The sequence below is a fragment of the Pseudomonas sp. Seg1 genome, assembly GCF_018326005.1.
GTDB lineage: Bacteria > Pseudomonadota > Gammaproteobacteria > Pseudomonadales > Pseudomonadaceae > Aquipseudomonas.
This window is the reverse complement of sequence record NZ_AP021903.1, coordinates 5,491,828-5,542,500: the sequence shown is the minus strand read 5'-3', so window position 1 is coordinate 5,542,500 and position 50,673 is coordinate 5,491,828. Positions and strand designations below refer to the sequence as shown.

Here is a 50,673-nt window from a genome sequence, read left to right as displayed (position 1 = left end):
GCTTGGGGTTATATGGTCAAGTGAAGAAGCGCATACGGTGGATGCCTTGGCAGTCAGAGGCGATGAAAGACGTGGTAGCCTGCGAAAAGCTTCGGGGAGTCGGCAAACAGACTTTGATCCGGAGATGTCTGAATGGGGGAACCCAGCCATCATAAGATGGTTATCTTGTACTGAATACATAGGTGCAAGAGGCGAACCAGGGGAACTGAAACATCTAAGTACCCTGAGGAAAAGAAATCAACCGAGATTCCCTTAGTAGTGGCGAGCGAACGGGGACTAGCCCTTAAGTGGCTTTGAGATTAGCGGAACGCTCTGGAAAGTGCGGCCATAGTGGGTGATAGCCCTGTACGCGAAAATCTCTTGGTCATGAAATCGAGTAGGACGGAGCACGAGAAACTTTGTCTGAATATGGGGGGACCATCCTCCAAGGCTAAATACTACTGACTGACCGATAGTGAACTAGTACCGTGAGGGAAAGGCGAAAAGAACCCCGGAGAGGGGAGTGAAATAGATCCTGAAACCGTATGCGTACAAGCAGTGGGAGCAGACTTTGTTCTGTGACTGCGTACCTTTTGTATAATGGGTCAGCGACTTATTTTCAGTGGCGAGCTTAACCGAATAGGGGAGGCGTAGCGAAAGCGAGTCTTAATAGGGCGTCTAGTCGCTGGGAATAGACCCGAAACCGGGCGATCTATCCATGGGCAGGTTGAAGGTTGGGTAACACTAACTGGAGGACCGAACCGACTACCGTTGAAAAGTTAGCGGATGACCTGTGGATCGGAGTGAAAGGCTAATCAAGCTCGGAGATAGCTGGTTCTCCTCGAAAGCTATTTAGGTAGCGCCTCATGTATCACTGTAGGGGGTAGAGCACTGTTTCGGCTAGGGGGTCATCCCGACTTACCAAACCGATGCAAACTCCGAATACCTACAAGTGCCGAGCATGGGAGACACACGGCGGGTGCTAACGTCCGTCGTGAAAAGGGAAACAACCCAGACCGTCAGCTAAGGTCCCAAAGTTATGGTTAAGTGGGAAACGATGTGGGAAGGCTTAGACAGCTAGGAGGTTGGCTTAGAAGCAGCCACCCTTTAAAGAAAGCGTAATAGCTCACTAGTCGAGTCGGCCTGCGCGGAAGATGTAACGGGGCTCAAACCATACACCGAAGCTACGGGTATCATCTTCGGATGATGCGGTAGAGGAGCGTTCTGTAAGCCTGTGAAGGTGAGTTGAGAAGCTTGCTGGAGGTATCAGAAGTGCGAATGCTGACATGAGTAACGACAATGGGTGTGAAAAACACCCACGCCGAAAGACCAAGGTTTCCTGCGCAACGTTAATCGACGCAGGGTTAGTCGGTCCCTAAGGCGAGGCTGAAAAGCGTAGTCGATGGAAAACAGGTTAATATTCCTGTACTTCTGGTTATTGCGATGGAGGGACGGAGAAGGCTAGGCCAGCTTGGCGTTGGTTGTCCAAGTTTAAGGTGGTAGGCTGAGATCTTAGGTAAATCCGGGATCTTAAGGCCGAGAGCTGATGACGAGTTATCTTTTAGATGACGAAGTGGTTGATGCCATGCTTCCAAGAAAAGCTTCTAAGCTTCAGGTAACCAGGAACCGTACCCCAAACCGACACAGGTGGTTGGGTAGAGAATACCAAGGCGCTTGAGAGAACTCGGGTGAAGGAACTAGGCAAAATGGCACCGTAACTTCGGGAGAAGGTGCGCCGGTGAGGGTGAAGGACTTGCTCCGTAAGCTCATGCCGGTCGAAGATACCAGGCCGCTGCGACTGTTTATTAAAAACACAGCACTCTGCAAACACGAAAGTGGACGTATAGGGTGTGACGCCTGCCCGGTGCCGGAAGGTTAATTGATGGGGTTAGCTAACGCGAAGCTCTTGATCGAAGCCCCGGTAAACGGCGGCCGTAACTATAACGGTCCTAAGGTAGCGAAATTCCTTGTCGGGTAAGTTCCGACCTGCACGAATGGCGTAACGATGGCGGCGCTGTCTCCACCCGAGACTCAGTGAAATTGAAATCGCTGTGAAGATGCAGTGTATCCGCGGCTAGACGGAAAGACCCCGTGAACCTTTACTATAGCTTTGCACTGGACTTTGAATTTGCTTGTGTAGGATAGGTGGGAGGCTTTGAAGCGTGGACGCCAGTTCGCGTGGAGCCATCCTTGAAATACCACCCTGGCAACTTTGAGGTTCTAACTCAGGTCCGTTATCCGGATCGAGGACAGTGTATGGTGGGTAGTTTGACTGGGGCGGTCTCCTCCTAAAGAGTAACGGAGGAGTACGAAGGTGCGCTCAGACCGGTCGGAAATCGGTCGTAGAGTATAAAGGCAAAAGCGCGCTTGACTGCGAGACAGACACGTCGAGCAGGTACGAAAGTAGGTCTTAGTGATCCGGTGGTTCTGTATGGAAGGGCCATCGCTCAACGGATAAAAGGTACTCCGGGGATAACAGGCTGATACCGCCCAAGAGTTCATATCGACGGCGGTGTTTGGCACCTCGATGTCGGCTCATCACATCCTGGGGCTGAAGCCGGTCCCAAGGGTATGGCTGTTCGCCATTTAAAGTGGTACGCGAGCTGGGTTTAGAACGTCGTGAGACAGTTCGGTCCCTATCTGCCGTGGACGTTTGAGATTTGAGAGGGGCTGCTCCTAGTACGAGAGGACCGGAGTGGACGAACCTCTGGTGTTCCGGTTGTCACGCCAGTGGCATTGCCGGGTAGCTATGTTCGGGAAAGATAACCGCTGAAAGCATCTAAGCGGGAAACTTGCCTCAAGATGAGATCTCACTGGAACCTTGAGTTCCCTGAAGGGCCGTCGAAGACTACGACGTTGATAGGTTGGGTGTGTAAGCGCTGTGAGGCGTTGAGCTAACCAATACTAATTGCCCGTGAGGCTTGACCATATAACACCCAAGCAATTTGCTTGCTTCGAGCTGAAAGGCGAAAGAGCACCAGATTGCGGTGTGTGAAGACGAAACGAACCGAAAGTTCGATGTTCACAAACACCGACAGCTGTCACATACCCAATTTGCTGAAGCGAGGCCATCTGGCCACGACTCAGTACCCGAATTTCTTGACGACCATAGAGCGTTGGAACCACCTGATCCCATCCCGAACTCAGCAGTGAAACGATGCATCGCCGATGGTAGTGTGGGGTTTCCCCATGTGAGAGTAGGTCATCGTCAAGATTAAATTCCGAAACCCCAATTGCGAAAGCAGTTGGGGTTTTGTTTTGCCCGTAGAAAAGTTTTACTCGCGACAGCGAACAAATTTGCACAGTTATTTTCGAATCAGAACACTAGAATAGCCCCACCTTTTTCGGAGTCAGAGCCTTTATGTCAGATCCGGTTGGCGCCCAAGGGCTGTCAGATTTACCGCTGGAAGACTTGGTGGCCTGTCACGAGTGCGACCTGCTGATGCGCAAACCAACACTTGCTCATGGCGAAAAAGCCCTCTGCCCACGCTGCGGTTACGAGCTGTATGCCCATCGCCATAATGTGGTGCAGCGCAGCCTTGCCCTGGTCATCGCCGCATTGCTGTTGTACATCCCGGCAAACTTTTTACCAATCATGCAGCTCAATATTCTCGGACAATCTTCGCAGGATACGGTCTGGAGCGGCGTGCTCGGTCTGTTCAACACTGACATGCAGGGCGTTTCGATCGTCGTATTCCTGTGCAGCATGGCGATACCGCTGCTCAAGTTGCTCTGCCAGTTGTTCGTTTTACTGACAATTCGCTTCAATGTCGGCCGCAGCTATGGTCTGTTGCTCTACCGCATTTACCACCACCTCAGAGATTGGGGGATGCTCGAGGTCTACCTCATGGGCGTGCTGGTGGCGATCGTCAAACTGGCGGACATGGCGGCCATCACCGTCGGCCTCGGCCTGGTGTGTTTCATCGGTTTGTTGTTGGTCCAGGTCTGGCTGGAAGTGGTGATGTCACCGCATCAGATCTGGCAGGCATTATCGGGAGAGGATGCTCATGCGGGCGATTGATGCGGGCATTTTGATTTGTACTGAATGCCACGAATTGAACAGGCAGGAAGAGGGCAGCGACGAACAAACCTGCACCCGCTGTGGGGCTCTCGTTCACCCGCGCCGCCCAAACAGTCTGACCCGAACCTGGGCTTTGCTGATTACCGCGGCAATTATCTACATTCCGGCCAACGTCCTGCCGATCATGACTGTCAGTTCTTTGGGGCAGGGTGATCCGAGCACCATCATGTCCGGGGTGATTCAACTGGTGCAGCACGGGATGATTCCGATTGCCGCCGTGGTGTTCATCGCCAGTATTCTGGTGCCGACCTTCAAACTGGTCGGTATCGCGCTGTTGCTGTTCTCGGTGCAACGACGCCAGCCGCTGTCTGCGCGTCAACGCATCTGGATGTACCGTTTTATCGAGTTCATCGGCCGATGGTCGATGCTCGATATATTTGTGATCGCCATTCTGGTGGCGGTCGTCAACTTCGGCCGGCTTGCCAGTGTCGAAGCCAATCTTGGCGCCATCGCCTTCGCCACTGTGGTGATTCTGACGATGCTTGCCGCAGTAACTTTCGATCCCCGACTGATTTGGGATAACACGGAGTCGGACGACGACCATGACTGATTTGCCTGTAGCGAAAACCCGACCGGCCTCGAACTGGTCTGCCATTTGGGTACTGCCTTTGATCGCATTGATCATCGGTGGCTGGCTCGGCTGGCGTGCCTACTCCGAAACCGGCATCGAGATCCAGGTGCGCTTTGAAAGCGGCGAAGGCATCCAGGCCAACAAGACCGAGGTCATGTACAAAGGAATGTCGGTCGGTAAGGTCAAAGCGCTAAAACTCGACGATGAGGGCAACTCCAAAGGGGTCATCGCCACCGTCGAGATGAATAAAGATGTCGAGCAATACCTCAAGACCAGCACGCGCTTCTGGCTGGTTAAGCCGAGCGTGACCCTGGCCGGTATTACCGGGCTGGAAACTCTGGTTTCGGGCAACTACGTAGCCATCAGCCCCGGCGAAGGCGAGCCGACGCGCAAGTTCAAGGCGCTGGCCGAAGAACCGCCGCTGTCGGACTCCAAACCTGGTTTGCACTTGACGATCAAGGCTGATCGTCTCGGTTCGCTGAATCGGGGCAGTCCGGTGTTCTACAAGCAGATCAAGGTTGGCCAGATCAAAAGCTACGTGCTTTCGGAAGACCAGAGCACCGTTGAGCTCAAAGTATTCATCGAGCCGACCTACGCCAAACTGGTGCGCAAACACACGCGATTCTGGAATGCCAGCGGCATCAGCATCGATGCCAACCTGTCCGGCGTAAAAGTGCGCAGCGAGTCGCTCGCCAGTATTGTCGCCGGCGGTATCGCTTTCGCCACGCCGGAGAACCGCAAGGACAGTCCACCGACCGATCCAAGCCTGCCGTTCCGTCTCTACGAAGACTTCGACGCCGCCGCCGCCGGTATTCGCGTGAAGGTCAAACTCAGTGACTTTGAAGGGCTACAGGCCGGGCGCACCCCGGTGATGTACAAAGGCATTCAAGTCGGCAACATGAAAGCGCTGAAAGTCGATCCTGACCTGAACAGCGCCACCGCCGAGCTTACCCTTGATCCATTGGCCGAGGACTATTTGGTCGATGGCACGCAGTTCTGGGTGGTCAAGCCGTCGATTTCCCTGGCCGGTATCACTGGACTGGAAGCCTTGGTGAAGGGTAACTACATCGCTGTACGCCCGGGCGACAAAGGTGCAGCACCGAAACGCGAATTCGAGGCCCGGCCGAAAGCGCCGCCGCTGGATCTGCGCTCGCCGGGCTTGCACCTGGTGCTGTTCACCGATGTCCTTGGCTCGATCGATGTGGGCAGTCCGATTCTGTACAAACAGGTCAAGGTCGGTTCGGTGCAGAGCTACCAGTTCTCCAAGACCAAGAAGCAATTGGTCATCGGCGTGCACATCGATAAGGAATACGAAAACCTGGTCAACGCTTCGACCCGTTTCTGGAATGTCAGCGGTATCACGCTGACCGGCGGTTTGACTGGCGGCATTCAGGTGAAGAGCGAATCGCTGCAAACGCTGATGGCCGGCGGCATCGCCTTCGAAACGCCACAAGCCAAGGCGCCATTGCAGAAGCGCATCCCGCGTTTCCGCCTGTTCGCCAACCATGACGAGGCCAATCAAAAAGGCGCTTTGGTGACGATCAAAGTCGATCGTGCTGACGGCTTGCGCAGCGGTACGCCGGTGCGTTTCAAGGGGCTGGATGTCGGCAAGATCGAAAGTGTTGATCTGACTGACGATCTGCAATCGGTGATCCTCACGGCGCGCATCACCGAAGTGCCGGAGAAGATTGCCCGCGTTGGCAGCCAGTTCTGGGTGGTCAAGCCGGAGTTGGGTTTGATGAAGACGTCGAACCTGGAAACGCTGGTGACCGGGCAATACGTCGAAGTGCAACCGGCGGCGAAGAATCTTGGCCCACAGAAGAACTTCGTGGCCTTGGCCAATGCGCCGGAAGTGACCAAGCAAGAGGCGGGGTTGAGTCTGGTCTTGAGCGCTGCCCGTCGCGGCTCGCTGAAACCGGGCGTGCCGGTGACTTACCGTGAAATCACCGTGGGCAAGGTCACCGGTTATGAACTGGGCCAGACTGCCGACCGGGTACTGGTACACATTCTGATCGAGCCGAAGTACGCACCGCTGGTGCGCAGCGGCAGCCGTTTCTGGAATACCAGCGGTGTCGGTTTCGACATCGGCTTGTTCAACGGTTTGACCGTACGCACGGAGTCGCTGGAAACGGCGATTCAGGGCGGTATTGCTTTCGCTACGCCAGATGGCGAGCGCATGGGCAACCCGGCGCGGGCCGAGCAGACATTCCCGTTGTTCGACAAGTTTGAAGATGAGTGGCTGACCTGGGCGCCGAAGATTCCGCTCGGTAAGTAAATCCTGCGGTGTCCGTAAGGATGCCATCGCTGGCTTGCCAGCGATGAGGCCCGCAAAATCAGCACAAACCTCAAGCCATAAAAAAGGGCCGCGATCCCATCAGATCGCGGCCCTTTTTTGTCTTCAGCTAAAGCCGATCAAACCTCATCCAGCTCCGGCTCATCCGCTTCCACATTGACGGTCGCCTTCACCACATCATGGCGGCGGATGTATTTCCAGTCCGCCTCGTCGATGTAGATTCCCGCCGGGCCACTGCCGCCCTCCAGGTCGATGGCGACACTGGCGCAGACCTGTGGCTTCACACTTGCCAGAATCGGCACGAAGCCCAGTTGCAGGCTGGTTTCCAGCAGCGCGGCCTGGTTCTTCTCGTCGATATCCGCCGCCTCGTCGAGGTAGTACGGCAGGCGCACACGGCCGGCCAGATCGCGGTCCATCAAGTGCAGCAACAAGTACATGTTGGTCAGCGCCTTGATGGTCATCGTCGTACCGTTGGACGCCGCGCCGTCGATGTCGGTGTGGATGACCGGCTGACCGTTGACCTTGGTGATCTCAAATGCCAGTTCGAACAAGTCCTTGAGACCGAGCTGGTTGTGGTTCGCCGCCACCAGCCGTGCCAGATATTCCTTGGCCTCTTCGTTCTTGTTGTCCTGCTCGGCGCTTTGGCTGAGGTCGAACACCGACAGGGTTTCGCCTTCTTCGTACTGGCCGGCGCTGTGGATGATCTGGTCGATGTGCTTGAGCGCTTCCTTGTTCGGCGCCAGCACAATGCGGAAGCTCTGCAGGTTGGACACCTGACGCTTGTTGATCTCGCGGTTGAACAGCGCCAGTTGATGCTCGAGGCTGTCGTAGTCGCTACGGATATTGCGCAGGGTGCGGGCGATGTCGGTGACGGCCGCGCGGCGGGCTTTGCCCAGCGTCAGCGCTTCGTCGGTACGGTGAGCGTAAGCGTTGATCAGCAGTGACAGACGGCGCTCCATATCGTCTTCGCTGTCGAACTTGGCCACGCCTTTGAGGCGCACCTGCGCGTACAGCGCTTCGATCTGGCCATCGGCACGCAGCAGACCCTGCCAACTGTCCTGATAATCGTTGAGCAGCGGCAGCAGGTTGTCCATCGAATCGTCGACCGGATCCATGAACGGCGTACCGAACGGCAGGTCTGCCGGCAACAGCTGACGACGACGCAGGGCATCGTCGAGGGTGCGTTGCTTGGCTTCCATGTCGGCAATTTGCCGGCCGACCAGTTGCAGCTTCGCCGACAGTTGCTGGACGCGCTCGGTGAACGCATCGCTGGAACGCTTGAGTTCGTCCTGCGCCGCTTCCATCTGCGCCAGTTGCTCGAGCTTGTCGCCTTCTTCGGCGCTCAGAGTCTGCGTGCGGCGGAAGTCTTCCAGAGCTTTCTGCGCATCCAGCACCTGCTGGTACAGCGCTTCGGTCTGGGTCTTGCTCGCGGCACGGTCGGCAGCCACGGCTTGCTGGGTTTTCAGTTGCTTGAGTTCTTTTTCCAGACGCTCTTTCTGATCGCGCAATGCGGCGCGGTCGGCCAGCGCTTGCAGGGCCGGCGGCTCGATGTGCGAGATGTCGATCGACAGGCCCGGGACTTCGAAACGCTCGCCCTTGAAGCCATCAAGAATCAGCTCAACCGATTTCACCCACTGGCCATCCTCGTCGAGGGTGATGCCGTGTTCGCCCAGCGGCAGGCTGAACAGCGCACTGTTGAACAGGCGCATCAAACGTTCAACGTCCTGTTGCGAAAACTCTTCGCGCAGACGGGCGTAGCTGTTGTTGTCAGCGTGATCGAGTTGCTGCTTGACCGACTTCAGGCGTTTTTCCAGATCGCGCAGGCGCTCTTCCAGATCCTCCGCACTGAACTGACGCGATTGCGCCAGCGCACCGGCCAGTTCGTCGTGGGCGTCTTTGGCCGCGAGCAATTGTTGCTCCAGCACTTTGACGTCGTCGACCAGCGCGAAGCGGTTCTTCAGCACCGATAACTCGCCGAGCCAGCGCTGGATGCCGGAAATTTCCCGCTCCAGACGCATCAACTCCTGAGTGCCCCCGCGTTGATCGTTTTGCAGGCTGTCCTGCTCGCCACGGTAGTGGTCGGCTTGAATCGTCAGTTCTTCCTTGCGCGCACTGGCGTAGTCCGACCAGGTGCCGAGCAAGGAATCGAGCAGCGGCGACAGGCGATGCAGTTTGCCGCGCAGTACGTCGCGCTGTTTCACGCCGTTGGCCAAGGCTTCAACCAATGGACCGGCAGCGACCAGCGAGTTGTAGTCCTGCTCCATCCGACGTACATCGCGGAAGGCTTCTTCGCACGCGGCGATGTAATCGACGCTGCCGGAACGCAGGCTGTGTTCGAAAGCATCGAGGAACAATTGCTTGAGCTTGGCCGCAGTGATTTCGCGCATGTGCAGCAGGTTGATGAACAGCGCGCGGAAAGTCTTCAGGCTCTGCTCGCTGGTGGAGCGCAGCGGGATCAGCGTCAGGTCCAGCGGGATCGACGTGTGACCGCCAACCAGCAATCGACGCAGTTCATCAGGCTTCAGTTCGTAGGCTTTCAGGCCTTCTTTCTCAAGGTTGCTGAACAGCTCTTTCTGGCGCAGGCAGGTGTCGTTCTTCTGGTAATGGGCCAGGTCGAGCTTGCCGGCATAGGCGAAGAACTGGTGACCGAAACCACCACCCGGGCCACGACCGACCACGCCAATCACGTGTGGGCCGTGCGGCAGGTTCACTTCGACAAGGATGTAGCTGGTGTCGGAGGCGAAGTAGAAGCGCCGCGATTGTTCGAGGCTGTACTTGCCGAAACTCATGTCCGACATGCGCGCCAGAATCGGGAACTGCAAGGCGTTGATCGACGCCGATTTACCGAGGTTATTCGCGCCGTAAACCGACAACGGTTCTTCCAGCGGGAACAGACCGAGGCTGTAACCGGCAGTGTTCAAAAGGGCAAAGCGGCGGATGCCGTAGCGTTCCTGGCTCATGCGTCGGACTCCTGTTCTTCGGCAATGGCGCGGGCCAGAGCGTCTTCTTCGCTTTCTTCGTCAAATTCGCTGAGATCGAGCGGATCGTCGGTTTCGAGGAATTTCGCTTCGGCTGCTTCGTCGATCAGCACCGGCGCCGGCAGTGGCAATACGCTGTGCACGCTGGCCGCCAGATCGCGGTCTTGCTGCACCGACAGGCACACATCGAGGAAACGGTGCATCGGCGGCAGGAAACGGTAAACGCCGTTTTCTTCGCCAGCGAAACCCAGTTGAGTCATGCGGCGCATGATCTTTTCTTCGAGTTCTTCAACCGTTTGCACTTCGGCCTGAATAAACAGGTCGCGGTATTTCTCCAACAGCGATGGCAACTCTTCGCGGCCGAGGCTACCGCCATCGAGCACGGCGATCGGGTCGCGGCCCTGATCAGCCAGATGCTCGACGAGGATGAAAGTGAACAGCGCCAGACGCTGGGCAGTCTTGTTCACCGCCGCAGCGGCCATGTCCGGCACGAAGTAGTAGAAGCCACGGGTGTCGCAGACCAGTTCAAAACCCAGCGCCTTGAACAGCGTGCGGTACTGATCCTGGAAGTTCGACAGTTGCGCGTACAGCTCCGGGTCGCGGCGGCTGACGTGGTAGCCCTTGAACAACTCGCGGAAAATCGGCGCGAGTTGCGACAGTTCGGAAAGATCAAGATGCATGTGGGATGCTCGCAGAATCCTCGGCGGCGGTGTCGCTGGCCGAGAGCAGGGCGAAGGAGCGCAGGCTGACCTGGTGCTCGTGAGTGTGGTATTCGCGGCGTTCCAGACGCTCGCGCTTGAAACGTTTTTCCCGCGACAGGCGCGAGAACCAGTAAAGCAATTCGTCGGTGGCGCCGTCCGGTTCCTGTTCCAGCAGCCAGGTCATCAGGTCCGGCATCGGCAGCGATTCTTCGCAACGGTCGACCATCTCGCGCACGGTGCGTGGCGCGCGTGGGGCTTCGCCTTTCTGCGTCTTGTGCGCCTTGGGGAAACGCGCCGGTTTCGGCTCGAAACGCGCCAGGGCGTAAACGTAGGCTTCGACCTGACTGGCGCTGCCGAGGAAGGTGCTCTGCGGGCGGGTAAACAGCGGCATCGCCGCTTGCGGCACGGCATCAATGCCTTTGCGGCGAATCGCCGCCAGCGCCAGCGCGGCACCACGGGTCACGGCGTTATGCCGGCGCGCTTCTTCACGCAGTGGCAGCAGCAGTTCGCGGGCATGACGCAAAGTCAACTGGGCGCTGGTTTGCATTTCGAGGATGCGCGCGTGGGTGCGCAGCAGCATGTCGTCATCGACCAGATGGCCGAGGCGTTGCTGTTCGCTGAGCATCTTCAGCAATACCGTTTCGACCTTGCGCACGCCTTGTTCGAAAGCGCCGTCGGCATTGACCAGATCGATCATCGGCTCGACGTATTCGTCCCAGGTCGCCAACACTTCGGCGTAGCGCTGGCGCAATGGAATCTGCCGGTCGCTGGTCTTGGCGCGTTCGGCCACAGCCACCAGCGCCTGTTCGTCATTGTCGAGCTTCTTCAAAACATCGCGTACGCGCATGTCGAGCAAGCGCAACTGACGGGCCAGGTCGTGGCCGTCGCGGACGTCGAACGCGTCCTGGATATAACCCGCCAGACGCTCGAGGTGGCGCAGATAGGCTTCGATCTCCAGGCACAGGCCCAAGCGGTGCTCACGACGCAAGTAGGCGAGGAAGTCGTGAATCTGCGCGTTCAGCTCGAATCGGTTCGGGCTTTTCGCCACCGGAATCAGAATATCCAGGCGAATCCACACGTCGAGCAGGCTGGTGATGTCCTGCGGCGTGCTGTCCAGTTGTTGGGCGGCCAGTTGCGTGCGCAGTTCGTTGAGGCTCAGGGTGCCTTGGTCGAAGTGCTCGCACAGTGGCTCCAGAAGTGCCCAGTGTTCAGCGAGGGCGCGCAAGACGCGCTTGGGTTCGATCATCGGAATGGCCGGCTGGTTGGCGATTAAAAGCCGCGATTGTACTGCATCACGAAGGCTGCAATTCACTCTCGGGACGGGCTGCTGTTTTTTCCAGGGTAAAGAGCATTGGTCAAGGCTATCGATCAACAGCAAGCGATCTTGAGCGAAGGGCGGTAGAATCAGCGCTCTTTCAGTTATCCACAAGTGGCCGACCTTTGCTTATCGAGTCTCGCCGCCGCGCCTATTTGAACGCCATGCAGGTGGTCAATTGGCTGCCGCGCACCGAATTGCCCTTCGCCGCACCGTCGCGGCCCGAGCTGCTGGACATGCCCGAGCCCGAGGTAGAAGCGCCGGTTTTGCTCGCACCTCAGGCTGAAACGCCCGTGCAGCCTGCCGCGCGTCCAAATGAACGGCCAAAGATCGAAGTGCCGCGCCCTTCGCTGGCCAGTACGCGAACCAACGCCAAACCGGTGGAAGAGGCCGACGACACACCCGTTGTGGCTAAGCCTGCGCCGGTACCGCCACCGCGTTTCGCTCTGCAATTGCTGCGTGCCGGGCGTTGCCTGCTACTGGTCGAGTTACCCACAGGCGAGCCGTTCCAGAGCCGCGATCCCGCCTATCTGCTGCTTAAAGACATGCTGCGCGCCGCCGGTCTGCCGGATGCGCCACAAATCGTCGGCGAGCCGGTGCGCTGGCCGTGGCTCAATCGCGGCACCATGGACCAAGGCCCGGAGGCGGCGCGCGACTTCGTCCAGGGTTTTCTCTCGGTACAGATGGAAGCGGCGCCGTGCGCTTGCCTGTGGCTGATCGGCCTGCCGGCGGTGCGCTTTGCCGGTGAGGCGGACGCCGAAGCGTTCAATCGTGAATTGCAGATCGAAGGTCTGGGCTCGGCCTGGGCCATTCCCGGTCTGGAGTTGTTAATGGAAGAGCCACAGCGCAAGGCCGCTGTGTGGCAAGCCATGCGTCGGCTGATGGCGCGCTGGAAACAATCGAATGAGTGAAGCTGTATCGTTCCGCCCGATGACCGAGGCGGACCTGGACGCTGTATTGAAGATCGAATATGCGGCGTACAGCCATCCGTGGACCCGCGGGATTTTTCTCGACGGGCTGGGCAAATACCAGATCTGGCTGATGTTCGAAGGTCAGCAGCAGGTCGGCCACGGCGTGGTGCAGATCATTCTCGATGAGGCGCATCTGCTCAACATCACGGTCAAACCGGAGAATCAGGGGCGCGGGCTGGGGCTGACCTTGCTGGAGCATCTGATGTCGCGGGCGTATGCAGCTGAAGCTCGCGAGTGCTTTCTCGAAGTGCGTGACAGCAATACAGCTGCGTTCAAGTTGTATGAGCGTTATGGCTTCAACGAAATTGGCCGGCGCCGGGATTATTATCCGGCTGTTGGCGGGCGCGAAGATGCCGTGGTCATGGCCTGCACGTTGGTCGATTAAAAAGTTAAAGCATCGCGGGCAAGCCCGCTCCCACAGGTATCGCGTCGAGCACATCATCTGCGTACGACTCCAATCACTGTGGGAGCGGGCTTGCCCGCGATAGCGATCTATCTGAAACGATGATCAGCGGTTGCCATCCAGCGGATCGCGCCGCGCCAGTTCAGCCTCATCCAGGCCATTGCCGCCGCCGATGTCATCTTCATCGACCAAGCTCAGATCCCAGTCCGCCGGATTGTCTTCGCCAGCCTCCTCGGCATCCCGCGCGCCATCTTCATGGATCAGGGTTTCCGGGCTCAAGTCATCGTCGGTAGGTTCATGATCAGCGGTCGATGCGCCGGTAAGCCCGGCCTCACGCACGCGCTCATCGGGCATCAATTGTTCGCGTTCCCGCTCCGGAATCTCATCGCCAATCTTCGCGCTGGGCTCTTCGTCGTCGAAATCCAGCTCGTGCACCGATCCCATGCGGTCTTCGTTATCATCGATGGGCTCCGGTTGCACCGCATCGTAAGGGCGTCGTGAATCAGTCATGGCAAATCCTCATAGTGTGGGCCTTACTAGGTGGACTCACCCGGCACACGAGAATTCCAACGAAAACACTTGCGATCCTTTCGTGACCCCGACCGACGGTCGTCTGTCAAAGCTGCGCATCTTTCTTGAGGCCTTACATATGCACGACTTACAAGACCTGATTGATAACAACGAGCGTTGGGCTGACGCGATCACCAAGGAAGACCCGGATTTCTTCGCCAAGCTGGCGCGTCAGCAAACGCCTGAGTATCTGTGGATCGGCTGTTCCGACGCACGGGTGCCGGCCAATGAAATCGTCGGCATGTTGCCGGGCGATCTGTTCGTACACCGTAACGTCGCCAACGTGGTGCTGCATACCGACCTCAACTGCCTGTCGGTGATCCAGTACGCGGTGGACGTGCTCAAGGTCAAACACATTCTGGTGACTGGTCACTACGGTTGTGGCGGTGTGCGTGCGTCGATGCAGGACCGTCAGTTCGGCCTGATCGATGGCTGGCTGCGCTCGATCCGCGACCTGTACTACGAAAAGCGCGAGGAACTGGCCAAGTTGCCGACCGAAGAAGAGCAGGTCGATCGTCTGTGCGAACTCAACGTGGTCCAGCAAGTGGCCAACGTTGCGCACACCAGCATCATTCAGAACGCCTGGCATCGTGGGCAGAGCCTGTCGATCCACGGCTGCATCTACGGCATCAAGGATGGCCGCTGGAAAAGCCTGAACACGACCATCAGCGGTTTCGAGCAATTGCCGCCGCAATACCGTTTGCGTCCGGTAGGTGCGTTGTAGCCTGAATCTGAAAGCACTGCTCAACCCAGGCCATGGCCGCGCCAGCGTTGCAGATAATGCTGACCTTCAAGGGTGGGTGGTTCGTTGTAACCGGTGATCCACCCACGGCAGCGCGAAGAACCGCAACCGCAGGCGAACTGGCGTAGCAGTTTGTCTTCGGTGGCGGCGTAATCCATGGTCAGCCGCTCGCCCCTGTGGATATCTTTCAAGGCCCACAGCCAGAGTTCGCTCATGTCGAGAAACACGTTCGGGTCGCAGGCGTGTTCGAGCAATCCACAAAAGCGTGGATCGTAGATATGGATGCCGGTCAGCAGTTGTCGGGTCTGGCGACAGCGGTAGGGCAGCAGTTGTCCCGACACCCGGCACATGCGGCTGGTATGCAGAAATTCCCGGCGCGCCGCGACCCCGGTTGGGGTGGCGTACTCATCGTGGAGGATTTCAAAGTCGGCGAAGGAGGGAAAGCCCAGCCGTACGGGTAACCCTGCGAACGGGTAAATGCCCTCGGTATCGTGAGGGACGGATCCTGCAAACGCGTGGGTATTCATAACAATCCTTGTTGGAAGATGCTGCGACTTCCTTGCACTGACGTCCTGTCAGTTCTGCAACATGGCTGTTTGGATCCAATCCTGTCGTAAAAACTATTGCCACGTCTACTGTCAGATCTGACAGGCGAAATAGACGCTTTCCCGTGTCAGTGATGACTGACACGGGAATGGTGCTTGAGCGGTTACAGGTGCGGAGCGGGCACCGCGGTGTCTGGCATCGGCGCCTTCAGCTGCTGCAGCTGCGCTTTGATCGGCGTGGTCGCGCATTTGGCGGCGGCCTGTTCCGGCGTCAGGTTGCGGATTGAGGTGTAGAACAGCTCGCAGGTTTTCGCTTTTTGCGTGACTTGCCAGGTCTGCGTGCAGTTGCTGAGGGTGGTCTGCGCGTTGCTGCCTGGTCTGCTGCCCATATTGGCTTGCCAACAGGCGGCGCTCAAATCCTGGCCCATGACTTTCAGGCCGGCGGCGTCAGCTTTGGCCTGTGCATCGTCGCCGGTATAGCTTTTCGGGTCGGCGGCGTACCAGATGTAACTCGGATGGTTCGATCCCAGCACCGGCACGTTCACGCCCGCGCTCGGGCTGATGGTCGCCAGGCCCAGTACGCTGACCGTCGGCCCGTATTGCTGCTTGATCCAGTTCCGTACCGGCGCGCCGAAAGCCACCATCGGCAGTGTCTTGCCGCTGGAGGTTTGGCTGAATTGTTTGACCAGCGTGGTCTGGTAGTCCTTGAAGTAGTCATAAACGCCTTCCAGATCACTGCCGGCGCTGGCGGGCGCGGCGATCGGCGCTATGTCGATGATGGTCTGATAGGCCGGGGTCTGCCCGGCGGGGATGCCATTGACCGTCAACAGCGTGGCCCACCGGTCGGTGGTGTTTGAACGCAGATAATCCTGAGCCTGGGTCAGCGAGTAATCCGGCGGGAAGTGCAGCAATTCGACACTTTTGCGATTTTCCAGGGCCATGCCCAACGGCAGGAACAGATACCAGCTGTACGCCCATTTGCCGTCGGCGTTGAGTTTGCTGGCGCCGGCGTAAGCGAGATCACCGGCATCGAGCAGCGCGGACAGCGGTTTGTCGTAACCGGCCGGCACGCCGCTGATTTTGGCGTAGAGCTGGTCGTTGTCGTTTTTCACTAGCACTTTGGCATTGGCATAACCGTCGCGTTGCACGCTCTGGCTCAGGTAATGCGCGACGGTCTGCTCCAGCGTCCAGTTGCGAAAGCAGATCACGCTGCAGTTGTTGGGGTAGGCGAAGAGGCGGGTGACGCGTTCGGTGCTGCCCAGTTTCAAGTCGACATCGGCGTGGGCGGCCGCGCTCAGCGTGAGCGCGGCGAGGGCCAGTGCTGTGGGGGCCAGTGTTGTGGGAATCAGTCCTGCGAGTTTGAACATGCTCAGATCCTTTTCAGCGTGGTTCCCCGCGGGGCGGGGGGCGCCTCATAGTGGATCAGCCGTGTTGCACAGAAAAGCCGTCATTCACAGAAATTTGCGCCACACCGCAGAACGCGTCCTCAGGCCCGAAAATGCAGGGCGTTGGTCAGATCGCCCATGGGTTTCTGGCCACGGGCTATCATCGCCTCGTCACGCTGCTTGAGGCCGTTGAGGGTCTCAAGCTGGAACACTCGGGTGATCAACCGCAGGATCGACGCCGTGTCGTAAATTGTGTGATCCACCGTGCCCTTGCGCGCAAACGGTGACACCACCAGAGCCGGCACCCGCGATCCCGGGCCCCAGCGGTCGCCCTTGGGCGGCGCGACGTGGTCCCACCAGCCGCCGTTTTCGTCGACCGTGACGATCACCACCATGTTTTTCCACTGCGGACTTTCGCGCAGTACCTTCAGCGCACGGACGATATGCCGGTCACCGGAGGCGACATCGGCGTAACCGGCGTGCATGTTCAGGTTGCCCTGCGGTTTGTAGAAGCTCACGGCCGGTAGCTTGCCGGCCTCGGCGTCGGCGAAAAACCTGTTGGTACTCGACTCGTCACCCAAACCGGCGTCGCGCAGGCGTTTATTGCGCTCGTCCGGGTTTTCCGGGCCTTGCTGCTTGAAGTAGTTGAACGGCTGATGGTGATACTGAAAGTTCGGAATCTTGGGAATGCCACCGGAGTCCTTGTATTGCTCCAGCGTTGCCTGCCATGCCCCGGCGTACCAGGCCCAATCGATGTTCTTCTTCGACAGTTTGTCGCCGATGTGTTCGTGGGTCTGCGGCACCATGACGTTGGGCAGATCCGGTTTGGAATACGCCGGACGCTCCGGGTCGCGAATCCAGGTGGGCCAGTAGGGCGGGGCGAGGGTGTTGACGCCAAAACCGTCTGGGGTCAGCGCACTCGGGCCGAACTGCGGCGGGCCGGTCATGGCGCTGGCCGGTGATTGTTCCAGCGGCTTGAGTCGCGAGTCGGCCGGATCAGCACTTTGCAGGGTGGCGATCTGCGACTTGGCGACAGAATTGGCAGCGTCAGGGTAGAACGGCGCGGTGGCGCTGATCAGGTATTGGTGATTGAGGAATGAGCCACCGAAGGCGCCCTGGAAAAAGTTGTCGCACAACACGAATTCCTGAGCGACATCCCACAGCCGCAGGGAATAGCGGCTCTGGGCGTAGTGGCCCATGGTCAAGCCACCGGAGTCGGCCCAGGCGACGAAGCCATCGTTCTTGCCGCCATTGATCTGCATTTGGTTCTGATAGAACACGTGCCACAAATCGCGAGTCACCAGGCCGAACGGCAAGTCTTCGCCGTTCGGGCCTTTGAGGGCGAATGGCGCGTTGGGCAGGTTTTCCTGAAACTGTGTGGCGCTGGGATAGGTCACGCCATCGAGCGTTTGCGGGCCGATTTGCAGCACACCGCCCCAGGCCGGCGGCAGGGTTTGCAGCACGCTGCCATCGCGGTCGCGTTGCTGATAGTCGTCAGGCTTGAGCGCCGACAGTGGCTTTTCGACGCCGGGGAAATCGCCGAACAGGTTATTGAAACTGCGGTTCTCGGCGTAGATCACCACCACGGTTTTCACCTGATCGCGCAGGGCTTTGTCCAGCTCGGCGGGCGTCAGCGGGCGCTCGGCCGGTTTGCCGGATTGGTCACTGGCGTTGCCGCATCCGGCCAGCGTCGCGCCAACACCGAGCACCGCGACGCCACCGAGGAAGCGGCGGCGACTGGTGTCGGTGGGGGTTTCGGATTCAGGTGCGTCAGTGCCATCTGTTTCGTCTTTCATCTATCAGCCCGCTCAGCTTAATTGTTTCAGTATGTTTCGGGCGGACGCTAACAAGTGAATATGACGGCTAGGTGACAGTGTGTCGGCTCGCGGTATACCTAGCCGGGCATGAGCGAGTTGAGCGAGTAACCTAGCCGGCTGGCGGCCGTAATCGCCGTCATGACGACCAGAACCACCAATTGCAAAGGACTGAAATGCGCCCAATGCAGCGCTGTCAGCCATGGGCGCCGGCTGCTGAGTTCCGGGTCGAGCGAACCAATACGCCGTTTATGCACCAGGCCGATCAGCATCACTGTGACGTAAGTCAGTGCCCCGAGCGGCCCGAGCAACAGAGAAAACAGCAGCACCATGACCACCTGTGGCACCCCGTGACGTATTACCAGCCAGCGGGTGTCAGGGTTCCATTGGCGTGGAATCAGTCCTTCGGTAAGCCATAGATCCGCAACGATCACGTGGGATGTAAGCACTACCCACCAACTCAGTGCAAAGCGGAAAAACCATACGGGTACACAGGCAAATGTCATCGGAATGAAGATAAGGTTTGCGGCTGTTCTGTTCTCTAAACCCAGATAGAACAGGCTCAGCGCCAACGCGATGGCGGCCCACACCCGTACCCAGGTTTCGGCGGCGATGGGACGTGGAAAAAAGCGCCGCCAGTAAAAAGCGTCGGCGTAGGGCAATCGTGCGAGCAGTGCCGGGAAACGCCACGTGAGTTTTTCCGACAGATCGTGGCAGGCCTGCCATTCATTCTGACCAAACTCGTCGATGAGTTTCTTCTGTTGTCCGGGCTTCATCGGGTTGATCAGCATATGCGCCGCTTGCACGTCGGCAGCCCAGGTGCGATCGCTTTCAGCCTTGGCCCGCAGATTGTCGTAGAAGCTTTCCTGATCGCAGCGTTCGATCAACGCCTCCCAGAGCCAGTCCGGTTGCGGGTGCAGACGTTTGTTGTGATCCCAGCCGAACAGCTGGCCGATTCGGTCGAACAGCGGCACGCTCCACTCGCTGTCGTTGAGCAAGTACAGCAGGCTTTGCTGCCATTGTTCGCGGCGATCGAAAACCTGTAGCCACGGTTGGGCGCTGTAGCGTTTGAGCACGTTGAGGAATTCGCGCTCGCTCTGGCTTTCCAGCAGCGCTTGCAGGGTGTTTCGGTAATCGGCCATCAGGCTCTCGGCGAGCCCGTCACGCTGACGATCATTCATCAGCACGTCTTGCCACGGCCCCAACCATCCCAGTTGCTCGACGGCCCAGTGCAGCACCGGAGCGCGCAGCTGCGGCTGTTCAAAACACAGTTGCAGCAACAGCCTTTCGAACGCCTTGGCGCAGCCTTGCTGTTGCGCCTGATCCCAACGCTCGTCGAGGTTGTCTGGCGACAGGCCTTCGAGCAGTTGCTGTGCGGCTTGCGTTTCAACAGCGTGCGCATCTACATGCCTGTCCGCGGCCATGGGCTCGACACGTAGAACCTCGTCCTTTTCGGGCGGCACGAACGGCTCCGGGGCGGCCGGGCTGACGGGCGGAAACTCAGGGGCGGCAACATCCCATGGCTGGTTTTGCAGGTGGCTGTGTTTGTTTGCCAGCGCAGCATCGAGTGCCAGCGCGGCAAAAGTGCTGGAGGCCGTGGCCACGGCGACGTCTTCTTCGTCCGCAGGCTCAGCGTTTTCAAGGCGCCACCGGGCAATCGCCAACGCTTGTTCGTAGGCTTCGCGCAAACGCTGGAAACCCTCGGCATCCTCATCGGGGCGGAAGGTTTTCAGCAGACGCGCATAGGCGCGTTTGATGTCGCGGGCTTCAGCGTCATCGGGCAGGTGCAGCACCGACCAGCAATCCATGGCCAGGCTCCTTATTGCCACGGAGTGCGATCAAGTTCGCTCAGGCGTCGGCTCAAGTCGGTGCGCACTTCACGGATCTGGCGTTCATCCTGAGAGTCGAGCGCGATCTGGAATTGCTTGGCCCAATCGCCCATCAGATCACGCATATCGCCCAGGCTTTCCTGATAGAGGCGCTCCAGACGCGCACTCAACAGCGTGTTGACCTGCTGCTCGCGCGGATGAATTTTCAGTTGTGCGAGGTTTTGCAGGCGCTGCTGAATCTCTTCCGGTGTGAGCACGCCCGGGTTGTTCTCGATGACCAGCGAATGCTGTTGCCCGGTCAGGGGAATCTTTACCTGGGCTTCGAGCAGACCGTTGTTGTCGTAGGTGAAACGCACATCGAGAGCGACTTCGCCGGCCTTGCGTTTCGGCACCTTGATGTCCAGTTCGCCGAGTGCCACGTTGTCTTTGACCAGGCGGCTTTCGCCCTGAAAGATGCGCACGACCACCTGTTCCTGATTGTCGTGCAGGGTGTACACGGTTTTCACCCGACTGACCGGGACGATGCTGTTGCGCTCGATGATCGGCAGGTAATGGCCGCTCTCATAGTTACGGCCGACCTGTGTGGAGGTCTCTATGCCCAGGGTGTAGGAGCAGACATCGGTCAGCACCACTTCTTCAAGCGCAGCGGCGCGAGCCTTGAGTGCCGCTTGAATCGCCGCGCCCTGTGCCACGACCTGATCCGGGTCGAGGGTGATCGACGGGAAGCGGCCGAACAGCCCGGCAGCGAGTTTGCGCACCAGCGGCATGCGCGTGGTGCCGCCGACTAACAGAATTTCGTCCAGATCGCTGACGCGGATACGCGCATCGCGCAGCGCCCGCTCAATCGGCGCACGCAGGCGTTCGAGCAGCGGCATGTACAGCGTTGCCAACTGTTGCTGGGTGATGGTTTGCGTCCACTGCCGCTCACCGAGCTGCAAGCGGAATTCGGCGCTGTCGTCCTGGCCCAGCGCCTTGCGCACGCGTTCGGCCTCGCGACGCAGCGGCTGGATGACGCTGCTGCGCTCAGGGAAGTCGGCGGCCGAACGGTGCTGGCTGATGAAGTGCTCCAGCAGCACCGTGTCGAAGTCTTCGCCACCGAGGAAGTTGTCACCGGCGCTGGCGCGCACTTCCATGACCCCTTCGAACAGCTCCAGAATCGACACGTCGAACGTGCCGCCACCGAGGTCGAAGACCAGGAACGAAGTTTCCTTGTCGCGCTGGTGCAGTCCATAGGCGAGGGCAGCGGCGGTTGGTTCGTTGATCAGCTTCTCGACCTTCAGCCCGGCCAGTTCGCCGGCGATGCGCGTGGCTTTGCGTTGAGCGTCGCTGAAGTAGGCCGGGACGCTGATCACGGCTTCGGTGACGGTTTCGCCATAGGCGCGTTCAACGTCTTCTTTCAGACTCTTGAGCACCAGCGCGGACAGCTCTTCCGGGCGAAACGCCTTGTCGGCCAGATACGTTTGCGTGGCGCTGCCCATGTGGCGCTTGAACAGCGACGCGGTCAGGCGCGGATGCGTGTGCAGACGCTCGCGCGCCGCCTGACCCACCAGAATCCGGCCCTGATCATCCAGGCCGACAACGCTCGGTGTCAGGAACTGACCCAGGGCATTGGGCACCAACTCGGTGGCATCGCCACGCCAGACGGCGACCAGGCTGTTGGTGGTTCCCAGGTCAATCCCTACGATCATTGCAACGAACTCCCTTTGCGCTTGGTAAAAAATGGAAACATTTATGGGCGCGCAGAATATTACCGAGGGAGCGATGCGGTAAAGCAGGATGATGGCTCTGAGCCATTATTTGCGACAGGCAGCCCGACACAGGGCTGTTTCAGGAGAAAAGTGTGGGGCGCGGCCATCATGACTGCGCCCCGCTTGGGTTAAGGCATCACTGGCGGCGTATACGCCAGCGTCGTCCCCAACGCCCACAGCAACAGCAGCACCAGCGGCGTGTGCACCAGCAATTGCACAAAGGAGAATCCGATCAGGTCTCGCGCTTTCAGCCCGAGTACGCCGAGCAGCGGCAGCATGTAGAACGGGTTAATCAGGTTCGGCAGCGCTTCGGCCGCGTTGTAGATCTGCACTGCCCAGCCGAGGTGGTACTGCAGATCATTGGCGACCTGCATCACGTACGGCGCCTCGATAATCCACTTGCCGCCACCGGATGGAATGAAGAAACCGAGAATCGCCGAGTACACGCCCATCAGCAGGGCATAAGTGTCGTGGGAAGCGATGCTGACGAAGAACGTCGAGATGTGATGCGCGAGGGTTTGCGCATCGGCACCTTTGACGGTGGTCATCAGCGCGGCGATCGAGCCGTACAACGGGAACTGAATCAGAACGCCGGTCGTGGTGGGCACCGCGCGGGCCACCGCATCGAGAAAGCTGCGCGGGCGCCAGTGCAACAGCGCGCCGAGCATGATGAACAGGAAGTTGTAAGTGTTGAGCCCGGAAATCGCGGTGATCGCCGGTTTAGTCGAGAACTCGTGGAACAGCCATCCCGCCGCCAGCAGTACCAGCACGATGATCAGCAGCGGACTGTGTTCCAGCCACTCTCCCGGCCGCGTGCGCGGTTGCAGCGGCGGCAGGTTGAAGGCCGGGTCGATGCCGCAGGCCTTGGCATCACGCGCGGAGTTCGGCCCGGGGGCGGTGGCGTAGGCGATGATGATCGAGATCACGATCAGCGCCAGCAACATGACGCCGGACTGCCAGAGGAAAATCGTTTCGGTGAACGGAATCACCCCGGTGATCGACAGAATCGACGGCGGCAGGCTGGCGGGGTTGGCCTGCAACTGCGCGGCCGACGATGACAGACCCAGCGCCCACACCGCACCAAGGCCCAGATAGGCAGCGGCGCCAGCGGCGCGATAATCCATTTTCAGATCGGTGCGGCGGGCGAGGGCACGCACCAGCAAACCGCCGAACACCAGCGACAGGCCCCAGTTGAGCAACGACGCGACCATCGAAATCAGCGCGACCCAGGCCACGGCGGAGCGACCGTTTTTCGGGATGCGTGCCAGACGATCAATCAGTTTGACCGCGGGTGGCGAGCTGGCGACCACATAACCGCCGATCACCACGAAAGCCATCTGCATGGTGAACGGGATCAGGCTCCAGAACCCGTCACCGAAGGCCATCGCGGCATCGGTGGGTTTGGCGCCCATGGCCAAAGTGGCCAACGCAACGATAATGACGGCCAACGCGGCGAAGACCCAGGAATCGGGAAACCAGCGTTCGGCAAAGCTTGAACAGCGCAAGGCAAAGCGCGCAGAGCGGCTATCTTCGATATCAACGGCCACGGGAGTACCTCGGATTTTTATGGTTATTGTGGTCTTGCGGACGAATCACACATCCCCCCGTAGGAGTGAGCCTGCTCGCGATGGCGTCGAGTCAGTCGATACACCTGTTGAATGTAAAAACGCTATCGCGAGCAGGCTCACTCCTACAGGGTTTTGACTGTGGGATTCGCCAAGTCTCAACAGTAATTCAACTGCCAATGCTTTGTGAGCAGCTTTTGCAAAACCGGGACTATGGTCTAACGGGTTGTCCATCCGGCCATTTGCGTAGACCATGGGCGCCTTGGTTTTTTGCCTGCCAGAGTTCTTTGCCATGACTGCCCAAACCACGGCCAAACCTGCGCCGTTCAGCCGTTCCGACTACAAGACCCTCGGCCTTGCGGCCCTGGGCGGTGCGTTGGAAATCTACGATTTCATCATCTTCGTGTTCTTCGCCCTGACCCTCAGTCAGTTGTTCTTCCCGCCGGAAATGCCCGAATGGCTGCGCCTGCTGCAAAGCTTCGGAATTTTCGTCACCGGTTATCTGGCGCGGCCACTGGGCGGAATTCTGATGGCGCATTTCGCTGATCGTCTCGGGCGCAAGAAAGTCTTCAGCCTGAGCATCCTGATGATGGCGCTGCCGTGCCTGCTGATCGGGATCATGCCGACGTATGCCCAGATCGGCTATTTCGCGCCGCTGCTATTGCTGGCGCTGCGCATCCTGCAAGGTGCGGCGGTCGGTGGTGAAGTGCCGAGCGCCTGGGTGTTTGTCGCTGAACACGCGCCGACCGGGCATCGCGGTTATGCCTTGGGCTTTTTGCAGGCCGGACTGACCTTCGGTTACCTGATCGGTGCGCTGACCGCGACGTTCCTCGCGCAAGTCTTCACCCCGGCGGAAATCCTCGATTACGCCTGGCGCTATCCGTTCCTGCTGGGTGGCGTGTTCGGTGTGATCGGCGTCTATCTGCGCCGCTGGCTCAGCGAAACCCCGGTGTTCATGGCCATGGAAGCGCAGCGTGAAGCTCGGGTCGAACTGCCGCTGCGCACGGTGCTGCGCGAGCATCGGCTGGCGATGTTGCCGGCAATGTTGCTGACCTGCGTACTGACTTCGGCGGTGGTGGTGTTTGTGGTCATCACCCCGACCATGATGCAGAAAACCTTCGGCATGACCGCCAGCCATACCTTCGCCCTGAGCGCCTTGGGCATCGTTTTCCTCAATATCGGTTGCGTGATCGCCGGTCTCTTGGTCGATCGCATCGGTGCCTGGCGCACGGTCATGCTGTATAGCCTGCTGCTGCCGCTGGGCATCGCCGTGCTTTACGGCTGCTTGATCATGGGTGGCGATTGGGTCGGTCTGGCCTACGCCGTGGCCGGTCTGGCGTGTGGTGTTGTCGGTGCGGTGCCGTCGGTGATGGTCGGTTTGTTCCCGGCGCGCATTCGCGTATCGGGTATCTCCTTCACCTACAACATTGCCTACGCCGCGTGGGCGAGTATCACCCCGCTTTTGTTGATCGGTCTGATGCCGTGGAGTCCATGGATCTGCGTAATGTTCTGCGCGGTGATGGGCGTGGTGGGCATTCTCAGTGCGGCTTATTTCGGTTCGAAAATGCCGCGTACGGAGCAGTGTCAGGTGGCCGGGACTGCTTGAGCGCAATGGGCCCGAACTATTTTTGACTGATGAGTCTCAAGTGCTCTTCAGAAATGGTTTTCAAGGCCGATGGTTAGGCTGCATACCCGCTTTCTACCTGCCATCGGTGCTTTCCCATGTTCAACAAACGCTTGAAGCAAGAGCTGGCCGCTCTTCGTGAAGAACTCTCCAGCCTTCTGCAAGTGAAGGAAAGCCTGGAAAGCGAGATGCTGGTGCTGACCCTCGAACCCGATGGACGGATTCAGTCGGTCAACCAGAACTTCCTCACCGAGATGCTCTACAAGAGCCATGACCTGATTGGCCGTGCGCTTGAAGACATCGTGCCGGTTCACGTCAAATCCGACGAGTTCTACCGCCGCTTCAAGAGCGCCATGAGCCGAGGCGAGCATTTTGCCGGGGCCGTGCGCCTGTTGCGTGGTAATGGCGAAGAGGCCTGGCTGCGTTCGATCGCCCAGCCTGTGCGCTCTTCCGATGGACGCATCAAGCACATCTCGATCTTCTCCAGTGACCTGACCCGCACCATCGAAGCGTCCCGCGAGCACGAAAACCTGATCGGCGCACTGGTGCGTTCCACCGCGTTGATCGAGTTCGACCTCAACGGTAACGTGCTGAGCGCCAACGAGCGCTTCCTTAGTGGCATGGGTTATAGCCTGGCGCAGATCAAGGGCAAACATCACCGTATGTTCTGCACTCCCGAGGAGTACAACAGCGCCGAGTACCAGAACTTCTGGCGCCGCTTGAACAACGGCGAATTCGTGGCCGAGCGCTTCAAGCGAGTCGACAGCCATGGTCGTACCGTGTGGCTGGAGGCGTCCTACAACCCGGTGGTCGATGCCAACAACAAACTGTACAAAGTGGTGAAGTTCGCCACGGTGATCACCGATCAGGTCAACCGCGAACAAGCCGTTGCCGATGCGGCCAGCATTGCCTACAGCACCTCGCAACAAACTGACAGCACGGCGCAGCGTGGCACTACCGTGGTGACCGAAGCGGTCAACGTGATGCGCGACTTGTCGCGGCACATGCAGGCCGCCGGTGAAGGCATCGAAGCGCTGAACGAGCAATCGCTGGTGATCGGCACCATCGTCAAAACCATCAGCGGGATTGCCGAACAGACCAACCTGCTGGCGCTCAACGCCGCCATTGAAGCCGCCCGTGCAGGCGAGCAGGGCCGGGGGTTTGCGGTGGTGGCCGACGAAGTGCGGCAACTGGCGTCACGCACCAGCCAGGCGACCGAAGAGATTGTAGGTGTCGTGCGGCAGAACCAGGAAATGGCGCGTAACGCCGTGGCGCTGATGACCGACGGCAAGCTCCAGGCCGAGCAAGGGCTGGCGCTGGCGGCGGAGGCCGGTACGGTGATCGTCGAGATTCAGGATGGCGCGCAGAAAGTCGTGAATGCCGTCGGCCAGTTCGCCAATCAACTGTCCCACTGACCTGCACTAAACCTTGTAGGAGTGAGCCTGCTCGCGATAGCGGTGTATCAGTCAGCACAAATGTTGAATGTAAGACCGTGATCGCGAGCAGGCTCACTCCTACAAATTTGCGTTGGCGCTACAATCTGTTCCTTTTCCCCGGAGCAGATCCCCATGAGCGACTCTCACCGCCGCCCGGTTCCCCTGAACAAAGCCTATCGCCTGCTCAATCACGGGCCGACCGTTCTGGTCAGCGCCGCCCACGATGGCCAGCGCAACATCATGGCTGCCGCGTGGGCGATGCCGCTGGATTTCGAACCACCGAAAGTTGCCGTCGTACTCGACAAATCCACCTGGACCCGGCAACTGCTCGAAGCCTCCGGCACCTTCGTGCTCAATGTGCCGTGCGTCGATCAGGCCGACATCGTGCAGACCGTCGGCAATACGTCGGGCCTGGAAATCAGCCAAAGCCAGGGTCAGGACAAGTTTCAGGCGTACGGGTTGAAAACCTTCAACGGTGAACTCGTCGAGGCGCCGCTGCTCAACGGCTGCGTTGCCTGGCTCGAATGCCGCTTGCTGCCGGAGCCGCGCAATCATGAGCAATACGACCTGTTCCTCGCCGAAGTCATTGCCGCCCATGCCGATGAGCGTGTGTTCAGCGAAGGGCGCTGGCATTTCGAAGGGCATGATGGTTTGCGCACCTTGCACCATGTGGCGGGTGGGCATTTCCTGAAGATTGGCGATTCGGTGGACGGCAAGACCCTCGATGTTTGAATTTCGTTGATGGAAAACCTTCAACGGATGTAGCAAGGTAGGGACCTTGTCGAACCAATCAGGCACGTGTCCCATGGACCTTTCCGTTACCGGTTATCTCGCTCCGTTACTGTCGCTGGCGTTGTTGTGGACGGTTGCCGTAGTCACGCCCGGTCCCAACTTCTTCAATATTGCTCAGCTCGCGGCCAGTCAGTCTCGTCGACATGGTGTGGTGGCGGCACTGGGTGTGGCGACCGGCACGGTACTGTGGGGGCTGGCCGGCGGTTTGGGCATCAAGACGCTGTTCAGCGCTGCACCGACGTTGTATCTGGGCTTCAAGATTGCCGGCGGTTGCTACCTGATCTATCTGGGTCTCAAGCAGTTCCGGCGCAAGGCTGCGCTTGTCCCCGGTGCGGCGGATGTTGCGAAACAAACGTATCTGGGTGTTTATAGCCGCGGCTTTCTCGGCAACATGACCAACCCGAAATCGGCACTGTTCGTCGCGACAATTTTTGCTACCGCCATGCCGGCCCATGTGCCGCCGTTGCTGCTGGCACTAGCGGTGATGACCATGGCGACTCTGTCGTTCAGTTGGTATTGCAGCGTGGCACTGTTTTTCGCCAGCCGACGGGTAGCCGGTGTTTACGAGCGGTCACGTCAATGGCTGGATCGTCTGGCGGGCGGTTGCTATCTGTTGTTTGGCGCGCATTTGGTGGCCAATCGCTGAGGCCGCTTCTGCGGCCTCGGCAACTGCCTCAATCTTTCAACGGGATGTACAGCTCGACCACGCTGCGCGGGTCCATCGGGCCGAAAAAGCGCTCGCCGCAATACTCGAACTCGATCCCTTCGGCGGGTGTCATGCCGGCGGCAGGCAGCCATTCGCTGTAGGCGGCGCGGAAGGTTTCCGGCAGCGTCGTGACGGTGCCGTGGTGTTCGACGCGAGCGTACCGACGAGCAGGTATCAGCAATTCGACCATGCCTGACACCAGTGGCGCATCGTGCCCCACCGGCAGGCCGGCGATGTAGCGCCATTGCCCGCCCTCCAGTGGTTGGCACACGCCGAACGTGCCGAGCGGTTCGTGCAGTCGGTGAATTTCCTCTTCTCGCGGCACAAAGCGCTGCCACATCTCGGCGATAGTGCCTGCGTCGTCCTGCTGCCAGGTCATGCCCATGATGCGCAGGGCCGGGTAGTCGACCCGTTCGGGTATTTGCATGGCCGGCAACGGACGATCCGGTTGTGCAAGATAACGGGTCAATTGTCCCAAGACGTTTTCACTGCGCTGGATATCGGCCTTCAATTGTTGCGCATGCTGTTCGAGCGCTTCACGCAGATTGATCACACTGTCCAGCCCGCCGTTGGCGGCCAGTGCACGAATCTCTTCCAGCGGCAGACCCAATTGTTTAAGCCAGATGATCCGCCCGAGCGTAACGATCTGTTCCGGCCGGTAATAGCGATAGCCGTTGTCGCGCCCGGTGGCCGCCGGGCTGAACAGACCGATGCTGTCGTAGTGGCGCAAAGTCTTGGTGGTGAGCCCGTGGCAGCGGGCCATTTGTCCGATGGTAAGCATGAAACCTCTCCTTTTGGCTGCTTGGGCTCAACGGTAAAGCTTGCCCCAAGGGCAAACTCAATCCCCCAACGCTTCCCCTTCACGCCGTGGATCCGCGCCACCGGCCAGTGACGCATTCCCCTGCGCATCCTTGACCCGCACGATCGCCTGGGTGCCGCTGGTCATGTCGATTTCGTTGACCGTGTGGCCCTTGTCCTTCAACGCCTGAATCAGTGCCGGGCTGAACTGGCCTTGTTCCAGTTCGGTCGGGCCGTTGCGGCTGCCGAAGTTGGGCAGGCTGATGGCGCTTTGCGGGTCGAGGTTCCAGTCGAGCAGGCCGACGGTGGTTTTCGCCACGTATTCGATGATCTGCGAACCGCCGGGAGAACCGACCGTTGCGACGAACTCGCCGCTGTTGCGATCGAAGATCAGCGTCGGCGCCATCGACGAGCGTGGGCGTTTGCCCGGTTCGACGCGGTTGGCGACTTTCTGCCCGTTCTCTTCGGGGATGAACGAGAAGTCGGTCATCTGGTTGTTCAGCAGAAAGCCCTGAACCATCAGGTGCGAGCCGAACGCGGCTTCGATGGTGGTGGTCATCGACACAGCGCCGCCGAGGTCATCCACCGCGACGACTTGCGAGGTGGAGATGCGCAGCGGCGAGCGGTCCGGGGCGTAGGCCACTTGCACGCCCGGCGGTGTGCCCGGTTTGGCGCTGCCCATGCTGCGTTCGCCGATCAGGCTGGCGCGGCTGGCGAGATAGCCCGGATCGACCAGGCCTTTGACCGGCACGGGCACGAAGTCGGTATCGGCGACGTATTGCGCGCGGTCGGCGTAGGCCAGACGTTCGGCTTCGGCGATCAGATGCACGGCTTGCGGATCAGGTTCGATGCCGGCCGGCTTATCGGTTTTCAACGGTTTGAGCGGTGTCAGGGAAAGACGTGGATCGCGGGTTTCCAGCGCCTGCAAGGTGCCGAGGATCTGCGCCACGGCGATCCCGCCCGACGACGGTGGCGGCATGCCGCAAACCTGCCAGCGTTTGTAATCGGTGCACAGCGGTGCGCGTTCTTTGGCTTTGTAACCTTGAAGATCATTCAGCGAAAGGCTGCCGGGGTTGGCGTGGCCCTGAACCTTGGCGACGATTTCCTCGGCAATCGGGCCTTTGTACAACGCGTCCGGGCCTTCGTTGGCGATGCGTTTGAGCACCGCAGCCAGCGCCGGGTTTTGCAGGCGCGTGCCGATTGCTTTGACGCTGCCATTGGCGTTGAGGAAGTATTTCGCCATCTCTGGCGACTTGCGGATCACCGGGTCTGATTCCAGCAGCGAATGCAAACGCGGGGAGATGGCAAAGCCTTGCTCGGACAGTTTGATTGCCGGCTCAAACAGCTTCGCCCATGGCAGTCGCCCATGTTGTTTATGCGCCATCTCCAGCGCACGCAACACGCCCGGCGTACCGACCGAACGACCGCCGATCTGTGCCTGCGGGAACGACATCGGTTGGCCGTCAGCTTGCAGGAACAGCTTCTCGGTGGCGCCGGCCGGAGCGGTTTCGCGACCGTCATAAGTGCGCACCTGTTTGCCGTCCCACAGCACGATCATCGCACCGCCACCGATCCCGGAAGATTGCGGCTCGACCAGCGTCAGCACCGCTTGCATGGCAATCGCCGCATCAATCGCCGAACCACCCTGACGCAGCATCTCGCGTCCGGCTTCAGCGGCGAGCGGGTTGGCAGCAGCGGCCATGTGTTTGCTGGCGTGGCGGGTTTGCAGATCGGTGCGGTAACCGGAGGCCGCTTCCGGAGCCAGTGGCAAGGTCGAGGAGGGCGGGGCGTTGCACGCGGTAAGGGTCAGGGCGCTGATGATCAGCGTCAGGGCTGGCAGGCGAAAGCGGCTCAAGGGCAAGGCTGAAAACACGCGGGCTCTCCGTCCGTGGGATAAAAGTCTGAGGGACTTTATCGACCGACTGTGTAGGACGCAAACCGCTGGTATGTTTCTCCTTCATGCCTTGGCGAGTTTTCTGTAGGGTCGGTGGCAATTGATTGACTACGAACATCCCCTTGTAGGAGTGAGCCTGCTCGCGATAGCGCTGGACCAGTCAGTATTGATGCTGAATGTAATTGCGCGATCGCGAGCAGGCTCACTCCTACAGTTCAAAGGCATAAAAATCACAAGAGGCCAAGAATGCACAGCGAGTTCCCCACCGAATCCAGCTACCGCGACCAACGAGAACAGTTCCTGGCCGCCGCCAATGCCGCCGGTGCCACGCTCACCTCCTACGCGCATCCGCGCTGCGGGCCATTCGGTGAACCGCTGAGCACCGACGTCGCCGTGCTCGGCGATCCGCAGGCCAAGCGTCGGCTGGTTGCGCTCAGCGGTACGCACGGAGTCGAGGGCTATTACGGCTCGGACTGTCAGATCGAATGGCTGAAAACCTTCAAGCCCGGTTCGCTGCCCAAGGATGTCGCGGTGGTGATGGTGCACCTGATCAACCCATGGGGTACGGCGTGGCTGCGGCGGGTGAACGAAGACAACATCGACCTCAACCGCAATCACCTCGACTTCACCGGGCCTCTCCCAGAAAACCGCGCTTACGCCGCACTGCATGAAATCTACGCGTGCAGCGACTTGAACGGCCCCGAGCGACAACGCGCCGATGCCTTGCTCGATGCGCAGATCAACGAGCATGGCTGGCCGGCGGTGATGTCGATTGTCGAGGGCGGTCAGCACAGCCATCCCGATGGATTGTTCTATGGTGGCCGCGCGCCGAGCTGGTCGAATCGTACGTTGCATCAAATCATCGAAGCGCATCTGGCTGGCGCTGAAACCGTGATGTGTTTCGACCTGCACACCGGCGCCGGTGAGTACGGTCATCCGATGTTGCTGACCATCACCCAGGCGCCTTACCCGGCACTCGCGCAGGCCCAGGCGATCTACGGCCCATGGCTCTACACCCTGCACACCGGCGCCGACACCCTGAGCGAAACTGGAGTGGCAGCGACGGCTACCGGTTACACCTCGCAGGCGCTGCTCAATGCGTTGCCCGACGTGCAACTGATGCCGTTCGTGATCGAGTGCGGAACGTATTCGGGGCCGGAGGTGCATCGGCATTTACGCGATGACCACTGGTTGCATCTGCATGGCGATCCGCTGGACGCGACGGGGCGGGGGATCAAGTTGAATCTGCTGGAGCAGTTTTATCCGGCGGATCCGGATTGGCGGGCGATGGTGGGGCTGCGGACTCGGCAGATTTGGGCGAAGGGGTTGTTAGCCCTGTCGACAGAGAAACCTGAGTAGATCAGGCATAGTCTTGAGGTGAGGAGCTTTATCTCCTCGCCTCAAATTCGGTGATTATCTCGAGGTGTAAATTAGCAATTATTGCTTAAACCCAAGCAATCCATTCGCGACGCGCCATTCTTTCACTGTCGCCGTGATGCCTTCAGGGGAGCATTGCGCCTCATCCTCTGGCCAATAGATCAAGTCAGTGCCTGCGGGATGTTCGGCCAGTTCACTGAAGTTATCTAACATATCCGCCAGCACTGTCTCTGACGTACCGTCTGTGTTTGAGATGAATATTTGCTGCAGCAGATAAATAAATTGCTCTTCCCTACAGTCAGAAATTTTCTTGGCCAAGTTGTTACTCCCGCTAAAAAATAAGTAAGTTCTTGGCGTGCTAACCCGTAATTTTTCGAAGTCGAGGAAACCTGCTCAGGTCCGGGCTGTTGATCGGGCGACGCGTCTCTATAATCCGGCGAGTTGTTAAGCACCCTTGAACCCTGGCGACCCCTGCGCCGCTCGCCAGTCTTTCACAATTCGCGTTACACCCTCGGGGGGAGTTATCCGCTCCAGATTCCGATAGTAGATCAGGTCCGAACCTGCTGGGTGCTCGCTGATTTTCTAGAAGTGCAACAGCAGCATGTCAGCACGATCATCGTTTTCAGTTTCTTCATCTTCCTTGGCGAGTTCTTCCAGCCGCGCGACGAACTCTGCCTCGGAAAATACTGCTTTTGGTAAAAGGAGTGAGCATATTTTGCGTTCGATAACTATTGCTTGAAACCCGGAAGTCCATTCGCAGCACGCCATTCTTTCACGGTTTCGGTGATGCCTTTCGCAGAGTCATCGGCATCTTCGGCCGGATAGAAAATCAAATCGGATCTTTCGGGATGTCCGCAAATAGAATTGAAGTGAAATACGAGTCTGCTTTCTTCCTTTTCGGTTTCACCGTTTCCCATGATGCGCTCAAGCAGCTCAATGAACTCTTGTTCCGTGTAATCCGAGAAGCTGCTTTTGATAAATGGATCGTTCAGATTGTCACCTTGTCCTTGATCCGACTCTGGATAGGGTGAGCCCCCGGCCTGTGTGCATAATCCACTGTCAGCTTGACTACATTCAGGTGTTTCCACCGCTGAACCCTGGTAAACCCTGCGCGGCTCGCCATTCCTTTACAGTCTTGGTGATGCCCTCGGCAGAGCTGTCTGCTGTTGGCTCGGGATAAAAAATTAAATCGGTTCCATCCGGGTGGGCAGTAACCTTCCTGAACTGTGCCAGCAACTCACCAAACTCTGCGTCTGAGCCACTCTTATTGGCGGTCCGTATCTTTTCGATGAAACAGATAAACTCGGCTTCTGTGTAGCTGGATATTTTTGCCACGATTTTTTCTGTGGGCAGGAAATTCACTGCTTGAAGCCAGGCAGTCCATTCGCGGCGCGCCACCTTTTCACGGTTTCAATGATTCCTTCGTTGGAATTATCTGCCCCATCTTCTGGGTAGTAGATCAAGTCCGTTCCATCTGGATGTTCAGTGATGGTGCAAAAGCGGGTTAACAGCGGGTCGAGAACTTCATCGGAAGCGTTTTTGTTGGCGGCTCGAATCTCTTGCAGAAAGCTTAGAAACTCTGCTTCGGTATAGTCAGAAAGACGGCTTTTCATTGAGTTATTTCCGATGAATATCTGCGTGGTTTTTTGGCGTGTTGATCCGCAAATTGTCTACGTGATAAACCTCGCCGCCCTTTGAAATTGGATCGACATGATGAATTTCAAAGGAGCCTTTTGAACCATTGGAATCCCTGTAGCGGGCCTTTGGCGCATTGCCATTCTGCATCCGTTCAATATTGTCCGGGATGAATTGGCTGCGCAAATCTGGATCATTCACAACCTCAGTCCAAAACGCCTTTCTGAAGGCATCAAAGCTTGAAAACTCCCGCCCCCTCAGCCTGTCCGCAATCCGTGTCGGAATCGGCGCACCGATCCCCGTTCCGGCTCCAGCAAGCCATATACCCGGAACATCCTCACCAATCCCAGTCACCGTACCCGGCGTCAGTCTGGCCGGCCTCGAAAACACTACATACAGCGACTTCAACCCAGTGTCCGCCGGAAACACCAGAATACAATCCTCGGCAGTAATGTCCTCGCCGGGCAGGCCTTCTATCTGGGTGTCCGTGTTCTCGGCAATCGGATGAACAAGGATCGTATTCAGTTGCTCGGCGTGTTCGGGATAGACCAGCGGCGGCATTGATCCCAGTGGCCCGCGTTGCGGCGTCCACAGAATCGTGATGCCGTTGAGCTTGGCCTCCATGGCGGTCTTGTCGCTGTTCCACTCGACTTTGACGGTACGCACCGAGTCATCGCCCGAGGCGCCGGAGTGGATGCCGTAAATCTGCATGGCGCCTTCGGCATCACGCCGGAACTGGAAGCGCACGCGAGTGCTGGCGCGGGTCATGCTGCGTAGTTGGTCATCGGTGTGCAGCGTGCCGTCGCCCATTCGGGTCGGCAGCATCCCGAGGACGAACACACTGGCCGGCCCAGCAGCGCCGTGAATGGCCCAGTTGAGGCGTTGTTGCAGAATCCCGCCGCCGGCCAAGCGGCCCAAGGCCAGATCGGCACCTATCGCGGTCGCGACAGCGGTGCTGGCGGAGGGAAAGAGCATGGCACCCGCGACCATGATCTTGCCGAAGTTGGCAGCGGACTCGGGCACCGTGCCGGCGTCCGTTCGGCACCAGTTACCCGGCGTGCAGGACTTGGCGAACACCTGATCTTCGCGGGGCCTGGGCGTTGGCCATTCATCCTTTTCGATGTACACCGGCTCCGGCGGGGGAGGCGGATTCCAAGCGGCCCATGAGCCGTTCCTTCTCGGACGTTTCCAAGGCCAGTCTTCATCGAAGAGAGATTTGAATCGAGCCATGACAACTCCCTGTATGGCTGTGAATCGAGCCAGGGAAGCTTGTCGGTCAGTCGGGATTTCGGGCAAACCGATGGGGTGAGTTTCAGGCGCCTGGATTTACGAAAAATCCGATTCGTACCTGGATCGAAGCCGTTTCCTACGGCGCTCTCTCAACCTGTTGATGGGCGATTGATCCGGATGAACCAGCGGTATTCCGGGCTTGTAGTCTTTCGGTTTGGATGGCGGGGCAGTCTGCATTTCTCCTACAGAATTTTCAGGTCGACAACTTACGCACTGCTGCCTGAGGATGGTTTCTATCGTTTTTTCCAGGATGGATTTCAGATGAAAAGGATGAGTTCGTTGCCATTCAACTCTATTTGCAGTCGGCCATTGTCATGAGTATTTCCAATGAGGATCGCGATTTTCTGGTGGCGATGGGCAGTCGCATTGCTCACTTACGCACCGTGCACGAGATCACACAGACTCGGTTTGCACGGGCTTTAAGTCTTTCCCGGCAGACCTTTCAGGGCTACGAGGAGGGCACGCGCAGCATGCCGGTCACGACGCTGGTGAAGATGGCATTTGCGCTTCGCGTGCCTGTTGAAGACCTGCTCGGGGTGCCCTCGTACACGGAGAAGCCCAGACGCAGTTTGACCTCGACGTGGTATCGACGGTTGCAGTCGATCAATGAGCTTTCGAAGGTTCAACAGAAGGTTATTGCGCAGATGCTCGACGCCCTGATCGCACAGGCAGCGACCAAAACGAGCGACGAAGAAAAAGAAGTTTGAAGTAATCCAAAGAACGCGGAACCAAGGTGCACCAATACCTTGGACAAACAGATTGAAGAGGCTTTTCTCGAGGCATAAAAAAACGGCCTACCTTTCGGTAAGCCGTTTTTAGTACTTGGTGGCTACACAGGGACTTGAACCCCGGACCCCAGCATTATGAATGCTATGCTCTAACCAACTGAGCTATGTAGCCAAGTGGCGCGCATTATTCCCCTGAAATGGAAAAGCGTCAAGCGTAAATTTAAAATTTTTTCTACGCTTTCAACCGTTTATCAAAATTACTGGCTCAGCAGGGGCGAAGGGCAGCGCTGGAACCAGCGGCTGGCCTGCTCATAAGCGTGCGCCAGTTGCAGAACCGCGAAGTCCGCCTGATGCCGGCCGATGATCTGCAACCCCATCGGCAACCCCTGTGCATTGAAGCCGGCCTGAACGCTCGCCACCGGGCAACCGGATAACGTGCCGGGGATGACCACCTCCATCCAGCGGTGATACGTGTCCATCGCCACGCCTTCAATCGACATCGGCCACGGCTGGGTTTTATCGAACGGGAAGACCTGGGCGCTGGGCAGCAACAGGTAATCGTAGCGTTCGAACAGTCGGGAAATCGCCCGATACCAATCACTGCGCACCACCGAGGCGGCGAACACTTCGCTGGCCGAAAGCTTCAGACCGTTTTCCACTTCCCAGATCGCTTCCGGTTTCAACAACGCGCGTTTCTGCGGATCGGCATAGGTTGCGCCCAAAGACCCGGCGACCATCCAGTGCCGCAACGTGCGCCAACTGCTCCACAGCCGCTCAGGCGCGAAGCCCGGCTCAACCGACTCAACGTGGCAGCCGAGGCTTTCAAAATCGGCAAAGGTCTTCTGACACAGCGACAGCACGCCGCTCTCCATCGGCAGATAACCGCTGAAATCCCCCAGCCAACCCATCCGGGTGCCTTTGAAATCCCGCTCCAACGGCTCCGCAAACGCCTCACCGGATTCAGCAATGGACAGCGGCGCCCGCGCATCGCCCCCAGCCTGCACCGACAGCAGCAACGCCGCATCCCTCACGCTGCGCGCCATCGGCCCTTCGTAACCCAACTGATCGAAAAACAGATCAGCACTGTCATCAAAAGGCACGCGCCCCTGCGACGGGCGAAAGCCAAAGATGTTGTTGAACGCCGCCGGATTGCGCAGCGAACCCATCATGTCGCTGCCATCCGCCACCGGCACCAGATGCATCGCCAGTGCGGCCGCCGCGCCACCGCTACTGCCACCAGCGGTTTTGCCCGGGTCAAAAGCGCAGCCAGTCGCACCAAACAACGGGTTGTAGCTTTGCGAACCGAGGCCGAATTCCGGGGTGTTGGTCTTGCCGATAATGATTGCGCCGGCAGTCTTGATTCGCTCGACCATGATGCCGTCGCGCTCGGGCACAAAATCCTTGTACAGCGGCGAACCCAGCGTGGTGCGAATGCCTTGAGTCAGCGAAAGATCCTTGATCGCATGAGGCAAGCCATGCATCCAGCCACGGTACTCGCCGCGCGCCAGTTCGGCATCGCGCTCATCGGCCTGAGCCAGCAGATGTTCCGGTGACTGCAGGCTGATCAGCGCATTCACCAGCGGATTGAAACGTTCGATATGGGCAAGGTAAGTCTGCATCACTTCCCGGCAGGAAACCTGGCGCAGGCGGATGCGTTCGGCGAGTTCATGGGCCTGCAACAGGACCAGTTCGCTGATGTTGTTAGCGTTCATTGCAAGCGGCCTTTCAGACGGCTGGAAAAACGCCCCGCCAGTGTGACGGGGCGATAGAGATCAACGCATCAGGTTGGTCCAGAGACGATCAGCGAGACGGATCGCGCCTTCGCCGCAAGTCTTGCTGAACACCACGTTGGTGCCCTCGGGGATGTGCAGTTCCGGCGCATCCTTGAGCGCTGCATCGAGGAACGGTTCGACGCCTTTGATCGGGCTCTGGTGCTTGAGGAAGTTCTGCGTCATTGCCGAGTTTTCCGGCTGGCTGAGGAAGGCGATGAACGCCTTGGCATTCGCCGGATTCTTGCTGCCGGTGGGGATGACCATGTTGTCGACCCAGGCCAGCACACCTTCTTTCGGGTAGAGGTATTTCAGCGTCGGTTTCATCTCGCGGGCGCGCATCGACGAACCGCCCCAGAACATCGACATGTCGATTTCACCGGAGGCGAGGTTCTCGCGAATCGAACCGGCCTTGGAGCTGTAGGTTTTCACGAACGGCTTCTGCGCCTTGAGCAGCGTCAGCACTTGCTGCATCTGTTTTGGGTCTTCGCTGCACAGCGGAATGTTCAAATAGAGGCTGGCCATGTCGACCATGTCGCTGACCGAATCGAACATGTTGATGCGCCCCTGCAACTCGGCTGGCGGCTCATACAAAACCTTGTAGCTGTCGGCCGGGCCTTTGTAGCGAGCGGAGTCCAGCACGACGCTGGTGGTGCCCCAGATGAACGGCACCGAATACGCGCCTTCCGGGTCCCAACTCGGTTTTTTCAGGTTATCCACAACGCTGGCGTAGTAGGGCTCTTTGACCGGGTCGAAGCGCTCCAGCAGGTTTTCCTTGATCAGGATCGGGATGAACTGGTGCGACGGAATCGCCACGTCATAACCGGCGCCGCCCTGTTTCAATTTCGCCAACAAAGTCTCGTTGGAGTCGTAGGAATCGACGGTGACTTCGATGCCGGTCTGCTTCTGGAACTTGGCGAGAATCTCCGGCGAAAAGTAGCCGCTCCAGCTCACCACGTTGAGTTTCTCGGCGGCCTGAACACTCGCGGCCATGCTCAGCGGCAATGTCAGGAACAACGAAGTGCCGACGCTTTTTATCCACTTGCTCATGCTATTTCCCCACAGGTCGTAGAAGGTTCAGGCGTTCTTTTTACCCAACAGATAAGAGAGGCTGACGAACAGCACCGAGACGCCGAGGATCAGCGTCGACACGGCGTTGACGTCGGGTGTCACACCCATGCGTAGCAGGCCGAAAATGAAAATCGGCAGGGTCGTGGTGCCGGCCTGCGAGACCATCATCGAGATCACGAAGTTATCCAGCGAGACGATAAAGGCCAGCATCAGCCCGGAGAAAATCCCCGGCATCAGCAGCGGCAAAGTCACTTTGCGAAAGGTTCGCCACGGGCCGGCGTAGAGGTCGGCCGAGGCTTGCTCCAGCGACAGGTCCATGTCGTTCAGCCGCGCCCGAATCGGCAGGTAGGCGAAGGGAATGCAGAACACTGTGTGCGCGATGATCAGGTTGCCGTAACCCAGCGACAGACCGATGGTGGAGAACAGCGCCAGCGTCGCCACACCGACGACAATTTCCGGCAGCACCAGCGGCAACATGATCGCGCCCATCGACAATTGCAGGCCCTTGAACTTGGCCCCGCGCGAGGTGCCGAGGGCGGCGAGGGTGGCAATTGCCGTGGCAATCATGCTGGCGCAGACGGCGATCAACAGGCTGTTGCCGGCGGCCTGGCGCAAGGCCTGATTGGCGAACGCGGCGCGATACCAGTCGAGGCTGAACCCGGTCCACACCGTCGCCGATTGGTTGGCGTTGAACGAGAACACCACCAGCACCACGATCGGTGCGTAGAGGTACAGATAAAACAGAAAACTGAAGCCGCCGAAGCCGGGGAAGTCCTGCACACCCAGCCCTTTGCGTTTGAATAGCGTGAGCATTACGCACCTCCTTTGGCGATGCGCTGGCGCTCGGCGCGCAGGGCATACACGGTCAGCACCAGCATCACGGCGGCCATCAGCACCAGCGACAGCGCTGCGCCAAACGGCCAGTTACGCGCATCGCTGAACTGCCGGAAGATCAGGTTGCCGAGCATCATTCGGGTGCCGCCACCGAGCAGTTCCGGGGCGATCATCGCGCCCAGGCACGGCACAAAGGTGAGGATGGCGCCGGCCAGAATCCCCGGTTTGGCGATTGGCAAAACCACTTTGCGTAACGTGCGCACACGTCCGGCGTAGAGATCCTGCGCCGCTTCGAGCAGGCGGATATCCATCTTTTCCAGCGTCGCGTAAATCGGCAGCACCACGAACGGCGCGTAGGTGTAAACCAGCCCCAGCAGCACCGCGCCGTCGGTGTAGAGCAACTGCAACGGTTCGTGAATAACGCCCTGGCCCATCAGGCTGTTGTTGATCACTCCGGTGTTACGCAGCAGCAAAATCCACGCATACGTACGGATCAACAGGTTGGCCCAGAACGGCACGGTGATCAGAAAGATCAACAAGCCACGCCGATGCGCCGGCTGCATGGCCAGCCACACCGCCACCGGAAAACCGATCAGCAGCGTGATGATCGTGGTCAGTCCGGCAATGCCGATCGAGCGCAGGGCGATGATCAGATACGAATCGGCAAACGCGAGGCTGTCGTCCAGTTGCCGCTCGAACAGCAGCGAGGTGTAAGCGTCACTGCTGAAGACTTTGTTGACCCCGCCGTAGGGGTTGGCCTCCATCAACGAATAGCCGATGACGATCAGAATCGGCACCAGCAGAAACAGGCCGATGGCGATCAGCGCCGGGCTGACGCCGAGGAAACTCTGGAAGGCTTTGCGGCGCTCCAGCGTGTTGGCAATCGGTAAGGCGTGCATGGCAATTCCTCCGGCTCAATCGTGCAGGACGCTGGCGCTTCCACGGTCGAACAACAGACCGGCCTGAGAACCGACGGCAAAGCGCAGGCTCTGGTCGACGCAATTGGGCGTACGCACGGTGAGGCGCGAACCGTCGCTGAGGCTGACCTGATATTGCAGGTCGGTGCCGAGGTAGATCTGCGCCTCGATCCGGCACGGCAATGCGGCCTCGGTGGTTGCCGCTACCAGATGCAGGCGTTCAGGACGTACCGACAAGGTGACGTTGGCGCCGACCTGTACATTGCTGCATGGTTGCGCCGGCAATGGGTGCCCCGCCGGCCCGGCGAACCACGCCTGACCGTCTTCCACGCGAGTGACGGTGCCTTCGATGAAATTGGTTTCGCCTATGAAGTCGGCGACGAAGCGATTGCGCGGCCGTTCGTAGATGTCCTCCGGCCGCCCGACCTGCTGCACTTCGCCTTCGGACAACACGGCGATGCGATCGGACATGGTCAGCGCTTCCTCCTGGTCGTGGGTGACGAAGATGAAGGTGATGCCGGTTTTTGCCTGAATGGTTTTCAACTCTTCGCGCATGGCCTGACGCAGCTTGAGATCGAGCGCGGAGAGCGGTTCATCGAGCAGCAACACTTTCGGATGCGGCGCCAAGGCGCGGGCAAGGGCGACACGTTGTTGTTGGCCGCCAGACAGTTGCGCCGGTTTTCGATTGGCGAAACGTTCCATCTGCACCAGCGCCAACATCTCGCTGACGCGCTCGGCGATCTGCGCTTTGGTGATGACTTTGCCCATCGGGTGCGATTCGAGGCCGAAAGCGAGGTTCTCGGCGATGGTCATGTGCGGGAACAGCGCGTAATGCTGGAACACCGTGTTGACCGGGCGCTGGAAGGGCGGACGATCAGCGATGTTTTCGCCGTAGAGCAGGATCTCGCCTTCAGTGGGAAATTCGAACCCGGCAATCATCCGCAGCAGCGTGGTCTTGCCGCAGCCGGACGGGCCCAGAAGGGTGAAGAATTCGTTGTCGCGGATGTCCAGGTCGATGCTTTTCAGCGCCACCGGACCTGTGTGCGGATCACCGTAAACCTTGCGCACTGAGCGGATCGAGACCGCCAGCGTTTGCAGCGAATGCAGGGCATTCATGCGTTACCTCCGATTCCCCCATCGCCTGCGACTCGCTATGAAAAAGCGCCGCCGTCGGGCCATGGATATTATTTTTTTGGGCAGGATCGAGATTGCGTTCGGGTGTGAAACCAGCTGTTTTTTTGTTCTGCTGTGGCTCGATTATCAGCCAGGGGTTGCGCGGCGCGACACTTCAATTTAAACATGGCAGGTGTTAGTTAATTTAACAGCCGAAGGTGCCAGGAATCATGCCCGACCACCGTTTGCCGCCGCTCAACGCGGTGCGTGCCTTTGATGCGGCAGCCCGGTTGGGCAGCTATGTCGAAGCCTCGAAAGCCCTGCACGTGACCCAGCCTGCGATTGGCCGGCATGTGAAATTGCTTGAGGACTGGTTGGGCATTCAACTGTTCGAGCGCACCTCGCGCGGGGTCAACCTGACGCCGGCGGGGGAGAAGTACCACCGCAAGATCAGCGCCGCATTGCAGTTGATCATCGAGGCCGGCAAGGAAGCCCGGCCTAAAGACGCCGAGCGCTGGTTGCGGATCATGGTGGTGCCGGGTTTCGCCAAGCGCTGGTTGATGCCTAGGATCGAAGCGCTGCGCCATCTGCGCCCGGGATTGAAACTGGCGATCGAGCCGAATTCGACCTTCACCGAAGTGGATGGCAAAAGTGCGGATCTGGGTATCGTCTACGGCCTCGACGGGCAATATGCCGACTCACGGGAAGCGCTGATTTGTCCGCGAGTTTTTCCGATTTGCACGCCGACGTATCTGGCCAGCATCGCACCGATCAACGGTCCGGCCGATCTGGTCGGACACGAACTGATCCACGTCGATGACGGTGAATGGTGGAACCTGTGGTTCGCCGCCCACGACCTCGATATCCATCTCAATTCCGACATGCTCTACGTCAACAATGACCACGCGCTATCAGTCGCCGAGAGCGGGCAAGGCATCGCGCTGGCCAACGAGGTGCTGGTGCGCCATGAACTCGCCAGCGGCAAACTGGTGCGCGCGGTAGACGCTCAGGTGAAGCTGGAAAGCTATCGGGTACTCACGCCGTCCGCCGAACTCTCGGCGGACGTGGCGTGGTTTATTCAATGGCTCAAGGCCGAACTGGAAACGGATTTCCCCGAGGCCGTGATCAATTGAGGCGGAAGCGCGCGGTGTTGTCACTCAGCGCCTTGCTGCCCTGGCTCAGGGTGTCCGCTGCAAGGTTTACCGCACGTGCGCCTTCGAGCAAACGCACAGCGGCTTGATCGACCTGCTGGATATTGCCGCTGACTTCATCAGCGGTGCTCGCCTGTTCTTCAACCGCCGTAGCGATATGCGCCAACGTGTCGGTGACGCTCTGCACGGCGCTGGCGATTTCGCCCAAACGCTCACCGAGGCCGGTGACCGACTCGGCATCGGTTTGCGCCTGACCGCACGCGGCTTCCATCAAACTCACGGCTTCGTTGACCGTGGCGCGCAAGCTGTCGACGGTGCCGGCGATCTGCGCGGTCGACGATTGTGTGCGTTGCGACAGACTGCGCACCTCATCAGCCACCACAGCAAAGCCGCGACCCTGCTCACCGGCGCGTGCCGCTTCAATCGCTGCGTTGAGCGCGAGCAGGTTGGTCTGTTCGGCGACACCGCGAATGGTGTCGACCACCAGTTGAATCTGCTGGCCTTGCTCGCTGACCCGGCCCAATGCCGCTGCGGTGTCGTTCAAACGCTGATTGAGTTGCTGAATACTCGCCGTGGTGCGCTGGCTGTCGCGGCTACTGTCGGCGGCGATACGCCGAGTGTGCTGAGCGCTGCCGGAGGCCTGTTCGCAGCTTTGCGCCACGCCTTGCGAGGTGGCGGCCAATTGCGTGGCGGCAGCGGCGATCTGGCTGATCTGCAACTGTTGCGCTTCAACTTCGCCGAGAGCGCCGCTGGAGTGCTCGTTGAGGCTGCGCACCGCGTTGCTCAGTTGCGAGGTCTCGTGATCGACGCCAAGCATGCTTGTGCGCAGTTGCACCACGGCAACGTTGAGCGCGTTGCTGATCGCCGCCAATTCGTCGCGACCCACCACCGGCACTTGCAGGCTCAGATTGCCGTCACGCAACGCTTCGGCAAGCACTGTAATGCCGCTGGCGCTGCGGCGGATCGAGGCTTGCAGGCAGATGAACAGATACAGCGCCGCGAGCAACAGGCAGCCGAAGATTGCCGCGACGAGGATGAACTGGCGGATCGCCGAGTTGTGGTAGGCGTCGAGTCGCTGATCCAGCGACACCAGCGATTGCTGGCGTAGGGCGGCGAGGTCGCTCAGCAACGCGTCGAGGCCGCGTTCGAAGTCTTCCGGTTTGAGATTGATGCTGCCGCCGAACACGCCGTCATCAAGGACCTTCAAACCGCTGTCGAGGTGTTTCAGGCTGTCGTGGTATTGGCTGGCCCAGCTCTGCTGGTCTTTCGGCAGGCGCGCTTCGAGCAGCGTGGCGGTTTTGACCAGTTGCTCGCGGGCATCGCCGATGCGGCTGCGCAGGTCGCGCAATTGCAAACGGCTTTGCAAGGTGAATTGGCCGGAGACGACCGAGGCTTGCCCTACGGCAGCGAGTCGGCCGACGCGTTCGATCAGGTCTGGCGCGTGTTGCGTGGAAATCTGCGTCAGCAGATAGGTTTCCAGCCACGGTGCGAGGGTCAGGCGATTGTCCATGACGATCTGCTCGCGCAACGCTTGCAGGGCGCTGAGGGCGTTGGTGAAGCGGTCGTAGCCATCCGGCCACCAACCGACACCGCTGAGGTTTTTCGAGTCCAGGCCGTTGAGTGCGCTTTGCAGCGCCTGATAGCGGGCCAGGGTTTCGCCTTCGGCACCTTCGTGGTTCAACGCGTTGCCCAAGTCCGTGGTGGCTTGCAGCACTGCCGGTTGTACCGCGTCGAACGCACCCATGGCGGCGAGCGTGGCCGGTGTCGGCTGACGATTGGTTTCCGTGGCACGCCAGCGAGCGGCGCGGTCGCGTTGCGCGGCGAGCAGGTTGTCCAGCGCATCGAGGGCGAGCAACTGCCGCACGCCGGCACGTTCGCCGGAAATCAGATTGAGCTTGTCGCGATAGTCCTGGCCGATCATCAACAGGCTGCCGGCCAATGGCAGGATAAACAGCAGAAACAACAGCTGGAATTTACGCGCGAAACCAAACCGCCCCAGCAATTTGATCCCCGGTGAAAGGAAAGCCTGCATGCCCCATGACTCCTCTGGACACCACGCACCATCGGCGTGCATCGCGGTCGTTCGACGTTGATGTTGTGCCCTGCTAAAAGGCCTCGAAAGTTCACTCTCGCCCGCTCTGTAGGCCGGCTCTGTAGCGAAACTTCCCATTGTCGGTTGCCTTTGTAAGGCGCCCGCGTTCAAGGGATGAAGCAAGGCAAGATTCAGACCATGGCGTTGAGCTATCACTTTGCAGTCGACGATCAGTCAGTTAGTTAGCTGGCTAAGGGGATGGCGCTGGCGCACCGAAAAATGGCACATTGGCGCACCTGCCTGCGTGCACCCATCTGTTGTCCGGAAACTTCCATGTCTACCAGCAACGTTCAGACCGCCGCTGCCTCGGCGCCCGCTGCTCCGCAAAGCAGCCCATTGGTGATGCGTATCATCGGCGCCGTGGCGTTGGCGCATTTGATCAATGACCTGATTCAGTCGGTGTTGCCGTCGATCTACCCGATGCTCAAGGCCAAATACGATCTGAGCTTTACTCAAGTCGGCCTGATCACCTTGACCTTTCAACTGACCGCGTCGCTGTTGCAGCCGTGGGTCGGTTATCACACTGACCGGCATCCGAAACCGTGGCTGTTGCCGGTAGGCTCGATTTGCACGCTGATTGGCATCGTGATGATGTCGGTGGTCGGCAGCTTTCCTATGATTCTGCTGGCGGCGGCGCTGATCGGTATCGGCTCCTCGACCTTTCACCCCGAGGCCTCGCGGATTGCGCGCCTGGCTTCGGGCGGACGCTTTGGTCTGGCGCAATCGACGTTCCAGGTCGGCGGTAACGCAGGTTCCGCGTTCGGCCCGTTGCTGGCGGCGGCGATCATCATTCCGTTCGGTCAGGGCAATGTGGCGTGGTTTGGCTTGTTCGCGGTGTTTGCGCTGTTCGTGCTGTACCGCATCAGTCGCTGGTACGCCCATCACCTCAACCTGTTCAAGCTCAAGGCCGGCCAGGCAGCGACTCATGGTTTGTCGAAGGGCAGGGTGACCAGTGCGCTGGTGGTGCTGGGGCTGTTGGTGTTTTCGAAGTATTTCTACATGGCCAGCCTCACCAGCTATTTCACCTTTTACCTGATCGAGAAGTTCGACCTGTCGGTGGCCAGTTCGCAGTTGCACCTGTTCCTGTTTCTCGGTGCGGTGGCGGCGGGGACGTTCTTCGGCGGGCCGATCGGCGACAAGATCGGGCGTAAGGCGGTGATCTGGTTCTCGATCCTTGGTGTGGCGCCATTTACCTTGCTGATGCCCCACGTCGATCTGTTCTGGACCAGCGTCCTCAGCGTGGTGATCGGCTTCATTCTGGCCTCGGCGTTCTCGGCGATTGTGGTTTATGCGCAGGAGTTGGTGCCGGGCAATGTCGGGATGATTGCCGGGGTGTTCTTCGGTTTGATGTTCGGGTTTGGCGGGATTGGTGCGGCGTTGCTCGGGCATCTGGCGGATGTGCATGGGATTGAGTATGTGTATTTCCTCTGCTCGTTCCTGCCGTTGTTTGGCGTGTTGGCGATCTTCTTGCCGCGCACCAAAAAGGCCTGACCTCACACAATTAAAACTGTAGGAGTGAGCCTGCTCGCGATAGCGGTGTGTCAGTCAGCACATCTGTAGCTGATAGAACGCAATCGCGAGCAGGCTCACTCCTACAGGGAAATGTGTTGGGCCATAAATTTCAGGCACAAAAAAGCCGCGTATCAAACGCGGCTTTTTCTTGGGCGTAACGCTTACACGTTGAAACGGAAGTGCATCACGTCGCCGTCTTTGACGATGTAGTCCTTGCCTTCCAGACGCCATTTACCGGCTTCTTTGGTACCGGCTTCGCCCTTGTACTGGATGAAGTCGTTGTAGGCGATCACTTCGGCGCGGATGAAGCCTTTCTCGAAGTCGGTGTGGATCACGCCAGCAGCCTGAGGTGCGGTGGCACCGACTTTGACGGTCCAGGCGCGGACTTCTTCGACACCGGCGGTGAAGTAGGTCTGCAGGTGCAGCATTTCGTAGCCGGCGCGGATCACGCGGTTCAGGCCAGGCTCTTCCAGGCCCAGGGCCTCGAGGAACATGTCCTTCTCTTCGCCGTCATCCAGCTCGGCGATTTCCGCTTCGATCTTGTTGCACACCGGAACGACCATGGCGCCTTCTTCTTCGGCGATAGCCTTGACCACGTCCAGGTGCGGGTTGTTCTCGAAACCGTCTTCAGCGACGTTGGCGATGTACATGACCGGTTTGGTGGTCAGCAGGTGGAAGCCCTTGATCACTGCTTTTTCGTCAGCGCTCATGTTCTTCATCAGGCTGCGTGCAGGCTTGGCTTCGGTGAAGTGCGCGATCAGTTGCTCAAGCAGGGCTTTCTGAACGACTGCGTCCTTGTCACCGCCCTTGGCGTTACGCGCGACTTTCTGCAGTTGCTTCTCGCAGCTGTCGAGGTCGGCGAAGATCAGTTCCAGGTCGATGATTTCAATGTCGCGTTTCGGGTCGACGCTGTTGGAAACGTGGATCACGTTGTCGTCTTCGAAGCAGCGCACCACGTGAGCGATGGCGTCGGTCTCACGGATATTCGCGAGGAACTTGTTGCCCAGGCCTTCACCTTTCGAGGCGCCGGCAACGAGGCCCGCGATGTCGACGAATTCCATGGTGGTCGGCAGGATGCGCTTCGGATTGACGATGGCCGCCAAGGCTTCCAGACGCGGGTCCGGCATCGGCACGATGCCGCTGTTCGGCTCGATGGTGCAGAAGGGGAAGTTCTCGGCCGCGATACCGGATTTGGTCAGGGCGTTGAACAGGGTGGACTTGCCGACGTTAGGCAGGCCGACGATGCCGCAATTGAATCCCATGGTGTTTCCCCTCGGATAAGAGTCAGGCCTTCTGGCTGTGCAGGTTTTTCATCGCGCGGTTCCATTCACCGGCGAGGATATCCGGCAGCACGCCGAGGGCAAAGTCGATGCTGGCATCGAGTTTTTCCTGTTCGGCGCGTGGCGCACGACCCAGGACGAAATTTGAAACCATACTGGCGACGCCCGGGTGGCCGATGCCAAGCCGCAGACGGTAGAACGTATTCTGATTGCCCAGTTGCGCAATGATGTCGCGCAACCCGTTGTGACCGCCATGGCCGCCGCCCTGCTTGAGCTTGGCGACGCCCGGAGGCAGATCGAGTTCGTCATGCGCCACCAGGATTTCTTCAGGCTTGATGCGGAAGAATCCGGCGAGTGCCGCCACGGCCTGGCCGCTGCGGTTCATGTAGGTGGTGGGAATCAGCAGACGAACATCCTGACCTTGATGCGAGTAGCGCCCGGTCAGGCCGAAATATTTGCGATCGGCGACAAGGTTGACACCTTGTGCAGCTGCGATGCGCTCAACAAAAAGGGCCCCTGCGTTATGCCGGGTCTGGTCGTATTCGGCGCCTGGATTTCCCAGGCCAACGATCAGTTTGATGGCAGTCACGATAGGGGCCCTTCCTTTGGAGTTGTGGATAACATCGCCGTCAGTGAGTGCGGCGAAAGTGGACGAAAAACTTCATTTACTCAAGAGTAAACGCCGCGTTCTCGCCCGCTTTCTCGCTACGTTTCGGTCCGCGATGTTTCCTCAAGCTCCGGCAATACAGAGTGAATTACTCTGCAGCGCCTTCTTCAGCTTCTGGAGCAACGCGTGGAGCGTGTACGTTTGCAACAGCTTTGTCGTCGCCGTGAGCCAGTGCAACGAACTCAACGCCTTTAGGGGCTTTGAGGTCGGACAGGTGAACGATCGCGCCGATTTCCAGAGCCGACAGGTCGACTTCGATGAACTCAGGCAGATCTTTCGGCAGGCAGGTCACTTCGATTTCGTTCAGGACGTGCGAGATTTCGCCGCCTTTCTTGATCGGAGCTTCTTCACCGACGAAGTGAACTGGCACGATAGCGGTCAGTTTCTGACCGGCTACAACGCGTACGAAGTCAGCGTGCAGCACGTGGCCTTTAGATGGGTGACGTTGCAGAGCTTTGATGATGACGTTCTGCTTGGTGCCGCCAACGTTCAGTTCGATAACGTGGCTGTAAGCAGCATCGTTTTCGAGCAGTTTGGCAACTTCTTTGGCCAGCATGCTGATGGATTCAGGGGCTTTGTCGCCACCGTAAACAACAGCTGGAACCAGAGCGGCGAGACGACGCAGGCGGCGGCTCGCACCTTTCCCCAGGTCGGAACGCACTTCAGCATTCAGAGTAAAATCGTTCATTTTGTATCTCCAAAATAGCCATGACCGAGTGGCGTTTGCGACCAGCGCCGAACACGGTATGGGCAAAAAAGCCCCGCCCCGACAGGAATGCCGGGGCGGGGCGCTTTTCGTCAACGAGACATTTCGAGAAGGGCAGGGCCCTTAACGGAACATCGCGCTGATCGATTCTTCATTGCTGATGCGGCGAACCGCTTCGGCAACAACCGGTGCGATATCCAGTTGACGGATACGTGCACAGGCTTGTGCTGCAGCGGACAGCGGGATGGTGTTAGTCACCACCAGCTCGTCCAGCACGGAATTTTCGATATTCTCGATGGCCCGACCCGAAAGCACAGGGTGTGTGCAGTAAGCAAAGACCTTGGCTGCGCCATGCTCTTTCAAGGCCTTGGCCGCGTGGCACAGAGTGCCGGCGGTATCGACCATGTCATCGACCAGAATGCAGGTACGCCCTTCGACATCACCGATGATATGCATCACTTCAGAGTGATTGGCTTTCTCACGGCGTTTGTCGATGATCCCGAGGTCCACGCCCAGCGACTTGGCAACAGCACGTGCACGCACGACGCCACCAATGTCCGGGGACACGATCATCAGGTTTTCGAAGCGCTGATCTTCAATGTCATCCACCAGAACCGGGGAGCCGTAGATGTTATCTACCGGAATATCGAAGAAACCCTGAATCTGGTCAGCATGCAGATCAACCGTGAGAACACGGTCGATGCCGACTACGGTAAGCATGTCAGCAACGACTTTCGCGCTGATAGCCACACGTGCGGAACGCGGACGGCGATCCTGACGGGCATAACCAAAATAAGGAATAACAGCAGTGATACGAGTAGCCGAGGAGCGGCGGAAGGCATCAGCCATCACTACCAGTTCCATCAGGTTATCGTTGGTCGGGGCGCAAGTCGGCTGAATAATGAAAACGTCTTTACCGCGAACGTTTTCATTGATCTCGGCAGTAATTTCGCCGTCGGAAAATTTACCGACAGAGATGTCACCGAGAGGGATATGCAGCTGACGTACAACACGCCGAGCCAGATCGGGGTTAGCGTTCCCCGTAAAGACCATCATCTTGGACACGCGCAGTACCTAGAGGCTGAGGGTAACCTGGATGAGTATAGAAAATGGCAGGGGCGGCTGGATTCGAACCAACGCATGGCAGGATCAAAACCTGCTGCCTTACCGCTTGGCGACGCCCCTGTATCTGTTGCATCAAGTGCCGAGCACTTGGTTCCTTTAGAGCAGACTTTGCAGCTTGCGATGCAACATCGAAACGTTGCTTCCTTTTGCTACAAACCCTGTAAGGGTCTCTGTCAGAAGGGCCGAGACTTTATCAGCTTCAGCTTTGCTTGGGAAGCCCCCAAACACACAACTTCCAGTTCCGGTGAGCTTTGCTTCGGTAAATTTACCTAACAAATCCAATGCGTTACGTACTTCCGGATAACGCCTTGCAACCACCGGCAAGCAGTCATTTCGACTGTTTCCCTCGGGAACGGGGCGCACTTTAATGGGCGGCGTGTTACGTGTCAACAAAGGATCGGAAAAAATTTCTGCCGTACTTACAGAGACTTGCGGCACGAGTACCAGATACCAAGGTTCTTCGGGATCGACAGGGGTGAGTTTTTCGCCCACGCCCTCGGCAAACGCCGCGTGGCCACGGACGAAAACCGGCACGTCAGCACCAAGCGTCAGGCCCAGTCCGGCCAGGCGATCCTCATCCCACCCCAACTGCCACAAATGATTGAGCCCGAGCAAAGTGGTTGCCGCGTTCGAACTGCCGCCACCAATGCCGCCGCCCATGGGCAG

At 58.9% G+C, this 50,673-nt stretch carries 43 protein-coding genes, 2 tRNA genes, 2 rRNA genes and 1 pseudogene (1 of these 48 only partly in view); 17 read left to right on the top strand and 31 right to left on the bottom strand.

Going from position 1 to position 50,673, the window contains the following annotated elements:
- Positions 1-14 precede the first annotated feature (14 nt).
- The 5 genes from KI231_RS24845 to KI231_RS24825 all read left to right on the top strand — a co-directional run bounded on the left by KI231_RS24845 (position 15) and on the right by KI231_RS24825 (position 6,906).
- Positions 15-2,908 (top strand): 23S ribosomal RNA (locus KI231_RS24845).
- Positions 2,909-3,077: 169 nt separating this feature from the next.
- Positions 3,078-3,193: ribosomal RNA gene (gene rrf / locus KI231_RS24840) — 5S ribosomal RNA — on the top strand.
- Between the two features lie 147 nt (positions 3,194-3,340).
- A complete protein-coding gene (locus KI231_RS24835; RefSeq protein WP_103306038.1) occupies positions 3,341-4,000 on the top strand; it encodes a paraquat-inducible protein A in 660 nt (219 codons plus the stop codon).
- Complete coding sequence (locus tag KI231_RS24830; RefSeq protein WP_103306039.1) at positions 3,987-4,610, top strand: paraquat-inducible protein A; 624 nt, start codon at positions 3,987-3,989, stop codon at positions 4,608-4,610. Before KI231_RS24835 ends, KI231_RS24830 begins: the two co-directional genes overlap by 14 nt.
- The gene (locus KI231_RS24825) at positions 4,603-6,906 is read left to right on the top strand and encodes a PqiB family protein (protein WP_213026595.1); all 2,304 of its coding nucleotides are present in this window, start codon (positions 4,603-4,605) and stop codon (positions 6,904-6,906) included. Before KI231_RS24830 ends, KI231_RS24825 begins: the two co-directional genes overlap by 8 nt.
- Before the next feature lie 137 nt (positions 6,907-7,043).
- Here KI231_RS24825 and mksF read toward each other — a convergent pair whose 3' ends face one another.
- Genes mksF through mksB form a run of 3 tightly spaced genes read right to left on the bottom strand, consistent with a single transcriptional unit; the run spans position 7,044 to position 11,849 of the window.
- On the bottom strand, positions 7,044-9,884 hold the full coding sequence (gene mksF / locus KI231_RS24820; protein ID WP_103306041.1) for an Mks condensin complex protein MksF: 2,841 nt from the start codon (positions 9,882-9,884) through the stop codon (positions 7,044-7,046).
- A complete protein-coding gene (mksE, locus tag KI231_RS24815) occupies positions 9,881-10,582 on the bottom strand; it encodes an Mks condensin complex protein MksE (RefSeq protein ID WP_053123840.1) in 702 nt (233 codons plus the stop codon). Before mksE ends, mksF begins: the two co-directional genes overlap by 4 nt.
- Positions 10,572-11,849: an Mks condensin complex protein MksB gene (mksB, locus tag KI231_RS24810; protein WP_213026594.1), complete on the bottom strand. Its 1,278-nt coding sequence runs from the start codon at positions 11,847-11,849 to the stop codon at positions 10,572-10,574. Before mksB ends, mksE begins: the two co-directional genes overlap by 11 nt.
- A gap of 233 nt (positions 11,850-12,082) precedes the next feature.
- On the opposite strand from mksB, the gene KI231_RS24805 reads away from it, so the two are divergent.
- Both KI231_RS24805 and rimI read left to right on the top strand, forming a co-directional pair.
- Positions 12,083-12,829 (top strand): energy transducer TonB, encoded by a 747-nt coding sequence (locus tag KI231_RS24805; protein WP_213028838.1) that lies wholly within the window; start codon positions 12,083-12,085, stop codon positions 12,827-12,829.
- On the top strand, positions 12,822-13,274 hold the full coding sequence (gene rimI, locus KI231_RS24800) for a ribosomal protein S18-alanine N-acetyltransferase (RefSeq protein WP_007961522.1): 453 nt from the start codon (positions 12,822-12,824) through the stop codon (positions 13,272-13,274). Before KI231_RS24805 ends, rimI begins: the two co-directional genes overlap by 8 nt.
- Positions 13,275-13,397: 123 nt before the next feature.
- On the opposite strand, the gene KI231_RS24795 is transcribed toward rimI, so the two are convergent.
- Entirely contained in the window at positions 13,398-13,802 is a 405-nt protein-coding gene (locus KI231_RS24795) for a serine kinase/phosphatase (RefSeq protein WP_103306044.1), read from the bottom strand.
- A 139-nt stretch (positions 13,803-13,941) separates the two neighbouring features.
- Here KI231_RS24795 and can point away from each other — a divergent pair, with 139 nt between their 5' ends.
- Positions 13,942-14,586: a carbonate dehydratase gene (gene can / locus KI231_RS24790; RefSeq protein WP_003228196.1), complete on the top strand. Its 645-nt coding sequence runs from the start codon at positions 13,942-13,944 to the stop codon at positions 14,584-14,586.
- A 20-nt stretch (positions 14,587-14,606) separates the two neighbouring features.
- Here can and KI231_RS24785 read toward each other — a convergent pair whose 3' ends face one another.
- The 6 genes from KI231_RS24785 to KI231_RS24760 form a co-directional block, all read right to left on the bottom strand.
- Entirely contained in the window at positions 14,607-15,131 is a 525-nt protein-coding gene (locus KI231_RS24785; protein WP_103306045.1) for an SET domain-containing protein-lysine N-methyltransferase, read from the bottom strand.
- Positions 15,132-15,313: 182 nt separating this feature from the next.
- Positions 15,314-16,516 (bottom strand): hypothetical protein, encoded by a 1,203-nt coding sequence (locus KI231_RS24780; protein WP_213026593.1) that lies wholly within the window; start codon positions 16,514-16,516, stop codon positions 15,314-15,316.
- Between the two features lie 119 nt (positions 16,517-16,635).
- Positions 16,636-18,330: an acid phosphatase gene (locus KI231_RS24775; RefSeq protein WP_213026592.1), complete on the bottom strand. Its 1,695-nt coding sequence runs from the start codon at positions 18,328-18,330 to the stop codon at positions 16,636-16,638.
- A gap of 98 nt (positions 18,331-18,428) precedes the next feature.
- Positions 18,429-20,156, bottom strand: a complete 1,728-nt coding sequence (locus tag KI231_RS24770) for a J domain-containing protein (RefSeq protein WP_213026591.1) — start codon at positions 20,154-20,156, stop codon at positions 18,429-18,431.
- 11 nt (positions 20,157-20,167) lie between these two features.
- Positions 20,168-21,865 carry a molecular chaperone HscC gene (locus KI231_RS24765; RefSeq protein ID WP_213026590.1) on the bottom strand — a complete coding sequence of 566 codons (1,698 nt, stop codon included), beginning with the start codon at positions 21,863-21,865 and terminating at the stop codon, positions 20,168-20,170.
- A gap of 188 nt (positions 21,866-22,053) precedes the next feature.
- Positions 22,054-23,472: a short-chain fatty acid transporter gene (locus KI231_RS24760; RefSeq protein WP_099757186.1), complete on the bottom strand. Its 1,419-nt coding sequence runs from the start codon at positions 23,470-23,472 to the stop codon at positions 22,054-22,056.
- A gap of 310 nt (positions 23,473-23,782) precedes the next feature.
- Between KI231_RS24760 and KI231_RS24755 the strand changes: the two genes are divergently transcribed.
- The 5 genes and pseudogenes from KI231_RS24755 (at position 23,783) to KI231_RS24740 (ending at position 27,988) form a co-directional block, all read left to right on the top strand.
- Entirely contained in the window at positions 23,783-25,096 is a 1,314-nt protein-coding gene (locus tag KI231_RS24755) for an MFS transporter (protein WP_213026589.1), read from the top strand.
- 116 nt (positions 25,097-25,212) lie between these two features.
- A pseudogene (locus KI231_RS30450) lies at positions 25,213-25,941 on the top strand (PAS domain-containing protein); the annotation flags it as partial.
- Positions 25,921-26,529 (top strand): methyl-accepting chemotaxis protein, encoded by a 609-nt coding sequence (locus tag KI231_RS30445; protein ID WP_395602956.1) that lies wholly within the window; start codon positions 25,921-25,923, stop codon positions 26,527-26,529. The pseudogene KI231_RS30450 and the gene KI231_RS30445, both read left to right, overlap by 21 nt.
- A 153-nt stretch (positions 26,530-26,682) precedes the next feature.
- Positions 26,683-27,282: a flavin reductase family protein gene (locus tag KI231_RS24745; protein WP_103306052.1), complete on the top strand. Its 600-nt coding sequence runs from the start codon at positions 26,683-26,685 to the stop codon at positions 27,280-27,282.
- 73 nt (positions 27,283-27,355) lie between these two features.
- Positions 27,356-27,988, top strand: coding sequence for a LysE family translocator (locus KI231_RS24740; protein ID WP_103306053.1), 633 nt, complete (start codon positions 27,356-27,358; stop codon positions 27,986-27,988).
- A 28-nt stretch (positions 27,989-28,016) separates the two neighbouring features.
- On the opposite strand, the gene KI231_RS24735 is transcribed toward KI231_RS24740, so the two are convergent.
- Positions 28,017-28,829, bottom strand: a complete 813-nt coding sequence (locus KI231_RS24735) for a MerR family transcriptional regulator (protein ID WP_213026587.1) — start codon at positions 28,827-28,829, stop codon at positions 28,017-28,019.
- 57 nt (positions 28,830-28,886) lie between these two features.
- Positions 28,887-30,719 carry a gamma-glutamyltransferase gene (ggt, locus tag KI231_RS24730; protein ID WP_213026586.1) on the bottom strand — a complete coding sequence of 611 codons (1,833 nt, stop codon included), beginning with the start codon at positions 30,717-30,719 and terminating at the stop codon, positions 28,887-28,889.
- A 267-nt stretch (positions 30,720-30,986) separates the two neighbouring features.
- Here ggt and KI231_RS24725 point away from each other — a divergent pair, with 267 nt between their 5' ends.
- A complete protein-coding gene (locus KI231_RS24725; RefSeq protein WP_213026585.1) occupies positions 30,987-32,099 on the top strand; it encodes a DUF2817 domain-containing protein in 1,113 nt (370 codons plus the stop codon).
- 78 nt (positions 32,100-32,177) lie between these two features.
- Here the strand turns inward: KI231_RS24725 and KI231_RS24720 are convergent, their stop codons facing one another.
- From KI231_RS24720 to KI231_RS24695, 6 genes are all read right to left on the bottom strand, one after another.
- Entirely contained in the window at positions 32,178-32,435 is a 258-nt protein-coding gene (locus KI231_RS24720; RefSeq protein WP_213026584.1) for a bacteriocin immunity protein, read from the bottom strand.
- Between the two features lie 126 nt (positions 32,436-32,561).
- On the bottom strand, positions 32,562-32,696 hold the full coding sequence (locus KI231_RS30200; protein ID WP_315446532.1) for a bacteriocin immunity protein: 135 nt from the start codon (positions 32,694-32,696) through the stop codon (positions 32,562-32,564).
- Positions 32,697-32,845: 149 nt separating this feature from the next.
- Complete coding sequence (locus tag KI231_RS24710) at positions 32,846-33,205, bottom strand: bacteriocin immunity protein (protein WP_315446492.1); 360 nt, start codon at positions 33,203-33,205, stop codon at positions 32,846-32,848.
- Positions 33,192-33,479, bottom strand: coding sequence for a bacteriocin immunity protein (locus KI231_RS24705; RefSeq protein ID WP_249412072.1), 288 nt, complete (start codon positions 33,477-33,479; stop codon positions 33,192-33,194). Before KI231_RS24705 ends, KI231_RS24710 begins: the two co-directional genes overlap by 14 nt.
- The gene (locus KI231_RS24700; RefSeq protein ID WP_103306058.1) at positions 33,476-33,730 is read right to left on the bottom strand and encodes a bacteriocin immunity protein; all 255 of its coding nucleotides are present in this window, start codon (positions 33,728-33,730) and stop codon (positions 33,476-33,478) included. The genes KI231_RS24705 and KI231_RS24700 overlap by 4 nt, the downstream gene beginning before the upstream one ends.
- 4 nt (positions 33,731-33,734) lie before the next feature.
- Complete coding sequence (locus tag KI231_RS24695) at positions 33,735-34,982, bottom strand: pyocin-S2/colicin E7-DNase domain-containing protein (RefSeq protein ID WP_213026583.1); 1,248 nt, start codon at positions 34,980-34,982, stop codon at positions 33,735-33,737.
- Positions 34,983-35,356: 374 nt separating this feature from the next.
- On the opposite strand from KI231_RS24695, the gene KI231_RS24690 reads away from it, so the two are divergent.
- Positions 35,357-35,749 (top strand): helix-turn-helix domain-containing protein, encoded by a 393-nt coding sequence (locus KI231_RS24690; RefSeq protein ID WP_249412071.1) that lies wholly within the window; start codon positions 35,357-35,359, stop codon positions 35,747-35,749.
- A 116-nt stretch (positions 35,750-35,865) separates the two neighbouring features.
- Here KI231_RS24690 and KI231_RS24685 read toward each other — a convergent pair.
- From KI231_RS24685 to KI231_RS24660, 6 genes are all read right to left on the bottom strand, one after another.
- Positions 35,866-35,942: transfer RNA gene (locus KI231_RS24685), tRNA-Met, on the bottom strand.
- A gap of 85 nt (positions 35,943-36,027) precedes the next feature.
- The gene (locus tag KI231_RS24680) at positions 36,028-37,482 is read right to left on the bottom strand and encodes an amidase (RefSeq protein WP_213026582.1); all 1,455 of its coding nucleotides are present in this window, start codon (positions 37,480-37,482) and stop codon (positions 36,028-36,030) included.
- A gap of 60 nt (positions 37,483-37,542) precedes the next feature.
- Complete coding sequence (locus KI231_RS24675) at positions 37,543-38,589, bottom strand: ABC transporter substrate-binding protein (RefSeq protein WP_213026581.1); 1,047 nt, start codon at positions 38,587-38,589, stop codon at positions 37,543-37,545.
- 27 nt (positions 38,590-38,616) lie between these two features.
- Positions 38,617-39,423: an ABC transporter permease gene (locus tag KI231_RS24670; protein WP_103306062.1), complete on the bottom strand. Its 807-nt coding sequence runs from the start codon at positions 39,421-39,423 to the stop codon at positions 38,617-38,619.
- Positions 39,423-40,343 carry an ABC transporter permease gene (locus KI231_RS24665; RefSeq protein WP_213026580.1) on the bottom strand — a complete coding sequence of 307 codons (921 nt, stop codon included), beginning with the start codon at positions 40,341-40,343 and terminating at the stop codon, positions 39,423-39,425. Before KI231_RS24665 ends, KI231_RS24670 begins: the two co-directional genes overlap by 1 nt.
- 15 nt (positions 40,344-40,358) lie before the next feature.
- Positions 40,359-41,477: an ABC transporter ATP-binding protein gene (locus KI231_RS24660; RefSeq protein ID WP_213026579.1), complete on the bottom strand. Its 1,119-nt coding sequence runs from the start codon at positions 41,475-41,477 to the stop codon at positions 40,359-40,361.
- Positions 41,478-41,704: 227 nt separating this feature from the next.
- Between KI231_RS24660 and KI231_RS24655 the strand changes: the two genes are divergently transcribed.
- Complete coding sequence (locus KI231_RS24655; protein WP_213026578.1) at positions 41,705-42,607, top strand: LysR substrate-binding domain-containing protein; 903 nt, start codon at positions 41,705-41,707, stop codon at positions 42,605-42,607.
- Here the strand turns inward: KI231_RS24655 and KI231_RS24650 are convergent.
- On the bottom strand, positions 42,600-44,657 hold the full coding sequence (locus tag KI231_RS24650) for a methyl-accepting chemotaxis protein (protein ID WP_213026577.1): 2,058 nt from the start codon (positions 44,655-44,657) through the stop codon (positions 42,600-42,602). The genes KI231_RS24655 and KI231_RS24650 overlap by 8 nt on opposite strands.
- A gap of 333 nt (positions 44,658-44,990) precedes the next feature.
- Here KI231_RS24650 and KI231_RS24645 point away from each other — a divergent pair, with 333 nt between their 5' ends.
- Positions 44,991-46,208 (top strand): MFS transporter, encoded by a 1,218-nt coding sequence (locus KI231_RS24645; protein ID WP_201236818.1) that lies wholly within the window; start codon positions 44,991-44,993, stop codon positions 46,206-46,208.
- A gap of 182 nt (positions 46,209-46,390) precedes the next feature.
- On the opposite strand, the gene ychF is transcribed toward KI231_RS24645, so the two are convergent.
- From ychF to ispE, 6 genes are all read right to left on the bottom strand, one after another.
- Positions 46,391-47,491 carry a redox-regulated ATPase YchF gene (ychF, locus tag KI231_RS24640; RefSeq protein WP_103306068.1) on the bottom strand — a complete coding sequence of 367 codons (1,101 nt, stop codon included), beginning with the start codon at positions 47,489-47,491 and terminating at the stop codon, positions 46,391-46,393.
- A 22-nt stretch (positions 47,492-47,513) separates the two neighbouring features.
- Positions 47,514-48,098 (bottom strand): aminoacyl-tRNA hydrolase, encoded by a 585-nt coding sequence (pth, locus tag KI231_RS24635; RefSeq protein WP_064589174.1) that lies wholly within the window; start codon positions 48,096-48,098, stop codon positions 47,514-47,516.
- A 166-nt stretch (positions 48,099-48,264) separates the two neighbouring features.
- Positions 48,265-48,864, bottom strand: coding sequence for a 50S ribosomal protein L25/general stress protein Ctc (locus tag KI231_RS24630; protein WP_103306070.1), 600 nt, complete (start codon positions 48,862-48,864; stop codon positions 48,265-48,267).
- Between the two features lie 141 nt (positions 48,865-49,005).
- Positions 49,006-49,947 carry a ribose-phosphate pyrophosphokinase gene (locus tag KI231_RS24625; RefSeq protein ID WP_003171603.1) on the bottom strand — a complete coding sequence of 314 codons (942 nt, stop codon included), beginning with the start codon at positions 49,945-49,947 and terminating at the stop codon, positions 49,006-49,008.
- Positions 49,948-49,992: 45 nt separating this feature from the next.
- Positions 49,993-50,067: transfer RNA gene (locus KI231_RS24620), tRNA-Gln, on the bottom strand.
- A 36-nt stretch (positions 50,068-50,103) separates the two neighbouring features.
- A protein-coding gene (ispE, locus tag KI231_RS24615; protein WP_103306071.1) for a 4-(cytidine 5'-diphospho)-2-C-methyl-D-erythritol kinase crosses the window boundary here: on the bottom strand, positions 50,104-50,673 show its 3' portion. Its footprint extends 282 nt past the window's final position; only the last 570 of its 852 coding nucleotides appear in the window; its start codon lies off the right edge, out of view; it ends in the stop codon at positions 50,104-50,106.

Coding starts and splice junctions, on each gene's coding strand:
- KI231_RS24775 (WP_213026592.1), bottom strand. CDS start 18,330: ATGAAAGACGAAACAGATGGCACTGACGCACCTGAATCCGAAACCCCC.
- KI231_RS24655 (WP_213026578.1), top strand. CDS start 41,705: ATGCCCGACCACCGTTTGCCGCCGCTCAACGCGGTGCGTGCCTTTGAT.
- KI231_RS24735 (WP_213026587.1), bottom strand. CDS start 28,829: ATGCTTACCATCGGACAAATGGCCCGCTGCCACGGGCTCACCACCAAG.
- KI231_RS24835 (WP_103306038.1), top strand. CDS start 3,341: ATGTCAGATCCGGTTGGCGCCCAAGGGCTGTCAGATTTACCGCTGGAA.
- KI231_RS24645 (WP_201236818.1), top strand. CDS start 44,991: ATGTCTACCAGCAACGTTCAGACCGCCGCTGCCTCGGCGCCCGCTGCT.
- KI231_RS24725 (WP_213026585.1), top strand. CDS start 30,987: ATGCACAGCGAGTTCCCCACCGAATCCAGCTACCGCGACCAACGAGAA.
- KI231_RS24650 (WP_213026577.1), bottom strand. CDS start 44,657: ATGCAGGCTTTCCTTTCACCGGGGATCAAATTGCTGGGGCGGTTTGGT.
- KI231_RS24780 (WP_213026593.1), bottom strand. CDS start 16,516: ATGTTCAAACTCGCAGGACTGATTCCCACAACACTGGCCCCCACAGCA.
- KI231_RS24745 (WP_103306052.1), top strand. CDS start 26,683: ATGAGCGACTCTCACCGCCGCCCGGTTCCCCTGAACAAAGCCTATCGC.
- KI231_RS24740 (WP_103306053.1), top strand. CDS start 27,356: ATGGACCTTTCCGTTACCGGTTATCTCGCTCCGTTACTGTCGCTGGCG.
- rimI (WP_007961522.1), top strand. CDS start 12,822: ATGAGTGAAGCTGTATCGTTCCGCCCGATGACCGAGGCGGACCTGGAC.
- KI231_RS24660 (WP_213026579.1), bottom strand. CDS start 41,477: ATGAATGCCCTGCATTCGCTGCAAACGCTGGCGGTCTCGATCCGCTCA.
- mksF (WP_103306041.1), bottom strand. CDS start 9,884: ATGAGCCAGGAACGCTACGGCATCCGCCGCTTTGCCCTTTTGAACACT.
- KI231_RS24765 (WP_213026590.1), bottom strand. CDS start 21,865: ATGATCGTAGGGATTGACCTGGGAACCACCAACAGCCTGGTCGCCGTC.
- KI231_RS24675 (WP_213026581.1), bottom strand. CDS start 38,589: ATGAGCAAGTGGATAAAAAGCGTCGGCACTTCGTTGTTCCTGACATTG.
- mksE (WP_053123840.1), bottom strand. CDS start 10,582: ATGCATCTTGATCTTTCCGAACTGTCGCAACTCGCGCCGATTTTCCGC.
- KI231_RS24630 (WP_103306070.1), bottom strand. CDS start 48,864: ATGAACGATTTTACTCTGAATGCTGAAGTGCGTTCCGACCTGGGGAAA.
- KI231_RS24825 (WP_213026595.1), top strand. CDS start 4,603: ATGACTGATTTGCCTGTAGCGAAAACCCGACCGGCCTCGAACTGGTCT.
- KI231_RS24665 (WP_213026580.1), bottom strand. CDS start 40,343: ATGCACGCCTTACCGATTGCCAACACGCTGGAGCGCCGCAAAGCCTTC.
- mksB (WP_213026594.1), bottom strand. CDS start 11,849: ATGATCGAACCCAAGCGCGTCTTGCGCGCCCTCGCTGAACACTGGGCA.
- KI231_RS24690 (WP_249412071.1), top strand. CDS start 35,357: ATGAGTATTTCCAATGAGGATCGCGATTTTCTGGTGGCGATGGGCAGT.
- KI231_RS24670 (WP_103306062.1), bottom strand. CDS start 39,423: ATGCTCACGCTATTCAAACGCAAAGGGCTGGGTGTGCAGGACTTCCCC.
- can (WP_003228196.1), top strand. CDS start 13,942: ATGCACGACTTACAAGACCTGATTGATAACAACGAGCGTTGGGCTGAC.
- KI231_RS24785 (WP_103306045.1), bottom strand. CDS start 15,131: ATGAATACCCACGCGTTTGCAGGATCCGTCCCTCACGATACCGAGGGC.
- ychF (WP_103306068.1), bottom strand. CDS start 47,491: ATGGGATTCAATTGCGGCATCGTCGGCCTGCCTAACGTCGGCAAGTCC.
- KI231_RS24700 (WP_103306058.1), bottom strand. CDS start 33,730: ATGAAAAGCCGTCTTTCTGACTATACCGAAGCAGAGTTTCTAAGCTTT.
- KI231_RS24680 (WP_213026582.1), bottom strand. CDS start 37,482: ATGAACGCTAACAACATCAGCGAACTGGTCCTGTTGCAGGCCCATGAA.
- KI231_RS24830 (WP_103306039.1), top strand. CDS start 3,987: ATGCGGGCGATTGATGCGGGCATTTTGATTTGTACTGAATGCCACGAA.
- KI231_RS24795 (WP_103306044.1), bottom strand. CDS start 13,802: ATGACTGATTCACGACGCCCTTACGATGCGGTGCAACCGGAGCCCATC.
- KI231_RS24805 (WP_213028838.1), top strand. CDS start 12,083: ATGCAGGTGGTCAATTGGCTGCCGCGCACCGAATTGCCCTTCGCCGCA.
- KI231_RS24755 (WP_213026589.1), top strand. CDS start 23,783: ATGACTGCCCAAACCACGGCCAAACCTGCGCCGTTCAGCCGTTCCGAC.
- KI231_RS24695 (WP_213026583.1), bottom strand. CDS start 34,982: ATGGCTCGATTCAAATCTCTCTTCGATGAAGACTGGCCTTGGAAACGT.
- KI231_RS24770 (WP_213026591.1), bottom strand. CDS start 20,156: ATGGATTGCTGGTCGGTGCTGCACCTGCCCGATGACGCTGAAGCCCGC.